Source organism: Diaminobutyricibacter sp. McL0608 (assembly GCF_039613825.1).
Lineage (GTDB): Bacteria > Actinomycetota > Actinomycetes > Actinomycetales > Microbacteriaceae > Diaminobutyricibacter.
Genome location: NZ_CP154826.1, coordinates 1084475 through 1140814 on the forward strand (window position 1 = coordinate 1084475; position 56340 = coordinate 1140814).

The 56340-nt window shown below is 67.8% G+C and carries 52 protein-coding genes (2 of these 52 only partly in view); 31 read left to right on the top strand and 21 right to left on the bottom strand.

The features are described 5' to 3' along the window. The 3 genes in view from AAYO93_RS05010 to AAYO93_RS05020 are tightly spaced (at most 24 nt apart) and all read right to left on the bottom strand, a layout consistent with a single transcriptional unit that may run on beyond the window. A protein-coding gene (locus AAYO93_RS05010) for an aminopeptidase P family protein (RefSeq protein ID WP_345763908.1) crosses the window boundary here: on the bottom strand, window positions 1–189 show its 5' end (the start). It extends 924 nt beyond the left edge of the window; 189 of the gene's 1113 nt are visible here — the first part of the coding sequence; its start codon is at window positions 187–189; its stop codon lies beyond the left edge, outside the window. 24 nt (window positions 190–213) lie between these two features. Then, entirely contained in the window at window positions 214–1386 is a 1173-nt protein-coding gene (locus tag AAYO93_RS05015; protein ID WP_345763909.1) for an acyl-CoA dehydrogenase family protein, read from the bottom strand. Between the two features lie 9 nt (window positions 1387–1395). After that, window positions 1396–2253, bottom strand: coding sequence for a DUF4349 domain-containing protein (locus AAYO93_RS05020; protein ID WP_345763910.1), 858 nt, complete (start codon window positions 2251–2253; stop codon window positions 1396–1398). A 96-nt stretch (window positions 2254–2349) separates the two neighbouring features. Here AAYO93_RS05020 and AAYO93_RS05025 point away from each other — a divergent pair, with 96 nt between their 5' ends. Further along, on the top strand, window positions 2350–3144 hold the full coding sequence (locus AAYO93_RS05025; protein ID WP_345763911.1) for an alpha/beta fold hydrolase: 795 nt from the start codon (window positions 2350–2352) through the stop codon (window positions 3142–3144). Between the two features lie 20 nt (window positions 3145–3164). On the opposite strand, the gene AAYO93_RS05030 is transcribed toward AAYO93_RS05025, so the two are convergent. After that, complete coding sequence (locus AAYO93_RS05030) at window positions 3165–3794, bottom strand: TetR/AcrR family transcriptional regulator (protein WP_345763912.1); 630 nt, start codon at window positions 3792–3794, stop codon at window positions 3165–3167. Window positions 3795–3886: 92 nt separating this feature from the next. On the opposite strand from AAYO93_RS05030, the gene AAYO93_RS05035 reads away from it, so the two are divergent. Together AAYO93_RS05035 and AAYO93_RS05040 are read left to right on the top strand one after the other, a co-directional pair. Next, window positions 3887–4996: an ABC transporter permease gene (locus tag AAYO93_RS05035; protein WP_345763913.1), complete on the top strand. Its 1110-nt coding sequence runs from the start codon at window positions 3887–3889 to the stop codon at window positions 4994–4996. A 9-nt stretch (window positions 4997–5005) separates the two neighbouring features. Beyond that, window positions 5006–5989, top strand: a complete 984-nt coding sequence (locus tag AAYO93_RS05040; protein WP_345763914.1) for an aldo/keto reductase — start codon at window positions 5006–5008, stop codon at window positions 5987–5989. A gap of 49 nt (window positions 5990–6038) precedes the next feature. Here AAYO93_RS05040 and AAYO93_RS05045 read toward each other — a convergent pair whose 3' ends face one another. Next, window positions 6039–7250 carry an MFS transporter gene (locus AAYO93_RS05045; protein ID WP_345763915.1) on the bottom strand — a complete coding sequence of 404 codons (1212 nt, stop codon included), beginning with the start codon at window positions 7248–7250 and terminating at the stop codon, window positions 6039–6041. Window positions 7251–7537: 287 nt separating this feature from the next. Between AAYO93_RS05045 and AAYO93_RS05050 the strand changes: the two genes are divergently transcribed. Further along, on the top strand, window positions 7538–10009 hold the full coding sequence (locus tag AAYO93_RS05050) for a ribonucleoside-diphosphate reductase subunit alpha (RefSeq protein ID WP_345763916.1): 2472 nt from the start codon (window positions 7538–7540) through the stop codon (window positions 10007–10009). 127 nt (window positions 10010–10136) lie between these two features. After that, entirely contained in the window at window positions 10137–11129 is a 993-nt protein-coding gene (locus tag AAYO93_RS05055) for a ribonucleotide-diphosphate reductase subunit beta (RefSeq protein ID WP_345763917.1), read from the top strand. A 33-nt stretch (window positions 11130–11162) separates the two neighbouring features. Here the strand turns inward: AAYO93_RS05055 and AAYO93_RS05060 are convergent, their stop codons facing one another. Both AAYO93_RS05060 and AAYO93_RS05065 read right to left on the bottom strand, forming a co-directional pair. Next, window positions 11163–11993 carry an MFS transporter gene (locus tag AAYO93_RS05060; RefSeq protein ID WP_345763918.1) on the bottom strand — a complete coding sequence of 277 codons (831 nt, stop codon included), beginning with the start codon at window positions 11991–11993 and terminating at the stop codon, window positions 11163–11165. Window positions 11994–12085: 92 nt separating this feature from the next. Further along, window positions 12086–12664 carry a TetR/AcrR family transcriptional regulator gene (locus AAYO93_RS05065; RefSeq protein ID WP_345763919.1) on the bottom strand — a complete coding sequence of 193 codons (579 nt, stop codon included), beginning with the start codon at window positions 12662–12664 and terminating at the stop codon, window positions 12086–12088. 225 nt (window positions 12665–12889) lie between these two features. Between AAYO93_RS05065 and AAYO93_RS05070 the strand changes: the two genes are divergently transcribed. The 5 genes from AAYO93_RS05070 to AAYO93_RS05090 are packed head-to-tail and all read left to right on the top strand — an operon-like array spanning window position 12890 to window position 17633. Next, on the top strand, window positions 12890–13729 hold the full coding sequence (locus AAYO93_RS05070) for a sulfurtransferase (protein ID WP_345763920.1): 840 nt from the start codon (window positions 12890–12892) through the stop codon (window positions 13727–13729). Between the two features lie 51 nt (window positions 13730–13780). Continuing rightward, the gene (locus AAYO93_RS05075; RefSeq protein ID WP_345763921.1) at window positions 13781–14458 is read left to right on the top strand and encodes a PLP-dependent cysteine synthase family protein; all 678 of its coding nucleotides are present in this window, start codon (window positions 13781–13783) and stop codon (window positions 14456–14458) included. Then, window positions 14455–14847 (top strand): pyridoxal-phosphate dependent enzyme, encoded by a 393-nt coding sequence (locus tag AAYO93_RS05080; RefSeq protein ID WP_345763922.1) that lies wholly within the window; start codon window positions 14455–14457, stop codon window positions 14845–14847. The genes AAYO93_RS05075 and AAYO93_RS05080 overlap by 4 nt, the downstream gene beginning before the upstream one ends. A 19-nt stretch (window positions 14848–14866) precedes the next feature. After that, window positions 14867–16168 (top strand): NtaA/DmoA family FMN-dependent monooxygenase, encoded by a 1302-nt coding sequence (locus tag AAYO93_RS05085; protein ID WP_345763923.1) that lies wholly within the window; start codon window positions 14867–14869, stop codon window positions 16166–16168. A 1-nt stretch (window position 16169) separates the two neighbouring features. Next, complete coding sequence (locus AAYO93_RS05090) at window positions 16170–17633, top strand: aromatic amino acid ammonia-lyase (protein ID WP_345763924.1); 1464 nt, start codon at window positions 16170–16172, stop codon at window positions 17631–17633. 14 nt (window positions 17634–17647) lie between these two features. Here AAYO93_RS05090 and AAYO93_RS05095 read toward each other — a convergent pair whose 3' ends face one another. Further along, entirely contained in the window at window positions 17648–18169 is a 522-nt protein-coding gene (locus AAYO93_RS05095) for a GNAT family N-acetyltransferase (RefSeq protein WP_345763925.1), read from the bottom strand. Window positions 18170–18387: 218 nt separating this feature from the next. Here AAYO93_RS05095 and AAYO93_RS05100 point away from each other — a divergent pair, with 218 nt between their 5' ends. Genes AAYO93_RS05100 through AAYO93_RS05110 form a run of 3 tightly spaced genes read left to right on the top strand, consistent with a single transcriptional unit; the run spans window position 18388 to window position 21038 of the window. Continuing rightward, complete coding sequence (locus AAYO93_RS05100; RefSeq protein WP_345763926.1) at window positions 18388–19290, top strand: ABC transporter substrate-binding protein; 903 nt, start codon at window positions 18388–18390, stop codon at window positions 19288–19290. 6 nt (window positions 19291–19296) lie between these two features. After that, on the top strand, window positions 19297–20274 hold the full coding sequence (locus AAYO93_RS05105) for an amino acid ABC transporter permease (RefSeq protein WP_345763927.1): 978 nt from the start codon (window positions 19297–19299) through the stop codon (window positions 20272–20274). Beyond that, window positions 20271–21038 carry an amino acid ABC transporter ATP-binding protein gene (locus AAYO93_RS05110; RefSeq protein ID WP_345763928.1) on the top strand — a complete coding sequence of 256 codons (768 nt, stop codon included), beginning with the start codon at window positions 20271–20273 and terminating at the stop codon, window positions 21036–21038. The genes AAYO93_RS05105 and AAYO93_RS05110 overlap by 4 nt, the downstream gene beginning before the upstream one ends. A 103-nt stretch (window positions 21039–21141) precedes the next feature. On the opposite strand, the gene hrpA is transcribed toward AAYO93_RS05110, so the two are convergent. After that, a complete protein-coding gene (gene hrpA / locus AAYO93_RS05115; RefSeq protein WP_434056679.1) occupies window positions 21142–25059 on the bottom strand; it encodes an ATP-dependent RNA helicase HrpA in 3918 nt (1305 codons plus the stop codon). A gap of 134 nt (window positions 25060–25193) precedes the next feature. Here hrpA and AAYO93_RS05120 point away from each other — a divergent pair, with 134 nt between their 5' ends. The 3 genes from AAYO93_RS05120 (at window position 25194) to AAYO93_RS05130 (ending at window position 28087) form a co-directional block, all read left to right on the top strand. Next, window positions 25194–26753: a long-chain-fatty-acid--CoA ligase gene (locus AAYO93_RS05120; RefSeq protein WP_345763930.1), complete on the top strand. Its 1560-nt coding sequence runs from the start codon at window positions 25194–25196 to the stop codon at window positions 26751–26753. Window positions 26754–26763: 10 nt separating this feature from the next. Further along, window positions 26764–27606 carry an aldo/keto reductase gene (locus AAYO93_RS05125; RefSeq protein WP_345763931.1) on the top strand — a complete coding sequence of 281 codons (843 nt, stop codon included), beginning with the start codon at window positions 26764–26766 and terminating at the stop codon, window positions 27604–27606. A 70-nt stretch (window positions 27607–27676) separates the two neighbouring features. Further along, a complete protein-coding gene (locus AAYO93_RS05130) occupies window positions 27677–28087 on the top strand; it encodes a hypothetical protein (protein WP_345763932.1) in 411 nt (136 codons plus the stop codon). A 94-nt stretch (window positions 28088–28181) separates the two neighbouring features. Here the strand turns inward: AAYO93_RS05130 and AAYO93_RS05135 are convergent, their stop codons facing one another. After that, entirely contained in the window at window positions 28182–29129 is a 948-nt protein-coding gene (locus tag AAYO93_RS05135) for a hypothetical protein (protein WP_345763933.1), read from the bottom strand. Between the two features lie 269 nt (window positions 29130–29398). On the opposite strand from AAYO93_RS05135, the gene msuE reads away from it, so the two are divergent. From msuE to AAYO93_RS05150, 3 genes are all read left to right on the top strand, one after another. Next, window positions 29399–29995, top strand: a complete 597-nt coding sequence (msuE, locus tag AAYO93_RS05140) for an FMN reductase (RefSeq protein ID WP_345763934.1) — start codon at window positions 29399–29401, stop codon at window positions 29993–29995. Continuing rightward, window positions 29992–31314, top strand: coding sequence for an aminotransferase class V-fold PLP-dependent enzyme (locus tag AAYO93_RS05145; RefSeq protein ID WP_345763935.1), 1323 nt, complete (start codon window positions 29992–29994; stop codon window positions 31312–31314). Before msuE ends, AAYO93_RS05145 begins: the two co-directional genes overlap by 4 nt. A 63-nt stretch (window positions 31315–31377) precedes the next feature. Continuing rightward, the gene (locus AAYO93_RS05150; protein ID WP_345763936.1) at window positions 31378–33219 is read left to right on the top strand and encodes a thioredoxin domain-containing protein; all 1842 of its coding nucleotides are present in this window, start codon (window positions 31378–31380) and stop codon (window positions 33217–33219) included. Window positions 33220–33264: 45 nt separating this feature from the next. Here the strand turns inward: AAYO93_RS05150 and AAYO93_RS05155 are convergent, their stop codons facing one another. The 3 genes from AAYO93_RS05155 to AAYO93_RS05165 all read right to left on the bottom strand — a co-directional run bounded on the left by AAYO93_RS05155 (window position 33265) and on the right by AAYO93_RS05165 (window position 34919). After that, window positions 33265–33600: a hypothetical protein gene (locus tag AAYO93_RS05155; RefSeq protein WP_345763937.1), complete on the bottom strand. Its 336-nt coding sequence runs from the start codon at window positions 33598–33600 to the stop codon at window positions 33265–33267. A gap of 112 nt (window positions 33601–33712) precedes the next feature. Continuing rightward, window positions 33713–34606: an aminodeoxychorismate lyase gene (locus AAYO93_RS05160; protein ID WP_345763938.1), complete on the bottom strand. Its 894-nt coding sequence runs from the start codon at window positions 34604–34606 to the stop codon at window positions 33713–33715. A 4-nt stretch (window positions 34607–34610) separates the two neighbouring features. Then, window positions 34611–34919 (bottom strand): acylphosphatase, encoded by a 309-nt coding sequence (locus AAYO93_RS05165; protein ID WP_345763939.1) that lies wholly within the window; start codon window positions 34917–34919, stop codon window positions 34611–34613. A 16-nt stretch (window positions 34920–34935) separates the two neighbouring features. Between AAYO93_RS05165 and AAYO93_RS05170 the strand changes: the two genes are divergently transcribed. Next, the gene (locus AAYO93_RS05170) at window positions 34936–36498 is read left to right on the top strand and encodes a DUF7059 domain-containing protein (protein WP_345763940.1); all 1563 of its coding nucleotides are present in this window, start codon (window positions 34936–34938) and stop codon (window positions 36496–36498) included. Between the two features lie 16 nt (window positions 36499–36514). On the opposite strand, the gene AAYO93_RS05175 is transcribed toward AAYO93_RS05170, so the two are convergent. Further along, the gene (locus AAYO93_RS05175; protein WP_345763941.1) at window positions 36515–37027 is read right to left on the bottom strand and encodes a metallophosphoesterase family protein; all 513 of its coding nucleotides are present in this window, start codon (window positions 37025–37027) and stop codon (window positions 36515–36517) included. Between the two features lie 221 nt (window positions 37028–37248). Between AAYO93_RS05175 and AAYO93_RS05180 the strand changes: the two genes are divergently transcribed. Beyond that, window positions 37249–38280, top strand: coding sequence for an aldo/keto reductase (locus AAYO93_RS05180; RefSeq protein WP_345763942.1), 1032 nt, complete (start codon window positions 37249–37251; stop codon window positions 38278–38280). 3 nt (window positions 38281–38283) lie between these two features. On the opposite strand, the gene AAYO93_RS05185 is transcribed toward AAYO93_RS05180, so the two are convergent. Next, on the bottom strand, window positions 38284–38883 hold the full coding sequence (locus AAYO93_RS05185) for an NADPH-dependent FMN reductase (RefSeq protein WP_345763943.1): 600 nt from the start codon (window positions 38881–38883) through the stop codon (window positions 38284–38286). Between the two features lie 124 nt (window positions 38884–39007). Here AAYO93_RS05185 and AAYO93_RS05190 point away from each other — a divergent pair, with 124 nt between their 5' ends. Together AAYO93_RS05190 and AAYO93_RS05195 are read left to right on the top strand one after the other, a co-directional pair. After that, entirely contained in the window at window positions 39008–39313 is a 306-nt protein-coding gene (locus AAYO93_RS05190) for a hypothetical protein (protein ID WP_345763944.1), read from the top strand. Window positions 39314–39387: 74 nt separating this feature from the next. Beyond that, the gene (locus tag AAYO93_RS05195; protein ID WP_345763945.1) at window positions 39388–42285 is read left to right on the top strand and encodes a helix-turn-helix transcriptional regulator; all 2898 of its coding nucleotides are present in this window, start codon (window positions 39388–39390) and stop codon (window positions 42283–42285) included. A 23-nt stretch (window positions 42286–42308) separates the two neighbouring features. Here AAYO93_RS05195 and AAYO93_RS05200 read toward each other — a convergent pair whose 3' ends face one another. The 3 genes from AAYO93_RS05200 to AAYO93_RS05210 all read right to left on the bottom strand — a co-directional run bounded on the left by AAYO93_RS05200 (window position 42309) and on the right by AAYO93_RS05210 (window position 44271). Then, window positions 42309–43202, bottom strand: coding sequence for a DUF2510 domain-containing protein (locus AAYO93_RS05200; protein WP_345763946.1), 894 nt, complete (start codon window positions 43200–43202; stop codon window positions 42309–42311). Between the two features lie 183 nt (window positions 43203–43385). Then, window positions 43386–43763 carry a TraR/DksA family transcriptional regulator gene (locus AAYO93_RS05205; protein WP_345763947.1) on the bottom strand — a complete coding sequence of 126 codons (378 nt, stop codon included), beginning with the start codon at window positions 43761–43763 and terminating at the stop codon, window positions 43386–43388. Window positions 43764–43785: 22 nt separating this feature from the next. Further along, window positions 43786–44271, bottom strand: a complete 486-nt coding sequence (locus tag AAYO93_RS05210; protein ID WP_345763948.1) for a glutathione peroxidase — start codon at window positions 44269–44271, stop codon at window positions 43786–43788. 151 nt (window positions 44272–44422) lie between these two features. Between AAYO93_RS05210 and AAYO93_RS05215 the strand changes: the two genes are divergently transcribed. After that, a complete protein-coding gene (locus tag AAYO93_RS05215; RefSeq protein ID WP_345763949.1) occupies window positions 44423–45472 on the top strand; it encodes an NADP-dependent oxidoreductase in 1050 nt (349 codons plus the stop codon). A gap of 9 nt (window positions 45473–45481) precedes the next feature. Here AAYO93_RS05215 and AAYO93_RS05220 read toward each other — a convergent pair whose 3' ends face one another. Then, window positions 45482–46408 carry a sulfurtransferase gene (locus tag AAYO93_RS05220; RefSeq protein WP_345763950.1) on the bottom strand — a complete coding sequence of 309 codons (927 nt, stop codon included), beginning with the start codon at window positions 46406–46408 and terminating at the stop codon, window positions 45482–45484. Window positions 46409–46477: 69 nt separating this feature from the next. Further along, window positions 46478–47863 carry an L-serine ammonia-lyase gene (locus tag AAYO93_RS05225; protein ID WP_345763951.1) on the bottom strand — a complete coding sequence of 462 codons (1386 nt, stop codon included), beginning with the start codon at window positions 47861–47863 and terminating at the stop codon, window positions 46478–46480. Window positions 47864–48012: 149 nt separating this feature from the next. On the opposite strand from AAYO93_RS05225, the gene AAYO93_RS05230 reads away from it, so the two are divergent. The 6 genes from AAYO93_RS05230 (at window position 48013) to AAYO93_RS05255 (ending at window position 52725) form a co-directional block, all read left to right on the top strand. Beyond that, window positions 48013–48249 carry a hypothetical protein gene (locus AAYO93_RS05230; protein WP_345763952.1) on the top strand — a complete coding sequence of 79 codons (237 nt, stop codon included), beginning with the start codon at window positions 48013–48015 and terminating at the stop codon, window positions 48247–48249. After that, a complete protein-coding gene (locus AAYO93_RS05235; RefSeq protein ID WP_345763953.1) occupies window positions 48242–48715 on the top strand; it encodes a Clp protease N-terminal domain-containing protein in 474 nt (157 codons plus the stop codon). The genes AAYO93_RS05230 and AAYO93_RS05235 overlap by 8 nt, the downstream gene beginning before the upstream one ends. Before the next feature lie 131 nt (window positions 48716–48846). After that, window positions 48847–49851, top strand: coding sequence for an ATP-binding cassette domain-containing protein (locus tag AAYO93_RS05240; RefSeq protein WP_345763954.1), 1005 nt, complete (start codon window positions 48847–48849; stop codon window positions 49849–49851). Then, window positions 49848–50678, top strand: a complete 831-nt coding sequence (locus AAYO93_RS05245) for an ABC transporter permease (protein ID WP_345763955.1) — start codon at window positions 49848–49850, stop codon at window positions 50676–50678. The genes AAYO93_RS05240 and AAYO93_RS05245 overlap by 4 nt, the downstream gene beginning before the upstream one ends. A gap of 29 nt (window positions 50679–50707) precedes the next feature. After that, window positions 50708–51262 carry a PH domain-containing protein gene (locus AAYO93_RS05250; protein ID WP_345763956.1) on the top strand — a complete coding sequence of 185 codons (555 nt, stop codon included), beginning with the start codon at window positions 50708–50710 and terminating at the stop codon, window positions 51260–51262. Next, window positions 51259–52725 carry a PH domain-containing protein gene (locus AAYO93_RS05255; protein ID WP_345763957.1) on the top strand — a complete coding sequence of 489 codons (1467 nt, stop codon included), beginning with the start codon at window positions 51259–51261 and terminating at the stop codon, window positions 52723–52725. The genes AAYO93_RS05250 and AAYO93_RS05255 overlap by 4 nt, the downstream gene beginning before the upstream one ends. Here AAYO93_RS05255 and AAYO93_RS05260 read toward each other — a convergent pair. Continuing rightward, window positions 52707–56006, bottom strand: coding sequence for an ATP-binding protein (locus AAYO93_RS05260; protein ID WP_345763958.1), 3300 nt, complete (start codon window positions 56004–56006; stop codon window positions 52707–52709). The genes AAYO93_RS05255 and AAYO93_RS05260 overlap by 19 nt on opposite strands. A gap of 84 nt (window positions 56007–56090) precedes the next feature. Between AAYO93_RS05260 and AAYO93_RS05265 the strand changes: the two genes are divergently transcribed. Next, window positions 56091–56340, top strand: partial view of a class I SAM-dependent methyltransferase gene (locus tag AAYO93_RS05265; protein ID WP_345763959.1) — the start only. The gene runs 386 nt beyond the window's last position; 250 of the gene's 636 nt are visible here — the first part of the coding sequence; its start codon is at window positions 56091–56093; its stop codon lies beyond the right edge, outside the window.

Genomic DNA, 56340 nt, shown 5'->3' on the forward strand with positions numbered 1-56340 from the left:
GCTCGGCGGGCCGTCGGCGGGGATGACGAGCAGCGTGATCCGCTCGGTCGTCGCGACGGGGAGGTAGTCGATGAAGTAGGACAGGTCGGGACCGGGAGCGACCAGGAGCCCGTCCAGTCCGGCCTCCCTCGCGTGGGCGGCGCCGCGCTCCAGGCGGGCGGCGTAGTCGTCGGCGGTGAACTGCCTCATCGTGCTCTCCTCTCCTTCGACGAGCTAATCCTCGAGCGGGCCGAGGTACGCGTTGGCCACCGTCGAGTGGGCCGACTCGGCGTCGGACGGGTGGAAGATCCCGGCCAGCACATCGCGATACAGCCGGCCCATTTCACTGCTCGCGAAATAGGTGGAACCGCCGCTCACCCGCACGGCCTGGTCGACCACGTGCCGCGCCGTCTCGGTCGCCCGGATCTTCAGGCCGACGAGCCGGGGGAACCACAGCCCGCCGTGGTCGACGCGCTCGTCGACGTCTCGGGCGAGCGAATCGAGCTGAGGATAGAGCGCGTCCTGCGCTATCGCCGCATCTGCGATGCGCCACCGGATGTCCGGGTCCTGCGCGTAGGTTCGTCCGTCGTTCTTGAGGGAGGTCCGGCGGCGTGCGGCCGCGATGCCGAGTTCCAGGGCGCGAGCGCCGATTCCGGTGTACACGGCCGCGAGGAGGATCTCGAAATTGGCGAAGATCGCGAAGACGAGGGAATCGGCGTTCGGTCCGGGCTCGAGCCTGCGGACGATCCGGTCGGACGGAGCCAGGGCGCCGTCGAGCACGGTCGTGTTGCTCTGGCTCGCCCGCATGCCGATGGTGTCCCAGTCCTCCTTCACCGCGAACCCGCCACCCCCGCGCGGGACGAACCCATAGACGATCTTCGGCGCGTCGGCGCTGGTCGTATCGAGTCCCATCGTGCCGAGCCGGGTCCAGACGGGCGAGAGGGAGGTGAAGATCTTGGTGCCGAAGAAGCGGTACCCGCCGTCCGGCTCCGGCCGCGCGTCCGTCGTCGAGCCGAACAGCACCAGGTCGTTGCCCGCCTCGCTCAACCCGAAGGCGAAGATCTCGCCGGCCCCGGCCTCGCGGAGGACGAAGGCGAGCGACTCGTCGCCTCGATCACGGAGCACCTTGGCAACGCCGGTCCAGACCAGGTGCATGTTGACCGCGAGCGCGGTCGCCGGGGCGGCCGACGCCAGGCGCAGCTGCTCGCGCGCGGTGCGTTCGAGGCTGAAGCCCAGCCCGCCGAACTCGACGGGAACGAGAGCTCGCAGGTAGCCGAGCGCCACCAGCTCGGCGAGATCCTCATCGAAGAAGGTGTTCTCGCGGTCGTGACCTGCCGCGCGCGAACGGATGCGCTGGATCACGTCGTCGGTCAGCAGCGGTTCGGGGGAGTGCGTGCTCTCGGTCACGGTTCAAGCCTACGCAGCGGCGTCCTTCTTGCGCCCGATCCAGCGAGCGATCCACCACGCGATCGCGCCCAGGATCCCGAGAACCACGAGCCACGGGAGCGCCGCCCCCAGTGCGACCAGGAGTCCGTTGACGGTCGCGACGAGCGCATCCCAGCCGGCGGCCAGCCCGCTCCAGAAAGTGGTCGGCGACGCCGCCGGCACTGTGCCCTTCGCGTGGAAGTCGACCGTGATGGTCGACATGGCGACCTGGTCGGCAAGCGCCTTCTGCTGTGCCCGGAGGCTGTCCAGCTGCCCCTGGCGATCCGACAGCGTCGACTCGATGGTGATCAGGTCGGCCGTTGTCGTGGCCTTCGCCATCAAGGCGAGCAGACGGTCGACCGACGTCTGCAGTGCCGTGATGCGCCCGTCGATGTCTTTGGACTGTGCTGTGACATCCGTCGCGTTGAGGGTGGCCGTCTCGACGGTGCCCAGCCTCTTCAGGTCGGCGAGAGTCGCATCCAGGTTCGCTGAGGGGATGCGCAGCACGAGCGTCGCGCTCGGCTTCTGCGTGTCGGATCCCGGCTGCTCGGAGCTGTTGTCGATGCGTCCGCCGACGCCGAGGACGATCGCCGTCGCGCGGTCCGCGGCTGCGATCGGATCAGTGACGGTGAGCGACACCGATCCGGTGGTGACCACGTCACGATTCGTGGAGATGACGGTGTCGCTCTTCGCCGCAGGATCGGCGACGGCGCCCGACGCGTCCTCCGGTTTCGTCTGAGTCGTGCCGCCTTCTCCGCCCGAACTCGACGAACCGCTGCCCCCGGTGCATCCCGCCAGCAGCAGTGCGGCGACCGCCAGCACTGCCGCGCCAGCCCATATGCGCTTCATGGCATAAGAGTAGGAGCGGCGTGACGGCGGCGGGGTCACGGTCCGGCGACGATCCGGTCACGAAACGGTATCGTCGCACGGCGGCATAATGAGTGGATGGGCTGGCTGACCGAGCGGACTCGCATGCTGTTCGGTGGCGGCGCCCCCATCCTGCATGTCGCCGGCGACGAGGGCGATGGCCCGGTCGTCGTGCTCGTCCACGGCATCGCCTCGTCATCCGTGACGTTCCAGAACCTCGTGCCGTTGCTGGAACCGACCCATCGGGTGATCTCGATCGACATTCTCGGCTTCGGCCGCTCGCCGGTGCCGCCGGATGCCGGGTACACCATCGAAGAGCACGTCGCCTCCCTGCACGCGACACTCCGCTTGCTCAAGGTTCGCGACTTCGTGCTCGTCGGGCACTCGCTGGGGAGCATGATCGTCGGGCGCTACGCGGCCGAGCATCCGTCCGGGATCACCCGTCTGGTGCTGGTGGGCCCGCCGGTCTACGGGTCGCCCAACGAGATCAGCGATCGCCGCGTGCGCACCCGGGTGAGCGCCTACCTGCGCGCCTACGAGTTCCTCCGTGCGAACAAGGACTTCACCATCTTCAATGCGTCGGTGCTCGCCAGGATGCTACCGATCAAGGGTGTTTTCGAGATCACGGAGAAGAACTGGGACCCTTTCGTCAAGTCGCTGGAGCACTGCATCGAATCTCAGACGATCGTCAGCGACCTGGCGCGGGTGCATGTTCCGGTCGAGGTGGTCTATGGGTCCCTGGACGCGTTCATCGCGCCGGGGAGCCTGTCGGTGATCGAGGCGATGCGCCACGTCGAGATGCACCGGGTCGAGGGGAACGACCACATCATCCGCAAGCGCATGGCGCGGGTCGTGGCGGTGGCGGTGGGGTGACAGCGTCGCCGCTGGGGGCGTCAGCGGGTCGGATGCGGTGTCGTGGGCGTCCGCGCGAACGTGGGCTCCAGGGCCGCGATGGCTCCGAGGTAGGTGTCCGCGTCGAAATGGATGAAGATCGAGGACTGCACGATGTAGCCCTGGACCACGCCGACGTAGACCCATGAGTAGAGTTCGGCGGCACGCGCTGCATCGTCCTCGGTGCTCCCGAGTTCGACGAGGTACCAGGTGCGGACGTAGTCGGAGAAGATCCGCTTGACGCGTTCGCCGATCGTGGCCAGGGTCGATCCGACGGCGGGTTCGACGGCTGCGTGTGCCCAGACCTGCACGAGAAGACCCAGGTCGCCGATCTCGTGCTCGAGCCCGTTCACCACGACCCGGACGATCTCGCCGGGGGAGGGCATCGGCCTCTGGGTCTGAGCGGCTTCGAGTTCGCCGAACTGGACGTCGAGGACCTCGCCGATCGCCAGGGTGATCAGTTCGTCCTTGCTCTTGTAGTGGCCGTAGATGGCGCCGGCCGACAGGCCGCTCTCGGCGATGATGTCCGCGATCGAGGTGGCGGCGAACCCCTTGCGCGCGAAACAGTGGAGTGCTGCCCTCGCGATCTCGTGGCGACGAGCCTCCCGATGCGCTTCGCTGACCTTCGGCATGGTCCCACCTTAAAAAAGAATGCTCGTTCTTGACAAGTCCGGTTCAGCGTATCACCATAAAGAACGAACATTCTTTTTATTTGGAGCGGATCATGTCGAATATCGCAACACGTCAGCCCCACACGGCCTGGGGTCGCGCCATCGGGATAGCGATCGCCGGCGCGGTCGTCGTGGTCGCCATCCTGCTGGCCTTCGTCTGGCCGATCATCACCGCCTCGGTCAAAGACGTCCCCATCGCGGTCGCCGGGTCCGCTGACCAGGTCGCGGCAGTGACCACTGCTCTCGACTCGAAAGCGAAAGGCGTCTTCGAGGTCACGACGGTCCCGGACCGTGCCGCCGCCGTCGACCTGATCAAGACGCGCGACGTCTACGGCGCGATCGTCGTCGGAGAGCAGCCGGAAGTGCTCACCGCATCCGCGGGCGGGCCGGCTGTGAGCCAGCTGCTCGGCCAACTCGCAGGCCAGCTGCAGGTGCAGGCCAACCAGCAAGCCGCGGCAGCACTGCAGCAGGCGATTGCGGCAGGCCAGGCGCCGGCGGGAACCGTCGCCCCCACCATCACCGTCACCGTCACGGATGTCGTGCCGCTCAGTTCCGGCGACCCGCGGGGACTCGGACTGACCGCGGCATCCTTCCCTCTCGTCCTCGGCGGCATCATCGGCGGCGTGCTCATCTCGTTGCTCGTCGTCGGCCCATGGCGCCGGCTCGCGAGTGTGGTCGTCTACGGTCTCGTCGCCGGATTCTCGGTGGTGGGGGTCATGCAGGGCTGGTTCGGGGTGCTCGAGGGGAACTTCTGGATCAACGGGCTCGCGGTCTCGCTGGCGATGGCGGCCACGGTCTCCCTGATCGTCGGGATGAACGCCCTCATCGGGCGCGTCGGAATAGCGGTCGGCGCCATCATCACGATGCTCATCGGCAACCCCCTCTCGTCGGCCGCGCAGCCCATCCAGTTCACGGTTGAACCGTGGGGTGCGGTCGGCCAGTGGTTCGTGCCGGGAGCATCCGCCACGCTCATCCGCGATCTGTCCTACTTCCCCGACGCGAATCCGACCTTCCCGTGGCTGGTCCTGGCCGGCTGGACGCTGCTCGGAATGATCGCGATGGTCGCCGGCCACTTCCGCAACCAGGAAGTCGTGCACGTAGGTGACGCCCTGGAGAAGCCCGACGCGGAATCCGAACGGGAGGATGCGCTCCAGCCCGCCTAGGCTGGAGTGATGCAGACCAGAACACTCGGAGGCACCGGACGCACGGTCTCCGTCATCGGACTCGGCACCTGGCAGCTCGGCGCTGACTGGGGCGACGTGACGGAGGCCGATGCGCTCGCCGTGCTCGAAGCATCCGCCGACGCCGGTGTGACGTTCTTCGACACGGCGGACGTCTACGGAGACGGTCGCAGCGAGCAGCTGATCGGAAAGTTCCTGGCCGCGCATCCCGATCGGGGCATCACGGTCGCCACCAAGATGGGCAGGCGCGAAGCGCAGGATCCGTCGAACTTCACTCTCGCGAAATTCCGAGAATGGACCGACCGCTCGCGCGGCAACCTGGGCGTCGACACCCTCGACCTGGTGCAGCTGCACTGTCCGCCGACGCCGGTCTACTCGACGGATTCCGTGTACGACGCGCTCGACACCCTCGTCGCCGACGGCGCCATCGCGGCCTACGGGGTCAGCGTCGAGACCTGCGAAGAAGCCCTGGCGGCGATCGCCCGGCCGGGAACGGCGACCGTGCAGATCATCCTCAATGCGTTCCGGCTGAAGCCGCTCGACGAGGTGCTGCCTGCCGCCAGGGATGCCGGGGTCGGCATCATCGCGCGCGTGCCGCTCGCATCGGGATTGCTGAGTGGAAAATACACGGCGGCGACCACGTTCTCACCCGACGACCACCGCTCGTATAACCGGCACGGCGAGGCGTTCGACGTGGGGGAGACCTTCTCCGGTGTCGACTTCGAGACCGGCGTGGCGGCCGCGCAGGAATTCGCGACCCTCGTACCGGCCGGACTGACACCGGCGGAGGCCGCCATCGCGTGGGTCGCCGAGCAGGACGGCGTGAGTGCGGTCATCCCCGGGGCGAGATCGGTCGAGCAGGCACGGAAGAACGCGGCTGCCGGGTCGGTCGGGCCGCTGGGTGCGGCGTTCGACGGCGCTGTCGCAGCGCTGTACGACCGGCGCCTGCGCGCATCCATCCACTCGCGCTGGTAGCCCGCCGCGCTGGCCTGCCGCCCTGGGGCGGGGGCGCTTCGGCGACCGCTCAGGACGGCTGGACCGGAACCGGCTCGGTGTCGGGGATGGGGCTCGCATCGCGGCCGCGGAGGTCGGGATGCCAGCGGTGCGCGAGCGCGGGCACGATGAAGCCGACGAGCGCGAAGGCGCTCGCTGCCCAGAATGCGCCGATCGGGCCGTTTGCGTCGATGAGGAATCCGGCGAGCGCAGACCCGAGTGCCGCTCCGATGAGTTGCCCGGTCCCGACCCAGCCGTACGCCTCCGCCGTGTCGCTGAACTTGACGCTCGCCGAGACGATCGAGAAGAGCACGGCGAGGGCCGGCGCGATCCCGAGGCCGGCGATGATCAGCGTCAGCGAGAGCCCCCACCAGGTGGCCAGCGCGAACATCGAGATCGTGACGCCGACGAACACGATGAACATCCGGCGTGCGGTCGCCCAGGGGCCGATCGGCACGTGGCCGAACGCGAGGCCGCCCACGAGCGAGCCGAGCGACCAGATGGCCAGAACGACACCCGCCTCCGGTCCCTGGTCGCCGAAATTGGCGACGACCCCGGCCTCGATCGCCGCGCAGGACCCGATGAGGAGGAAGCCGACCACGGTCGCGAGAAGCACCGGCGGACGCTGCAGCACGGAGCCGAAGCGCCGCTTGCTTCGGGGGATGCGCACGCGGCCGACCTCCGGGGAGGAGATGAACCAGGCCCCGCCGAGAAGCATGATCGCCACGGACATGAGGATGCCCTCGACGGTGCCGATCTGGGTGGAGACGAACGTGATCGCCACGGGTCCGGCGATCCAGATGATCTCCTGCGCGGACGCGTCGAGCGAGAAGAGCGGTGTGAGTTGTCGGGAGTTGACCATCTTGGGGTAGATGGTGCGCACGGCCGGCTGGATGGGGGGCATGCTCAGGCCGGCGAAGAAGGCGACGCCCATGGTGACGGGGATCGGCAGGACGAACAGACCGATGGAGGCGATGGCGGCGGAGCAGAACGCGAGTGTCGTCCAGAGCACGATGCGCATGCCGAGCACGCCCATCAGGCGGCTCGTCATCGGCCCCGCGATCGCCTGACCGATGCTCATCGCGCCGAGGACGAGACCGGCCGCGCCGTAGGAGTGATGGACGCGCTCGATGTGGAGCAGGAAGGCGAGGGAGAGCATGCCGAACGGGAAGCGGGCGGTGAGCTGGGCCGCGATGATACGAGCGACGCCGGGCGTCTTCAGAAGGCTCGTATAGCTGCTCACAAGAGGCCCAGTCTATCGGTCGGCACCCGTGTCGGTAGGGGGCCGTAGGGTGTGCATAACTCGGAAAAGTTATGCACATCTGTGGATGACACGCCCACTAGATGTGGGGTTACGCGTGTCGTGATACCCCGCTATATAGTGGTCACACGCCGATACGAAGCTAGGGAAAATGCCCCCACGATTGGGGCGTGACAGAGCGATTTCAGGGGAATAGAAGGCGTCTGCAGACCGGGTCATCCGGTGAGGTTTCGCCGTTCGTACAGAGCGGCACAGAAGAGGGAGAAGAAGTGGCAATCACCGTCGTCAAGCGGAACGGCCAGCGTGAGCCGTACGACGCGAACAAGATCAACCTGGCGATCGAGCACGCTTCGCAGGGGCTCGACGAGAACATCACCTGGGTCACCCAGATCGCGAGCGAACTCGAACTGACCCTGTTCGACGGCATCACGACCCAGCAGCTCGACGAAGCCGTCATCCAGGTGGCGCTCCAGAACGTCAAAGACGACCCCGCATTCGACATCGTCGCTGCGCGCCTGCTGTTGAAGACCATCTACAAGCGTGTCCTCGGCGACTACGAATCCGCCGATGAGCTCAAGTCGCTGCACACCAGCCACTTCCGCGGGTACATCGACCGCGGCGTCTCCGAGCAGCTGCTCGACCCGCGCTTCACGTCGCTCTACGACCTCGACCGCCTGGCCGCAGCACTCGAGCCCGACCGCGACGAACTGCTCAAGTACATCGGTGTCGTGACCCTCAACAACCGCTACGGCATCAAGGCTCGCAACGGCGAGACACTCGAGGTTCCGCAGTTCTTCTGGATGCGCATCGCGATGGGCCTCGCGCTCAACGAGGCGGACCCGACCCGGCACGCCCTCGAGTTCTACACCAAGATGTCGAAGCTCGAATACCTCGCCGCCGGCTCGACCCTCGTCAACGCGGGCACCGCATATCCGCAGCTCTCCAACTGCTTCGTCATGGAGATGCAGGACGACATCGAGCACATCGCCAAGTCGGTCCGCGACGTGATGTGGCTGACCAAGGGCACCGGCGGCATCGGCCTGTCCGTCACCAAGCTGCGTGCGCAGGGTTCGCCCATCCGCTCGAACAACACGACCTCGACGGGGCCGATCCCGTTCATGCACACGATCGACTCCGTGCTGCGCGCGGTCAGCCGCGGTGGCAAGAAGTTCGGCGCCCTCTGCTTCTACATGGAGAACTGGCACCTGGACTTCCCGGAGTTCCTCGACCTGCGCCAGAACTCGGGCGACCCGTACCGCCGCACCCGTACGGCGAACACGGCCGTCTGGATCAGCGACGAGTTCATGAAGCGCGTCCAGAACGACGAGGCGTGGTACCTCTTCGACCCGCTGGAGGTCGCCGACCTGAACGAGCTGTACGGCAAGGCGTTCTCCGAGCGCTACGCCCACTACGTGGAGGAGGCCGAGGCCGGTCGCCTGCACATGTTCAAGAAGATCACCGCGCGTGAGCAGTTCAAGGCGATCCTGATGAGCCTCCAGACCACCAGCCACCCGTGGCTGACCTGGAAGGACACGATCAACAACCGTGCCCTGAACAACAACACCGGCACGATCCACCTGTCGAACCTCTGCACCGAGATCTGCCTCCCGCAGGACCGCCACAACGTCTCCGTCTGCAACCTCGCGTCGATCAACCTGACGCGCCACCTCGAGAACGGCGTCTTCGACTGGGCCCGCATCGAGGAGAGCGCCCGCAGCGCCGTCCGCCAGCTCGACAACCTCATCGACATCACCATCTCGAGCGTCGACGAAGCCGACTTCTCGAACACCCAGAACCGCGCGATCGGCCTCGGAGTGATGGGTTTCACCGACGTGGTCGAGAAGCTGGGCATCAGCTACGAGAGCGAAGAGGCGTACGACCTGATCGACGAGATCATGGAGCACGTCTCGTACGCAGCGATCGACGAGAGCGCCGACCTGGCGCGCGAACGCGGTTCCTACCCGAACTTCGAGGGCTCGCGCTGGTCGCAGGGCCTGGTGCCGTTCGACAGCATCGCCCTCACCGAGCAGGACCGCGGCGTGCCGATCAAGGTCAACCGCACGACGCGTCTCGACTGGGATGCGCTGCGCGAGAAGGTCAAGGGCGGCGTGCGCAACGCGACGCTGATGGCGATCGCGCCCACCGCATCCATCGGTCTGGTCGCCGGCACGACCCCCGGTTTCGACCCGCAGTTCTCGCAGATCTTCAGCCGGTCGACCTCGTCGGGCAAGTTCCTCGAAGTCAACCGCAACCTGGTCGACGCGCTGCAGGCCGAAGGCATCTGGGAGAAGGTCCGCGAGTCGATCCTGCGCAGCCAGGGCGACATCCAGGGCATCCCCGAGATCCCGGATGCGATCAAGGCGACCTACAAGACCAGCTTCCAGCTCTCGCCGTACTCGTTCATCGAGGTCGCAGCCCGTGCGCAGAAGTGGATCGACCAGGCGATCAGCCGCAACATGTACCTCGAGACGCGTGATCTCGGCGACATGATGGACATCTACTACGCGGCATGGGAGCGTGGAGTCAAGACCACCTACTACCTGCACATGAAGCCGCGTCACCAGGCGGAGCAGTCGACCGTCAAGGTCAACAAGGCCGAGGAGATCGCCGGGGGCGCAGCTCGCAAGGGCTTCGCATCCGTCGGCGCCGGTGAGGGTGCGGATGCAGCGCCTGCAGCCGCTCCGGCGCCCGCTCGCCGCGGTTTCGGCTTCGGAGGTCTCTCGACGGGTGGTGACAAGTAAATGAGCAACACCACCACCCGCGTCGAGGAATACTACGTTCCGGTCGACCCGATGGACGAGCTTCAGTGCGAGTCGTGCCAGTAGTCGCGTCCAGGCGCTGACCCGAAGTAAGAAGAGAGAGAAACACATGGCGATTTTGGGAACGGGAATCCAGGAAGGATTGCTTCTCAAGCCGGTCACCTACAAGTGGGCGATGGACCTGTACGACCAGGCGGTTGCGAACACCTGGTTCCCGAACGAGATCCAGCTCGGCGAGGACATCGCCGACTTCAAGAAGATGACGGATGAGGAACGTCACGCCATCACGTTCCTCATGAGCTACTTCAACCCGAATGAGCTGCTCGTGAACAAGGCGCTCGCGTTCGGCGTGTACCCGTACCTGAACGCGGCCGAGGCGCACCTGTACCTCGCGAAGCAGATGTGGGAGGAGGCGAACCACTGCATGTCGTTCGAGTACGTCCTCGAGACGTTCCCGATCGATCGTGAGGCCGCCTACAACTCGCACATCGATGTTCCGTCGATGGCGCGCAAGGAGGAGTTCGAGATCCGCTTCATCAAGCGGATGACCGAAGAGACTCTCGACATCACGACGACCGCGGGCAAGCAGGACTTCATCCGCAACCTCGTGGCGTACAACGTGATCCTCGAGGGCATCTGGTTCTACTCGGGCTTCATGGTCGCCCTGTCGTTCCGTCAGCGCAATCTTCTGCGCAACTTCGGTTCGCTCATGGACTGGGTCGTGCGCGACGAGTCGCTGCACCTGAAGTTCGGTATCAACCTCATCCTGACGGTGCTGGAGGAGAACCCCGACCTGCAGACGGCGGAGTTCGCCGAGGAGATCCGCCAGATGATCCTCGACGCCGTCGAGATGGAGGAGGAGTACAACCGCGATCTTCTCCCGAACGGCATCCTGGGCCTGAACGCGAACTACATCAACCAGTACGTCAAGTACCTGGCTGACCGTCGCCTGGAGGAGCTCGGCTTCGAGCCCGAGTACAAGGTGTCCAACCCGGCGAAGTGGATGGCGACGGCGAACGACACGCTCGAGCTGGTCAACTTCTTCGAGTCGACGAACACGTCGTACGAGTCGAACGCGAAGGCGTCCACCGGAAGCCGGTAGCCGTTCCCGTTGTTTGTGCGGGCTTTCGTGCGTTCAGATCAGCGGGCGGCGTGGCCGCGCACGATTGGCGGCTGCCGCGGCCAGTCCGAGGGTGACCGGGTGAACCCAGCCGCGTTGCGCAGACTGGCTGAGCGCGGCGACGACTGCTGTGATGCCTGCGGTCACGGTCGCTGCTCCGGCGATGTCGAGGCGTTCTGGAGTGCGACGCAGATCTCGCGTCACAAGGTACGGGATGACCGCGATCACCACGAGGCCGACGGGCACGTTGACGAAGAAGACCGCCTGCCATCCGAACGCCGCCGTGAGTACGCCGCCGAGCAGGACGCCTGCGGCGCTCCCTATTCCGGCGACGGCGCCCCAGATTCCGAACGCCTTGGCCCGGTCTTTTCCGGCGAACAGGTGGGTGACGAGCGCGAGGCATGCCGGGGCGAGCAGCGCAGCGGACGCTCCCTGGAGCGCGCGGGCCGAGAGCAGCATCGCCCCGCTGCTTGACAGTCCGGCAACGGTCGAAGCGGCAATGAATCCGGCAACCCCTATGAGGAACATGCGCCGGTGTCCGAGCTGATCGGCGAGTCGGCCTCCGAGCAGCAGCAGACCGCCGAAGGGGAGCACATAGGCAGTGATGATCCAGCCGAGCGCGGCGGTGTCGAGGTGGAGCTGACTTCCGACGGAGGGTAGGGCGATGTTGACGATGGACGCGTCGAGCACGACCAGGAACTGGGCGAGCGCGAGCACCGTGAGGGCCCACCAACGATGGGTGCTGCGAGCCGGAGCCGCAGCGAGTGCCGCAGAGGTCCGTTTCGCAGTCGCGGGTGTCGAGGTGCCGGCTTGCACCCCGGGCGTGTCGGCAAGGGAGGAGGACATATGGTTTAACATTTCGCATGGTGAGTGATCAATCAATCACTCTTGTGGTGAAAGAAGCGGCCCCGCTGGCGCGAGGCCGGTCGGAGCCCGGATCAGCGCGTCTGCGGGTGGCGAATCCCGTCAGTGAGGATGCGCGCCCAATCCTCCGGGATGGATTCGAGGCCGGCTGTGACGATCAGGTGGCAGAGCTGTCCGAACGCCATGAAGCGCTGCACCTCGCCGTCGGTCGCCCCCGAGCGGTCGAGAGCGAAGCGTGTCACCCGAGCCAGCCCGCGCCTGAGCGAGTCGCCGATCTCCGGGATCTCGCCCGCGGACTGCGCGTGAACCTGGAGCAGGAGGAGCGCTCGATCCTCGATGAGTTCGGCATAAGCCCCGCCCATCGCGGAAAGAATCTCGGAAGGCGTCTGGCCCGCAGATTCCTCTGCGCCCCGCGCCAGCGACTCCTCGATGAGTTCGAAACAGCGATCGAGTGCCGCGACGAAAAGCGTCTCCTTACCGGGGAAGAGCTTGAACACATAGGCCGGGGAGATGCGTGCGTGCTCGGCTACCGCTGCGATCGGAGTTCCCAGATAGCCGCTGGTTGCGAAAACCTGGATCGCGCTGGTGATGACTGTGTCACGCCTCGCGTCTGCAGTAGAGAGGGGTGTGCGGGTTCGTGTGGGAGCCGGCATGTGAGTGACTGTACACTCACTAGTTGAGATTGCGCAAGAGGGTATGGGGTCCTGGGCCGACACGCCGTAGGTGAAAGGGCGCCCGCCCAGGCTCGGCTCAGTGGGCATCCATGCTTCGAAGGGGAGGTCACTCCGTGGCTCGGGGGCCGGTTGATCGAAGGGACGGGGATGTGCTGAACGGGCTGGTACTGCCCAGGCAGAGGCCCGCCGCGAGAGGATAGAGGGGTGCCCACACTGATTCAGGCGGACGAGCTTGCCGCCGCGCTCGCCGCATCCACGCCGCCCCGGCTTCTCGATGTCCGTTGGAAGCTCGGCGGCCCGCCCGGGCGACCGCTCCACGAAGCCGGGCACATTCCCGGTGCCGTGTACGTCGACCTCGACACGGAACTGGCCGGCCACGGTCTCCCGATCGAAGGGCGCCACCCGCTTCCCGGCATCGAGACACTCCAGGCGGCCGCGCGCCGCTGGGGCCTCAACCCCGGCGACTCGGTCGTCGTCTACGACGACCTCTCCGCGATGTCCGCGGCGCGCGCCTGGTGGCTGCTGCGCCATGCCGGCTTCGATGACGTCCGGGTACTCGACGGCGGCCTCGCCATGTGGATCGCCGCAGGGTACGCACTCGAGTCCGGCGCCGTCGAGGTCGAACCCGGAAGCGTCGAGCTCGCGTACGGGCACCTGCCGATCCTCGATGGCGACCAGGCGGCCGCCGTCGCGCGGGAAGGCGTGCTCCTCGACGCCAGGGCCGGCGAACGGTATCGCGGTGAGACCGAGCCGATCGATCCGCGTGCGGGCCACATCCCGGGCGCTGTCAGCGCACCGACGACGGAGAACCTGGGATCAGACGGGCGGTTCCTTCCGCCCGAGCAGCTCGCGGCCCGATTCGCAGCGTTGGGTGTGCGTAAGGATGCGCCGGTCGGCACCTACTGCGGCTCCGGCATCACCTCCGCTCACGAACTCATCGCGCTGGAACTCGCCGGCTACGACGGCGCGGTCTACCCGGGGTCGTGGTCGGCGTGGTCGAACGATCCCGCCCGCCCGGTGGCCACGGGACTTGGAGGGGTGTAACAGTGGGCAACAGCGCTTTGACCGCACCCGGGCCGCGCCTAATGTCTACGCATGACCACTGTGGACACTCACCTGATCGGGCGGCCCGCCGGCCCGCTCGCGCACCGTGATGTCCTCGACCCGGCGGCGGTGAGCGCAACGGACGCAATCCTCGACTCGGCGACCGCACTCATCGGCAACACGCCCGTCGTCGAGCTGCATTCGCTCACCCGGGGGCTGCCGGGACGCGTGCTCGTCAAACTCGAATGCCGTAACCCGGGCGGTTCGTCGAAGGATCGTGTCGCGCTCAACATGATCCGTACCGCGGAAGCGACCGGTGTCCTCCGGCCTGGCGGCACGATCGTCGAGGCGACATCGGGCAACACCGGCATCGGACTCGCCCTTGTCGGCCGGCTCACCGGACACCCCGTGGTCATCGTGCACAGCGCCGACATCTCCGACGAGAAACGCGCCGTGCTCACCGCCTACGGCGCCCGGCTCGTGCAGGCCGACTGGGATGCCGAACCCTCCGATCCCGCCAATCCGCGCGCCGTCGCCGATCGCATCGCAGCCCAGACACCGGGCGCCTGGCGTTCGTCGCAGTTCGAGAACCTGGCCAACCCACACGCGCACTACCAGTCCACCGGGCCCGAGATCTGGCGCCAGACGGCGGGAACCGTCACACATCTCGTCGCATCCATCGGCACCGGCGGCACCGTCAGCGGGGCCGGACGCTTCCTCAAGACGTGAGCGCCGGCGCCGTGCGGGTCATCGGCGCGAACCCTGCCGGCTCGACCTACGCCGGCGACGCCCCCGGCCAGATCGTCGTCGACGGCGTCGGCACGAGCTGGCCTCGCGAATTCTGGCCGACGACCTTCGACCGCGACCTCGTAGACGAGGTGCGAACCGTCGACGACCGAACCGTCTATGCGACCGTCCACCGTCTCGCGGGGGAGGAGGCCCTGCTCCTCGGCCCGTCGTCCGGGCTGGCCGTCGCGGTAGCCGTCGAGCAAGCCCGAACGGCCGCGCCCGGCTCGGTGATCGTGGCGATCGCGCCCGACGGCGGCATCAACTACCTGACCAAGGCATACAACCCCGAGTGGCTGGCGAAAGCCGGACTCACCCCAACCACCGAGTGACGGCGAGTAGTTTCACACCATGACCCTTCTGCATTTCGGCTGGTTCCTCGGCGCCGGATTCGGCGTCCAGGGCTGGGGCGACCCCACCTACGGCATCGGCTACGACTGGAAGCAGCCGCAGGTCTACCAGGATGCCGCGCGCCTGTTCGAAGCGAGCGGGTTCGACCTGTTCATCATCGAGGACGGCGTCGCCGTACCCGACACCTACGGCGGGACCGCGGAGGTGAACCTCGCCAACGCGCGCTTCGTCCCGAAGCACGACCCGCTGCCCCTCGTTCCCTACCTTCTCGGGGCCACCCGCGACCTCGGAATCGTCCCGACCCTGAGCGCCAGCTTCTATGAGCCGTTCACCGCGGCCCGGCTCCTCGCGACCCTCCAGCATTTCGCAGGCGGCCGCCTCGGCTTCAACGTGGTGACGAGCGGATCGGACCTCGCAGCCCAGAACTACAACCTCGACAAGCAGGTCGAGCACGACCTCCGCTACGACCGCGCCGACGAATGGGTCGACGTGGTTCGCCGCCTGTGGCGCAGCTGGGATGCGGACGCCGTCCTCGAAGACACGGAGCGCGGGGTCTACGCCGACTTCACGAAGGTGCGCCCGATCAACCACGAGGGACGATTCTTCCGCGTGCGGGGTCCTCTCAACACGGTGCCGCCCGTCGAGGAGCCGGTCATGGTGCAGGCCGGCGCGTCTGGTCGCGGCCGTGATTTCGCAGGCAAGAACTCCGACGTCATCCTGGCTCTCGCATCCACACCTGAACGGATGCGCGACTACCGCAACTCCATCCGCGAGGTCGCGGCGGCCAACGGGCGGGATCCGGATGCGGTGAAGGTTCTGTTCGTCGTCAACCCGGTGGTGACGGCGAATGCGGCCGAGACCGAGACGGTGAAGGCGGCGCGGGCCGAACTCACGCAGTCGGCGATCGACGAAGCGCTCCAGTCGATCTCGTACCTGTCAGGCGTCGACTTCAAGAAGTTCGACCTCGATGCGCCGCTGCCGGCTGTGACGACCAACAGCAACCAGGGCACCCTCGACAATTTCGTGAGTTCGGCGCCCGCCGGTTCGACGCTGCGCGAGATCCTTCAGGTCCGCGCCCGCAAGGACGGTCTCGCGATCGTGGGAACCGCCGACGAGATCGCCGAACACCTGGGCGAGCTGGGTGAGGCCGTCGGAGGCGACGGGTTCCTCTTCACCGGCCAGGTGCATCCGGCGCACGTGCACCGCACCCTCGACCCCCTCGTGCCCGCCCTGCGGCGGCGCGGCCTGATCCGCACGGAATTCGGCGGTGCGGGACTGCGCGCCAACCTCCGGGAGTTCTAGCGTGACCGCGGAGATCGTCACACTGGGTGCCGACGCTCCGACGACGGCGGACCTCGTCGCGATCGCGGATGGCGCTCGCGTCGAGATCGGTCCGGATGCACGCCAGGCGATCGAAGCATCCCGCGCCGTCGTCGAGGCGGCGATCGCGGACGGACTCCCGGTCTACGGTCTCAACACGCGCCTCGGCGCCGGACGGGACGACCGGGTCGGCGACGACGAGCTGCTCGACTATCAGAGGCTCGTCATCGCGAACCATCGCGGCGGCGTGGGCGAGGCGCTGGGGGAGCGGCAGGTGCGCGCCCTGATCGCCGCCAGGCTCAGCGGCTTCACGCGCGGCGGGGCAGGTGTGCGGATCGAACTCGCGCAGGCGTATGCCGACTTGCTGAACGCGAACATCCACCCGGTGGTTCCCGCCCGCGGCTCGGTGGGCGCTGCGGACCTCACGCATCTGGCCGAGGTGGCGGCCGTCCTCACCGGGGGCGGGCGGGCATTCATCGACGGAGTTGTGGTGCCGGGTGAGGAGGCTCTGACCGCCGCCGGGCTCGAGCCCATCGTCCTGGCGCCGCATGAAGGCCTCGCGGTCCTGAGCTCGAACGCGTACAGCGTCGGCGCGGGGGCGCTCGTGCTGTCGGCACTGGCCCGCCGGGTCGACGCCTGGGATTCCGTCGTCGCGCTCACGCTCGAAGCCGTCGGCTCTGCGGGACCGGCCGGCAACCTGACCGCGTTCAGCGCGGAGATCGCGGATGCTCGCGGCGGCGCCGGTCAGCGCTCGTCGGCCGGGGTGATCCGGGCCGCACTCCTCGGCAGCGCGCTCGCCGCATCCGACCGGAGCGTGACCGTGCAGGACCCGATCGCGTTCCGCACGGTGCCGCAGATCCACGGGGCGCTTCGGGAAGCGCTCGATCACGGCGTACATGAGATCGACCTCGAAGTGGCCGCGCGATCCGACAACCCGCTCGTCGACGTCGGGACGGGGCGGATGATCTCCGGCGGGAACTTCCAGGCGATCCCTCTCGCCCTCGCCCTGGAGAACATCCGGCTGGCGCTCGCGCACGTCGCTTCAGCGAGCGAGCGACGCATCTCCGCACTGTCCGGGGCGCTCACCACGGCCCGACGGGAGGGGAGGACGCGCGTGCCCGGGCTCCTGGCCTATTCGGCTGCGGCAGCCCTCGCCGAGGTGAGGCAGCTGGCCGCACCCGCGACGCTCGGAGTGACGACCCTGTCGGGTGTGGAGGACCACGCGTCCCTCGCACCGCTGGCCCTCCAGCTGCTCGAGCGGTCCGCCGCACTGGTGGACGAGCTCGCGGCGATCGAAGCGCTCCACGCGGTCGACCTGCTCCGGGTTACGGATGCGCGGCCGACGGGCGCCGGAACCGGACCGATTTTCGCAGGGGTCGACGAGGCCGTTGCCGCCGGGATCCCTGCCGCCGACCTCGTTCCGCTGGTCGTCGCGACGATCAGGTGACCGACAGGCTGTCCTCAGCGATCGGCAGCGGGCAGCTCTTTCTCGAACGACAGGTAGCCGATCGCCTCGTAGTCCGCATCCAGATCGAAGAGCGGCCTGTAGCCGAGTGACAGGTAGAGGGCGACCGCTTCGGGCTGTCGTGCGCCGGTGGTGAGCTCGATCCGCCTGATCCCGCGTGAGGCGGCCTCGGCCTCGAGCTCGGCCATCACCCGCCGGGCAAGGCCTTTGCGGCGGTGCTCCGAATGCGTCCACACCCGCTTCACCTCCACCGTCTCGTCGTCGATGCGCATGAAGGCTCCGCCGGCGACCGGGGCGCCGTCGACGAGAAGGAGGAGGAACACTCCGCCCGTCGACTCGTGGAAGCGCTCAGCGGGGTAGCGGGACAACTCGGCCGACGAGGGGATCCCGTCGTTGAAGCCGTAGCGCTCGTCGTATTCGCGGGACAACTCCTCGACAAGCGGCGAAGCAAGCGGGTCATCCGGGCTGGAGTGGATGACGGTCGCCGTCGATGCGAAATCGTTAGGCAAAACAGGCACTCACCGACGATATGCCGGGCGCGTGCGCGTCACAACACGAATTCTTCACACTTCGTCACGCCGCGCGTCACTGTTGTGCAAGTAATCGCGAAATATGCCGGAAATCTCTGCGAAAAGTTGCGTTGCACGCGTGAATTAGGTTGATTGTCAGCGCCAGCGCTGAGGTAGGCTCCACTCACCGCGATTCTCATCCCCACCAAGAGAAGGAATACATTCATATGCGAACCCGTTATGCGGCCCCTGCGCTGCTCGCAATCGCAGCGCTCGCGCTGACCGGCTGCGTCGACAACTCGACCCCGTCGAGCAGCAACTCCCCGTCGACCAGCGGCAACGCCTACGGCGTGACGAAGGACGCGACGCTCGCGGCATCGCTCCCCAGCAAGATCAAGTCGGCCGGTGCCATCACGGTAGGCATGGACGACACGTACGCCCCCAACGAGTACAAGGACGACAACGGCAACCCCGCCGGATGGGAAGTCGACCTGACCAACGCCATCGGCGACAAGCTCGGCGTCAAGATCAACTACGCGATCGCGAAGTTCGACAACATCATCCCCAGCATCACCGGCGGCAAGGACGACATGGGAATGTCGTCGTTCACCGACACCGTCGAGCGCGAGAAGCAAGTCGACTTCGTCAACTACTACTCGGCAGGCATCCAGTGGGCGTCGGCCAAGGGCAAGACGGTCGACCCCGACAACGCCTGTGGACTCAAGGTCGCCGTCCAGTCGACCACCTTCGAGGACACCGATGAGGTTCCCGCGAAGTCGAAGGCGTGCACCGACAAGGGCAAGCCGGCCATCCAGGTCTTCCGCTTCGACGCCCAGGACCAGGCGACCAACGCGGTCGTCCTCGGCCAGGTCGACGCCATGAGCGCTGACTCGCCCGTCACCCTCTATGCGATCTCGCAGACCGGTGGCAAGCTCCAGACCGCAGGCAACACGTTCGACGTCGCGCCGTACGGCATCCCGGTCGCCAAGGGTTCGGACTTCGGCCCGGTCCTGCAGAAGACCGTCCAGGCGCTGATCGAAGACGGAACCTACGGCAAGATCCTCGACAAGTGGGGTGTTGCAGATGGTGGCGTCAAGACCGTCGACTTCAACGCCGCGTCGAAAGGCTAATCGATAATGTCCCTGGGCAACCAGGACCGTCCGGTGGCGGCCACAGTGCCGTCGCCGGACGGCGGCCACGATTCACAGCCGATCAAGGCGATCAAGCTGCGTCACCCCTGGCGCACCCTCATCGCCGTCGCTCTGATCGTCATCGTCGTTCTCTTCGTGCTCGACGCCGCCAACCGTGAGGCCTACGGCTGGCCGACGGTAGGCAAGTACCTCTTCGACAAGCGCATCAGTGCAGCCGCGCTCGTCACCCTCGAACTGACGGTGATCTCGATGATCATCGCGATCATCCTGGGCCTCATCCTCGCAATCATGCGGCTGTCGCCGAACCCGGTCGTCAAGTCGGTCGCCTGGCTGTACCTGTGGATCTTCCGCGGAACACCGATCTATGTCCAGCTCGTGTTCTGGGGCCTCATCGCCCTGATCTATCCGACCATCGAGCTGGGTCGCGGCATCCTCCACGATCCGATCGTCCTGATGGACAACTTCGCGCTCAACACGTTCGTGATCGCGATCATCGGCCTGTCACTCAACGAAGCTGCGTACATGGCTGAGATCGTGCGAGCCGGACTCCTCTCGGTCGATCGCGGGCAGGAGGAGGCGGCCACCGCGCTCGGCATGGGCTGGGGGCTCACCATGCGGCGCATCGTGGTGCCGCAGTCGATGCGCATCATCATCCCGCCGACCGGCAACGAAGTCATCTCGATGCTGAAGACGACGTCGCTGGTGGCGGCCATCCCGCTCACCACCGACCTCTACGGTGTCGCGCGCGACATCTCCGCGGTGACGTTCACACCCGTCCCGCTGCTGATCGTCGCATCCATCTGGTACCTGTTCTTCACCTCGATCCTGATGGTGGGCCAGTACTTCCTGGAGAAGCGGTTCTCGCGTGGTGTCGGGGCCCGGCGTCCTGACAAGAACGACGGCATCGCGATCACGGCCGCGACGCCGGTCATCGACGGCAACGACGTGGGAGGCAAGGGATGAGCGGCACGCCGATGGTCCTCGCAGAAGGCGTTTCGAAGAGTTTCGGTTCGAATGAGGTGCTGAAGAGCATCTCGCTGTCAGTGGAGCCCGGTGAAGTGCTCTGCATCGTCGGACCGAGCGGTTCGGGCAAGTCAACGTTCCTGCGCTGCATCAACCACCTCGAGCGGGTGGACGCGGGCCGGCTCTCGGTCGACGGCCAGCTGGTCGGCTACCAGCAGCGCGGCGACAAGCTGTACGAGCTGAAGCCGAAGGAGGCAGCGCGTCAGCGCCGTGACATCGGGATGGTCTTCCAGCGTTTCAACCTGTTCCCGCACATGACGGCTCTCGAGAACGTCATCGAGGCTCCGATCCACGTGAAGGGCCTGTCGAAGTCGCAGGCCGTCGCGCGCGCAGAGGAACTGCTCACGCGGGTGGGCCTCGGCAACAAGGGCGACCACTACCCGGCACACCTGTCGGGCGGTCAGCAGCAGCGCGTAGCGATTGCGCGGGCACTCGCCATGGAGCCGAAGCTGATGCTGTTCGACGAGCCGACCTCTGCGCTCGACCCCGAGCTGGTCGGCGAGGTCCTCGACGTGATGCAGGGGCTAGCGAAATCGGGCATGACCATGATCGTGGTAACCCACGAGATGGGCTTCGCACGCGAAGTGGCCGACTCGCTGGTCTTCATGGACGGCGGTGTCGTCGTCGAGTCCGGCGACCCGCGTGAGGTGCTCGCCAACCCGCAGCACCAGCGCACGCGGGCCTTCCTCTCGAAGGTCCTCTAGCCGCCCAGCATCTCCACCGAGAATCGCCCCTCTGGCCGAGCTGACCTCGCCGAGGGGCGATTCTCGATGCGGCCGGCGATTCTCGGCGCCGACCGGAGGCGGGTCAGCCCTCCAGGACTTTGCGGATGCGCTGCACCGAGACGGTCTCAGCCGTGCCCAGCGACTGCGCGAACAGGCTCACCCGGAACTCCTCGAGCATCCAGCGGGCGTGAACCAGCGACGGTGGCGCGTGCGGCGCCGGAGGGATGCGCCCACCGGCGTCCGCATACATCGCCGCGGCGGTCTCGACCTGGGTCATCCAGGCGCGATCGCGGGCCGGATTCGTCGGGAGCGCCGCCATCCGCTGGCCGATGCCGTTCAGGTACCGCGGCAGGTGCCGCAGCTGCTCGAGACCTGTCGCGGAGACGAAACCGGGGTAGACGAGGCCCGCGAGCTGTCCTTTGGCGTCGTTCAGTGCGGACAGGAACGTGAGGCTCGTCGCACCCGAGATCGCCTTGTCCGCGGCCCGGGCGGCGGTGAGGATGCGCGTGACGAGCGCCACCGTCTCGAACATCGCATCCATCACGATCGCCGACACGCGGTCCCGCACCGCCTCGAACTCCGCGCGCATGAAGAGCTGGCCGTCGGGCTTCATCCGGTAGAGGACACTGTCGACGACGGCGAGCAGGCAATCGTCGAAGAGAGCCTTGGTGCTCGGGTACGGGCTGGCGGCGAGGGTGAGCTTCTCGTTCGAGGTCAGGTGCTGCTGCACGTAGGCGACCGGCGACGGTACGGCGTTCAGAAGCAGGCGCCGCGCCCCGCCCGGCATGGCCGCAGCCTGGTCGGCGGGTGTGCCCATGAGGCGGATGCTCACGCTCGCGCCCTCATCGACGAGCGCCGGGTACGCGCGGATCACGTTCACGGTCCCGCCCGGACCCTTCTGCTCGGTGTCGAGGTACCGGGGGAGTTCGTCGAGATCCCACGTGGTGAGGCCGACGCGCTCGATCGCGTTCGGCGTGCGAGCCTCGGCGACCCGGACCACCGACTCGCGGGCGCGTGACCGAAGCCGATCCTGGAGTTCCGGCAGGTCTTTGCCCGAGGCGACGACCCGTCCGCGCTCGCCGATGACGTCGAACGTCGGGCGGAGGTGGCCGGGGATGCGGGCGAGGTCGAAGTCCGACCCGGAGACCCGGGAGCCGGTGAGCCTGCTGATCACGGCAGCGAGGGTGTCGGGGAGGGATGCTGCCGGCCGCTCGCCGTCCTGAGCGCGCATCCCGGCGGTGTCGGCGAGTTCGCCGAGCAGTCGTTTCGCCCAGTCGGCTGCGGGCACGACCTGGCGCCGGATGGACTTCGGAAGCGACTTGATCAATGCGGTCACCAGGTCGTGCCGGAGCCCGGGAACCTGCCAGTCGAACCCTTCCGGCCGCAGGCCCGCCAGCAGCGGAAGCGGAACCTGAACGGTCACGCCGTCGTCTTCGGCTCCCGGCTCGAAACGATAGCGGAGGGTGAGGCGCTGGTCGCCCTGTTGCCACACCGGAGGGAAGGCGGCGTCGTCGACCGGGGTGGAATCCTCGGCGAGCAGCGCCTCCTGGGTCATCGTCAGCAGGTCGGGCGTCTCGGCACGTGCCTTGCGCCACCAGCCTTCGAAACTGCGGGTGGAGACCACGTCCGCGGGAATGCGCCGGTCGTAGAAGTCGAACACGGCTTCGTCGTCGTTCAGGATGTCGCGTCGCCGGGTGCGTTCCTCCAGCTCGCGCAGCTCCGCCCTGAGCGCGCGGTTCGCCCGGTCGAAAGCCTGCTTCGAATCCCATTCGCCCTCGACGAGCGCGTGGCGGATGAAGAGCTCGCGCGAGAGCTCCTGGTCGATGCGCGAATACTGCACACGTCGGCGGGGGACGATCGGCACCCCGAAGAGCGTCACACGCTCGTAGGCGACGACAGCGCCCTGGCTCTTCTCCCAGTGCGGCTCGCTGTAGTTGCGTTTGCAGAGGTCGCCGGCGATCGGCTCGGCCCACGCCGGATCGATGGCCGCGTTCATCCGCGCGAACAGCCTGCTCGTCTCGACCAGTTCTGCGCTCATCACCGCGTTCGGCTGACGCTTCGCCAGCGTGGAACCGGGGAAGATGACGAACTTCGCCTGCCGGGCTCCGATGTACTCGGCGCCGCGCGATTTCGGGCCGGTTTTCGTCGATCCGGGGCGGCCGCTCGTGCTCGCGGTCGCATCCTTGATCCCGATGTGGGACAGAAGACCGGCGAGCAGGGACTTGTGGATGCCCGCGCTGAAGCTCAGATCGGTCGCGTCGCGATCGTGCGCCGCCAGCGCCGAACGAGCTGCGCTCGTGCGGTCGTGATCCTCCACGGCCAGCCCGAGCGGCTTTGCGAGCTGACGCAGCTGACGATAGACGTCCTGCCATTCGCGCACGCGCAGGAAATTCAGGAACTCGGTCTTGCAGAGGCGGCGGAACGCGCTCGACGAGAGCTCCCTCTGCTGCTCCTCCAGGTAATTCCACAGATTGAGGAGCGTGAGGAAGTCGCTGGTGGGGTCGGCGAAACGGGCGTGGAACTCGTCGGCGGTCCCGCGTCGCTCGACGGGCCGCTCCCGCGGATCCTGGATCGTCAGGCCGGCGACGATCGCCATCACTTCGCGGCTCGTCCCGTGGCGCTTCGACTCGACCACCATGCGCGCGAACCGCGGGTCGATCGGCAGCTGGGCGAGCTGGCGTCCGATGCGGGTCAGCACTGGCTCACCGGCCTTCGACTGCACGATCGCATTCAGCTCCGCGAGCAGGTCGAGACCGTCCTTGATGCCGCGCGAGTCCGGCGGTGTCAGGAACGGGAAGGCTGCGATGTCGCCGAGCCCCAGCGAGATCATCTGCAGGATGACCGCCGCCAGGTTCGTGCGCAGGATCTCCGGTTCGGTGAATTCCGGTCGCTTCTCGAAATCCTCCTGCGAGTAGAGACGGATGGCGATGCCGTCGCTGGTTCGACCCGAGCGCCCCGAACGCTGGTTCGCCGACGCCTGCGAGATGGCCTCGATGGGGAGGCGCTGGACCTTGGCGCGCACGCTGTAGCGGCTGATTCGTGCCGTGCCGGCATCCACCACGTACTTGATCCCGGGAACCGTCAGGCTCGTCTCGGCGACGTTCGTCGCGAGCACGATCCGGCGGCGCACCCCGGCGACCTTCGACGGCTGGAAGACGCGGTGCTGTTCCGCGCTCGATAGCCGGCCATACAGCGGAAGCACCTCGGTGAAGGGGATGTTGCGGCCACGCACCGCGTCCGCCGCATCCCGGATCTCGTTCTCCCCGGAGAGGAACACGAGGACGTCGCCGCTCGACTCGCGCGCGAGCTCGTCGAGGGCGTCGTTGATGCCCTGCAGGTAATCCCTGTCCGACGACTCGACCGTCTCGCCGTCTTCGTCCTCCTCGATCTCGCCGACGAGCGGACGGTAGCGGACCTCGACCGGGAAGGTGCGGCCCGAGACCTCGATCACCGGCGCCGGTGTCCCGTCGGCGGACGCGAAATGGCGCGCGAAGCTCTCCGGGTCGATCGTGGCCGACGTGACGATCACTTTGAGGTCGGGGCGCTTCGGCAGCAGCTCCCGCAGGTAGCCGATCAGGAAGTCGATGTTCAGGCTGCGCTCGTGTGCCTCGTCGATGATGATCGTGTCGTACTTGCGCAGCATCCGGTCGCGATGGATCTCGTTCAGCAGGATGCCGTCGGTCATCAGCTTGATCCGCGTCGACGCCCCGACCCGGTCCGTGAAGCGCACCTGGTAGCCGACCAGCCCGCCGACGTCTTCGCCGAGCTCCTCGGCGATGCGCTCCGCGATCGTCCGTGCCGCGATCCGTCGGGGCTGCGTGTGGCCGATGCTCTCCCGGCCGAGTTCGAGGCAGATCTTCGGCAGCTGGGTCGTCTTGCCCGAGCCGGTCTCACCGGCGACGATCACGACCTGATGGTCGCGGATGGCGCGCGCGATGTCCTCCCGCTTCTGGCTGACAGGAAGCTCGGGAGGAAAGTGCAGACGGGCGGGGGAGACCATGGAAGACATGAGCCTTCCATTCTATTTGCTGCGAAGGCGGCGTGCCGCGGACGAGGGAATTGCCGTCGGGCCTGCGCGGGCGTAGCGTTCATCCACACGCCCAGCGCGACTCGAGTCAACGGAGACATGAGAATATGACGAATACGGGATATGCGACCATGTCGGTCGCGTCCATCCTCGCCGAAACGGCCAGACGGTCGCCCGACAATCTCGCGCTGATCTTCGGAGACCAGAAGATCAGCTACGCCGAACTGTGGGACCAGACCCTCACGTACGCGGGGGCGCTTCGAGCTCGCGGGATCGGTCCGGGCGATGCGGTCGCGCTTCTCATTCCGAATGTGCCGGACTTTCCGCGGGCGTACTATGCGATCCTCTCGCTCGGCGCTGTCGTGGTGCCGGTGCACGCTCTGCTGAAAGGCGAGGAGATCGCCTACGTCCTGCGCGACAGCGGTGCGAAACTGCTGATCTGCGCTGCGCCGCTGCTCGCGGAAGGCGCGAAAGGTGCGGCCATCGCCGGCATCGAGACGATGTCCGTGCTGGTGCCGGATGACATGCTCGCCCAGGCCCCGTTCGCCCGCCTGGAAGACGAGGCGCGCGCCGCGGAGCCGATCGACGCCTACGTGCCGCGCAGCCCGTTCGACACGGCGACCATCCTCTACACGAGCGGCACGACCGGAAAGCCGAAAGGCGCCGAAGGGTGCCACTTCTCGCTCGTCGAACAGGTCAACACCCTCGCTGCCGGTGCGCTCGATGTGACGCCGGAGGACCGCATCCTCGGCTGTCTGCCGCTGTTCCACACGTTCGGGCAGACCTGCGTCATGAACCTCGGCTTCCGGGTGGGCGCCGCCGTCGTGCTGGTTCCGAAGTTCGACGGGGCGACGGCGCTGGCGCTCCTCAACGCCCACCGGTGCACGATCATGACCGGCGTGCCGACGATGTACATCGCGCTGCTCGAGGCCGCCAAATCGAACCCGGAGCGGCCACCGCTGCGGTACGGGATGTCCGGAGGCGCCGCGATCCCCGTCGCCGTCATCGAGCGGATGAAAGAGGTGTACGGGATCGACGTCCACGAAGGCTACGGGCTCACCGAGACGTCGCCGGTCGCGACATTCAACCACCGGGGCAAGCAGACCCGCGTGGGCACCGTGGGCCAGCCGATCTGGGGCGTCGACGTCGAGATCGCCGACGCGGAGGTCGACGACAACATCGCGCTGCTCCCTCGCGGGGAGCTCGGAGAGATCGTGGTACGCGGGCACAACCTGATGAAGGGGTACCTCCACCTGCCGGAGGCGAACGCCGAAGCCGTGGTCGACGGCTGGTTCCGCACGGGAGACCTCGGGACCAAGAGCGACGACGACTACGTCACGATCGTCGACCGCAAGAAGGACATGATCGTGCGCAACGGCTACAACGTGTACCCGCGCGAGGTCGAAGAGGTGCTGTCCACGCATCCGGCGGTCGCCATGGTCGCGGTCTTCGGTGTGAGCCACGAAACCCACGGCCAGGAGATCATGGCCGTCGTGACACTGATGCCGGGCCAGAGCGTCGACCCGGGCGACCTCATCGCGTTCGCCCAGGAACAGGTCGCGGCGTACAAGTACCCGCGGAGGATCGAGATCCTGGAGGTGCTGCCGCTCGGGCCGAGCGGCAAGGTGCTCAAGCGCGAGTTGGTGGCGCGCTTCGAGACCGCTTAGCGTTGAGGGTATGACCGCTGACAGCATCCCCACCGTCGTCCCCACCGTCACCCTCAACAGCGGAACCGAGATCCCGCAGCTCGGGTTCGGCGTGTTCCGCGTCGACCCTGCGGAGACGACCCGGATCGTGACGGATGCGCTCGAAGTGGGGTACCGCCACATCGACACGGCTGCGATCTACGGCAACGAGACGGGCGTCGGCGAGGCGCTCGCGTCATCCGGGATCCCGCGCAACGAACTGTTCGTCACCACGAAGCTGTGGAACGACCGCCAGACGGATGCTGAAGCGGCCTTCGACGAGAGCCTCGACAAGCTCGGGCTCGACTACGTCGACCTGTACCTCATCCACTGGCCGACGCCGCAGCGCGGCACGTTCGTCCAGGCGTGGAAGTCGCTCGAGACCATCGCGGCGAGCGGGCGCGCGAAGGCGATCGGCGTGTCGAACTTCCTTGTCCCGCACCTCGAGCGACTGCTCGCCGAGACCGACGTCGTGCCGGCGGTCAACCAGATCGAGCTCCACCCTACGCACCAGCAGCCGGACGTGACCGCGTTCGCGCGCGAGCACGGCATCCACATCGAGGCGTGGGGGCCGCTCGGCCAGGGCAAATATCCGTTGTTCGAGCTGCCTGAGGTGACGGGCCCCGCCGAGGCGCACGGCAAGACGCCTGCACAGGTGGTCATCCGGTGGCACCTGCAGAGCGGGAACATCGTGTTCCCCAAGTCCAACCGCCGCGAGCGCATGGCCGAGAACTTCGACGTGTTCGACTTCGAGCTCACCGGTGCCGAGGTGGCGGCGATCACCTCGCTCGAGCGGGAGGGCCGCGTGAGCGCACACCCGAACGAGGTGAACTGACGGGCCGACGGTCGGCTCCCGCCGACGCCGGCTGCCTATTGCCGACGGGATGCGGAGATAGGCTCGCGACGTGCGCATAACGTCGACCATCAACAAGGTCATCTACATCCTGGTCGGCGAGGCGATCGTGCTCACGCTGAACTCGTTGCTGATCTACCGGCTGGTGCCGCCGGTCGTCGACCTCGTCGCCGTGTTCGCGCTCAACTTCCTGTACGTCTTCGTCGGCGTGCGCACGTTCCGCGGACCGGGCGAGGACGTTGCGGCTCCGCGGGCCTGGTGGCGCGCGACCGCCCGGCCGCTCGCGGGCTTCATCATCGGCGGTATCGCCTCCGTTCTCGCCCTGATCTCGTTGCTGGGCGCCCTCGGGTCGTCGCCGGAGCAGTCCGGCACGGCCGCAGTCGTCTGCGTCGGCTGGGCGCTCCTCGCCGCGTACTACCTCAACTCGTCGTTCCGCCTGCGGGCCCTCGACCAGCCCGAGTAGGCGGCCGCGCCCGCCGCGTCCCTGCCGCACTTGTTCGATGCAGGCGCACGCGTATATACGAGTGCGCTCGGACGGGGCACGTGCGCGAGCCGGGCTAACGCCTACGAGGCGGAACCCCGCCATCCGTGAGGAGGCGCCGCAATGAGCGAGGATTCATCGCGGTCGCCCATGTCCATCTGACCACGCGTGCCCCCGTCGCCGCCCGAAGCGCATCTTCGCGCTTCTTCTCGCGCCAGACGACCTCCTCCGGCGCGGCGCCAGCCGTGAACTCAGCCCGTGTGTACTTCGCGCGACCGTCGAATTCGCCGATGAGGTTCGTCTCCGGCCAATAGAAGTCGACGACATAGTGGTGCCCTGAAACGTCGAACCCGACCTGCAGTTCGGGCGCAACCAGGCCCAGTTCATGAATACGGGCCCGGCTCAGTGATTCGCCAGGGCTTTCGGCGAGCGCATCTCCGAATTCGATCGCTCGACTCGCCCGACGCGCTCCGCGCACGATGGCCGCGGTTTCGAGTTCCCCCGCAAGCTCCGTCTGGAACGAGTCAGGGTTGCGACGAAGAGCGGCATCGATGACCGAGACAGCGTCGACGAACGGACTGTACGCGGCCATGTCGACGACTGTGCGGCTGAGGGCGGTCGCCGTGAGACCGTTGATGGCAACGGTGGGACCCGGATTTGCGTGCGTGTGGGCGGTCAGCATCTTTTGCGAGCTGCCGCCGAGTGCATTGGGCGTCGCGACGTGGATGGTGTCCGGCCATGGAGAGACGATCGGGAGACCGTGGATGGCCGCCGCTGTCTCCCGGCAGAAAACGAGTGCGCGATCGCTGGCGAGCGCTACCGCCCTGACGCGAAGAAGGTAGCGGGCATCCGGTTGGAGGGAAGCCCATTGACGACCCGGGATGTACAGCCCTCTGTGGACTCGCACAAGGGCGCGCGCCTGGAGCGCCGACTCGAGCCGACCGCCGGTGATGCCATTCTCGCGAAGATGGCTGGCACGAATGAGTCCTGAGTCCTCCGAGATCAGTGCGTCGACGATGTCCATAGGTCGAGCTTTGCCCGAGGCGGGACGAAATCGGTCGTGCCGAGCACAACTGTGGATGGTGTGCCGAGGTAGCGAGGTGTGAGGGGACAGTCGCATCCTGGGCCACCCGCACTAGTTGTGATCGACCGCACGCGTACAGCGAAGTGCGGCGGGACGCAACGAGTGCGGCGGGACGAAGCCAGTGCGACGAGGCATCAGAACACGCGGGCAGTTTACGTAGTGTGTCGGGCCGGGTGGCACGCATCCGGAGCCCGGTCTACCGTCTACTCATGTCCCAGCCATCGACCGCCCGACCGCTCCGCGTCGTTGCCGTCTCCGGCAGCCTGCACACCCCGAGCAGGACGACCGCACTCGTCAAGGAGATCGTCGCCGCCTTCGGGCGCGAACTCCCGATCGAAGCCCACCTCATCGAGGTCACCGAGATCGGCGCCGAATTCGCCGGCGCCGTGCGCCGCGACCAGCTTCCCGACTCCGTCGAGGCCGAGCTGCACCGCATCGAGAACGCCGACCTCCTGATCGTTGCCAGCCCCGTCTACCGCGCCTCCTTCACCGGGCTCTTCAAGCACCTCTTCGATTTCGTCGGCCAGTACGCGCTGGTGGACAAGCCGGTCCTGCTGGCTGCGACGGGCGGCTCCGACCGCCACGCGCTCATCATCGAGCACCAGTTCCGGCCGCTCTTCGGCTTCTTCCAGGCGCTGACCCTTCCCATCGGCGTCTACGCCAACGACTCCGATTTCAGCAACTACCAAGTCTCCAGCCTCGACCTTCACGAGCGCATCGACCTCGCTGTCGCGCGGGCCCTCCCGCTCATCCGCCTGTCCGTCGCCGAGTCGGAGTCGATCGCGCACTACCTGGGCGGACGATGAGCACCGCAGACTGTCCGCTGCTCCCGGTGATCGGCGGCGACCTCCAGGTTCCCCTCGTCGACGGGAGCGAGACACGTTACGTGAATCTCGACTATGCCGCGAGCTCACCGGCTCTCGAGGTGGTCGCCCGCCACGTGTCGGATGTGCTGCCGCTGTATGCGAGCGTGCATCGGGGAGCGGGCTACGCATCCCAGATCTCGACGGCGGCCTATGAGCATGCCCGCCGGGTGGTCGGCGATTTCGTGGGCGCCCGCCAGGACGACCTGGTGATCTTCACCCGCAACACGACGGATTCGATCAACCTGCTGGCCTCGATCGTCCCGGGCGAGACGGTCGTGCTCGACATCGAGCATCACGCGAACCTGCTTCCTTGGGTGAACGCGAATGCGCGCGTAGTCAGGGCGGCGGACACCATCGAGGAGACGCTGAAACGGGTGGATGGGGAACTCGCCTCCCGCCCCGCCGCGCTTCTGGCAGTCACCGGCGCGAGCAATGTCACGGGGGAGACCCTTCCGCTGCGCAGGCTGGCCACGATCGCGCACCGGCGCGGCACGCGTCTCGCGGTGGATGGCGCCCAGCTGGTTCCGCACCGTCGCGTCTCGATCGCGTTCGACGGGGTCGACTATCTCGCCTTCTCAGGTCACAAGACGTACGCGCCGTTCGGGGCGGGCGTGCTGGTGGGTCGCCGCGACTGGCTCGATTTCGGCGAGCCGTACCTGCGCGGCGGCGGTGCGGTGACGCAGGTCAGTCTCGAGTCGACGACCTGGCGTACCGGGCCTGCCCGGCACGAGGCCGGCTCACCGAACGTGATCGGTGTCGCAGCGCTGGCGCGGGCGATCCAGGAATTGTCCTCACTCGACGTGCACGAGTGGGAAGCGCATGAGCGGACCCTGCGCGACCGTCTCGTGGCCGGCATCGGCGGGCTCCCGGGTGTGCGCATCCACAGCATCTTCCCCGACGCGGTGGATGCGGTCGGCGTGGTGAGCTTCTCGGTCGACGGGGTCGACTCCCGGCTGCTGGCCACGGCTTTGTCGGCCGAGGCCGGCATCGGCGTGCGCGACGGCAAGTTCTGTGCACATCCTCTGCTCGAGCGTCTCGGCATCACGGGTCCGGCTGTCCGCGCGAGTTTCGGCGTCGGATCGCAGACCGCGGATGTGGACCTGCTGATCTCGGAGCTGACGCGCTTTCTCGCGGACGGCCCGCGCTGGACGTACGAGCTGGTCGACGGCCACTGGGTCGCGCTCGACGACGCCCGTCCACGCCCGGACTGGGCGCCGGAACTGGATGCCGACCACGGCTACTACGGCTGCGCTGCGTGACATCTCGTCGCCGGCGGCATCGCTGACGCGCCCAACGACCCTCGGGCGGCCTACGCTTGGCGCATGTCCAACCGGCTCGCCTCCGCGATCAGTCCGTATCTGCGTTCGCACGCCGACAATCCCGTCGACTGGTTCCCGTGGGGTGCCGACGCCTTCGCCGAGGCCGAGCGTCGCGATGTCCCCGTCCTGATCTCGATCGGCTACGCCACCTGTCACTGGTGCCATGTCATGGCGCGCGAGAGTTTCAGCGATCCGGAGCTCGCAGCGTTCCTGAATGAGCGTTTCGTCGCGATCAAGGTCGACCGGGAGGAGCATCCCGAGGTCGACGCGAGCTATCTGTCCGCGGCGAGCGCCTTCACCGGAAACCTGGGTTGGCCGCTGACGGTGTTCGCGACGACGCGCGGTCGTGCGTTCTTCGCCGGAACGTATTTCCCGCCCGTCCCGGTGGGCGATCGCGCCTCGTTCCACCAGGTCCTCGACGCCGTCTCCGAGGCGTGGAACGTGCGCCGGGAGGAGGTCGAGGACAACGCCGCGAAGGTCGTCGAGGCGATTCGTGCCGCTTCGGTCGCAGCGACGGCGACCTCCGACCTGCCGACGGCCGCACGACTCGACGGCGCAGTGGACCTTCTGGCCGGTTTCGAGGATGCCGAGTTCGGCGGTTTCGGTGCCGCGCCGAAGTTTCCGATCGCGCCGGCGCTCCGTTTCCTTCTCGCCCGCGATCGCGGCGCCGACCTGGGTACGCGAACGCTCGAACGGATGGCGGCCTCGCCGCTTCGCGACCCCGTCGAGGGCGGCTTCTTCCGCTATGCGACCCGCCGGGACTGGGGCGACCCGCACTACGAGCGGATGCTCTATGACAACGCCCTCCTGCTCGACGCCTACACCCGCGCCTGGCAGCGTTCGGGCGCGACGTGGGCTGCGACCACCGCTGACGGCATCGCAGGCTTCCTCCTCACGGTGATGCGCCGCGACGGCGGCGGGTTCGCGTCCGCGCAGGACTCCGAGTCCGTGATCGACGGTGAGCGGGTGGAGGGGCGCTACTACGCCGCGAGCGCCGAGGAGCGCCGGACGCTCGAGCCGCCGCCGGTCGACGGCAAAGTGCTGACCGGCTGGAACGGTCTCGCCGTCGCAGCCCTGGCCCGCGCCGGGTTCGCTTTCGACCGCCCGGACTGGACCGCTGCCGCACGGGGAGCCGCTGATTTCCTGCTCGACCGTCACCGCCGCGCGGACGGGACCCTGGTGCGCGCCTCGCTCGACGACCGGACCTCGGATGCGTACGCGACTCTCGAGGACTACGGCGGCCTGGCCGGTGGCCTCCTCGCGCTCGCGACCACCACGGGCGCCACGGCGTATGCCGTCGCAGCGCGCGATCTCGTCGACCTCGCGATGGCGGCGGGCCCGGTCGGCGACGAGCCGTTCGGCGTCCCCGGTGGCTCCGATCCGGTGCTCGAGGGCAATGGGATGGCCATCTGCATCGATCCGTCGGAGGGCGCGTATCCGTCGGGCCTGACCTCGATCTCCGACGCCGCGCACACGCTCTACCTGCTGACCGGGGAACGACGGTTTGAACGCGCGGCCCGCGAAGGGATGCGTGTCGTGGCCGCCCAGGCCGTCGAGAACCCGACGGCTTTCGGCGCTGCGCTGGAGCTCATGTCGGTGCTCGCCGATGAACCTGAACAGCTCGTGGTCGTGACCGCGGGAGATGACGAACTCGGCCTCGTCTCCGCCGTTCGTCGGCGGTCGGGCCTGGTGGCGGTGGTCACCGGTGAGCAGTCCGCCGCGTTCGCTTCCGAGGGTTTCGACCTGTTCGAGGGCAGGGTGGCGGTGGATGCGCATCCGACCGCCTATGCGTGTCGCGATTTCGTCTGCCGGATGCCCGTGCAGAATCCGGCCGCGCTCGACTGAGTTCCGCACGGCTGAGCTGCGCCGAACGTCAGTGTCGGCCCGCGCTCACTGAAGGTCGAGCCGGTCGAGCATGCCCCAGACAGCCGTGCTCAGGTCGGGATGATCGAGTGCGATCTGGCGGAGCAGCTCGTACTCGAATCGCACGAGGGTGGTCCTGCTGGCCGTCGGATGGTGCGCCCGCGCCCGTTCCTCCCCGAGTCCGTAGGCCTCGACGGCCTCTTCGCGAAGGGTGTGGACGACCTGTTCGTCGACGCTGGGCAGGTCGGGAATGAACTCCCATGGATCGTCGCCCTGGCGGCACCGGTACTCGATCACGGCCGACAGTTCGTCGCGCGCCTGCTGGCGCAGGACTTCGAGGCTGGTTGGCACGTTCTCCGACACGGTCGTCCTCCTCGTACGCGATCGCAGGTTCGTCAGTCCGTACAGCCTACGTCGATGAGCCGACACGGCAACCCCCCGTGCCGGGGATTGCGAATGCGTGCGTCGGGGACGGTCAGTGCGTCCGCGAGAGGAGATAGGTGTTCAGCTCGGCCGAGAGGTCCGCATCCACCTGGAAGTCCCTGCCGTCGAGATTCGTGACCGGAGCGGCCTGGCGCACGCTCGACACGAGCCAGAGAGCGTCGGCGTCGGCGAGCTCGCCGGCCGGGATGTGCTCATAGGATGTCCGGATCCCGCGCGATTCGAAGAACTCGAAGACGCTCGCCTGCGTTGTGCCCGCGAGGATGCCCTGATCGGTCTGAGGCGTCCGGACCCGGTCGCCGTTGCGGACGATCACATTCGAGGTGGGCCCTTCGAGCGCAAACCCGTCGGCGCTGACGAAGATGACGTCCTGGGCGCCCCTGCGTGCAGCCTCGCGCAGCGCAGCCCGGTTCACCGCGTAGGAAAGGGTCTTCGCGCCCTGCAGCAGCCACGGAGAGGTCTCGGCGACGTCGTGGCGGTAGCCGCGGTCGAGGCTCACCACGCGGATACCCTGGCGGGCGGCGGTGAAATCTTCCCCGGTGTCGACGTAGACCCAGCCGGTGGGGGTTCCTGTTCCCTCGACGCCCCTGGTCATGATGAGTTTTGCGAAGAGCTCCCGCTCGACGCCGTGCTCCAGCTGGTGCGCCCCGATCCCAGCGAGCACGGCCAGGCGCCACACGTCGGTGTCCGGCTCGGGCATGTCCATGAGCTCCGCCGAGTGCTTGAGTCTGGCGAGGTGGGGCTCCAGGGCTTGTGGATGCCCGTCGACGACGCTGATCGTCTCGAAGAAGCCGTCCCCACGCGTGATGCCGAGGTCCATGACGTTCACCTGGGGCGCGGCCGCACTCGCTTCGACGAATCCGCTGTCATTGGTGGGTGCCGAGGTGACGGCAGGGCGGGTGAGCAGGAGCAGCGTCGCAGTGTTCATCTGGCTATTGTCTCGCGATGATGCGGAAACCGCCCCCGCCGACCGGTTCGAGATCCGTCACGTCGATGGCGGTCACGCGTGAGCCGGGCGGCCCGTCGGCGAGCCAGGCGACCATCCGCTCGACCGCCGCAGGTTCGCCTTCCGCCTCGACTTCGACCGCCCCGTCGGCCCGGTTGAACGCGAAACCCGTCACTCCGAGCAGCTGCGCGACCTCGCGTGCGCTCCAGCGGAAGCCGACGCCCTGCACGACACCGGTGATGACGACGCGTTTGCGGATCATCGAACCATTGTCGCCGACGGGCGCGTCACGCATGGAGTTGAATGGTGCGATGACCGATTCGCCCGTCGACAGCCTCCGGGCCGATCTGACCGCCGCACGGTTCACGGTCGCCGAGCTCGGAACGCTCTGGGGCGAGGTCGCGGGTGGCGCCTTGTACCGGGGCCAGCGCATCCCCGCTCGGCGTGCGCTCGACGGGCGGCGATCGGATGCGCGAACGTCGGACGCACGAACGTCGGACGCAGCGGCGGCCCTCGCGACCCTCGCCCGGCTGTTCGTCCTCGGTGATCCTGTGCCCGTCGATGACCTCGAACGTGCACTGCCACGACTGGCGATCGAGGGGGCGGTCGGTCTGGGGCTCGTCGCGCGGGAGGGCGGGTCGGCCGTACCGCTGGTCGACCTGCGGCCGTACAGCTTCGTCGACGCGCGCGGCGCCGGCGAGTGGTGGATCGCATCCGATCTGGGCGAACTCGCCCTCGGTCATGCCTTGCCCGAAGATCACGTGCTCGGCGTCGGCGGCGCCTCGATGACGCTCAGCGGGCTGATGCTGCAGGCACCGGTCGGGTCCGCGCTCGACCTCGGCACCGGATGCGGGATCCAGGCGTTGCACGCGTCCCGCCACGCGGATCGTGTCGTCGCGACCGACATCTCGGTGCGTGCGCTCGAACTCGCTGCGTTCAACGCGCGGCTCAACGAGGTCGCCGGCATCGAGTTCCGCCTCGGGAGCCTTTTCGAACCGGTCGCCGGCGAGCGGTTCGACCACATCGTGTCCAACCCGCCGTTCGTCATCACCCCGCGCGGCGACGGTGTGCCCGAATACGAGTACCGGGACGGCGGGATGGTCGGCGATGCGCTCGTCGAAGCCGTCATCGAACAGGTGGCCGACGTCCTGGCGCCGGGTGGTGTCGCGCAGCTCCTCGCCAACTGGGAGTACCGCGGCGAGGGCGATGCCTTCGATCGCGTGCGCGGCTGGCTCGACACCGCAGGCGCGGCAGACCTGGACGTCTGGGTGATCGAACGCGATGTGCAGGATGCCGCCGAGTACGCCGAGACCTGGATCCGCGACGGCGGGACACGGCCCGGAACGGCCCGCTTCGACGAGCTCCTCTCCGCCTGGCTCGACGACTTCGCCGCGCGCGACGTTACCTCGGTCGGCTTCGGCTACGTGCTGGTGCGACGGCCGGAGGCGGGGACACCGACGCTTCGGAGGCTGGAGCGCCTGCACGGCTCGCTCGGCGAGAACGAGGCGGGCCTCGGCGTCCATCTCGGCGCCGCGCTCGCCGCCCACGACGGGCAGGCAGCGACCTCGGACTCCGAACTGGCGTCGTCACGGCTGGCCGTCGCGCCGGATGTGACAGAAGAGCGGCATTTCTGGCCGGGAGACGAGGGCCCGACGGCCATGCTGCTGCGCCAGGGCGGCGGCTTCGGCCGGACAGTTCAGGCCGGCACAGCGTTGATCGCGCTCGTGGGTGCGTGCGATGGAGATCTGACGGTCGGCGCGATCTGCGCGGCGATCGCACAGCTCCTCGAGGTCGACGCGGCCGAACTGACCGCCGAACTTCTGCCTTCGGTTCGCGGACTCATCGACGACGGCTTCCTGCTGCCGGTGACGTGACGATCCGGCCGCCGGGTCAGACCGCTGTCACGAATTCGACATCGCCCAGGACCCCGTCGCGAACGGTGGCGGTCAGGAACGTGCGACGGGGCTCGCGTCGGCGATCGGTCGGTGAGCCGGGGTTGAGGAGGCGGAGTCCGCCCGGGGTGGTGGTGTCCCACGGGATATGGCTGTGGCCGAACACGAGGATGTCCGTCTCGGGAAAGGCAGCCTCCATCCGGGTTTCGCGCCCCGCGGCACCGCCGGTCTCGTGGATGACGGCGAACCGCACGCCGCCGATCTCGGCCGTCGCGACTTCGGGCAGGCGCCTGCGGAGGTCGTCCCCGTCGTTGTTTCCGAAGACGCCGATGAGACGTCGTGAGCGCGCCTCGAGGGCATCCAGAGTCGCGACATCGACCCAGTCGCCCGCGTGGACGACGACGTCCGCGTCATCGACCGCACGCCACAGCGAGTCAGGAAGGATGCGGGCCCGCAGCGGTATGTGCGTGTCCGACATCACGACGATGCGCAGCGGCGATCCGGTGACCATTTCTCCAGCCTAGGCACCTCTCGTCAAGCGCAAGGGCGTCGAGTCCACTAAACGCTTCACGCCCGCGGGAAGCTGGAACGCGATGGTCACCCACCGTGTCCGGATCACGGACCCGCCCAGGTCGACGACGAGGTCTTCGACTGGCTCAGGGCCGCCTACGACGCGAACTGACCGGCCGGCGGACCCTGGGCGATCCGCGCATCCGGGTCTAGCGTCGAAGCATGGACTATCGAACTCTCGGAACCAGCGGTGCCGTCGTCTCCGCTTTCGCTCTCGGTACGATGACTTTCGGAGCGGAAGCCGACGAACAGGCGTCCCACGCCATCCTCGACGGCTACGTCGACGCCGGAGGAACGTTCATCGACACCGCAGACGTCTACAGCAGGGGCCGGTCGGAATCGATCATCGGTCACTGGCTGTCCGCGCATCCGGGAGCCGCGGAACGCCTCGTGCTTGCGACGAAGGGGCGTTTCCCGATGGGCGACGGCCCGAACGACCTCGGTCTGTCCCGAACCCACCTGCGCCGTGCGCTCGAGGCGTCGCTCCGCCGGCTCGGCGTCGAGCACATCGACCTGTACCAGATGCATGCCTGGGACGGGGTGACGCCGATCGAGGAGACCCTGCGCTTCCTCGACGACGCCGTGACCCGCGGCCAGATCGGCTACTACGGATTCTCGAACTACCTCGGCTGGCAGCTGACCAAAGCCGCCCACGTCGCACGGTCGACCGGATGGGCACCCGCGGTGACGGTGCAGCCCCAGTACAACCTCCTGGTGCGCGGAATCGAGCACGAGGTCGTGCCCGCGGCGATCGACGCCGGTCTGGGTCTCCTTCCGTGGTCCCCGCTCGCCGGAGGCTGGCTGAGCGGAAAGTATGTGCGGGACCAGGCTCCGACGGGGGCTACGCGGCTCGGTGAGAACCCGAAGCGCGGCATGGAGGCATGGGACAAGCGGAATGCCGATCCGCGCACGTGGGAGGTCATCGACGCCGTGGCGCAGGTGGCCGGGGCGCACGGCGCCTCGTCGTCGCAGGTCGCGCTCGCGTGGCTCCTCACCCGCCCGGCGGTGACCTCGGTCATCCTCGGCGCCCGCACGGTCGACCAGCTCGCCGACAACCTCGGCGCCGGTGACCTGGTGCTCTCGGACGACGAGCTGCGGATGCTCGACGAAGTGAGCAGCCCGCGGACCGAGGACTACCCGTACGGTGCGCCGGCCGTCGAGCAGCGGAGCCGCAAGCTGGCGGGCGGACGCTGACCCTCAGCCCCTGGCCGGACTGGGGACGACCGTGAGCACCCGCTCGATGTACTCGTAGAACGCCACCATGTAGGCGCGGAGGAAGTCCTCGGTGCCCGCATTCGTGACCTCGCCCTCAGGGGTGATGAGTCCTGGACGCGCGGAGATGTAGGCCTCGGGCGAATTCATCTGCGGCGCATTCAGGAAGCTGAGGATGCTCCGGAGGCCCTGCTGAGCGACGGCGGTGCCGATGGCGCCGGGGGAGGCGCCGATCACCGCTGTGGCTTTGCGGGCGATGACGTTCTCACCGTACGGTCGGCTCGCCCAGTCGATCGCGTTCTTGAGTGCTCCCGGAATCGAACGGTTGTATTCGGGGGTGACGAACAGCAGCGCATCCTGGCGGGCGATGGACGCCTTGAATTCGATGGCTTCCTGGGGGAAGTGCCCGTCGAGGTCGCGGTTGTACAGGGGGAGTTCCTTGATGACGATCTCGGTGAATTCGAGTTCGCTCGGTGCAAGGCGGATGAGTGCGAGGGCCAGCGCGCGATTGACGGAGTTCTTCGAGAGGCTCCCGACGAAGTAGCCGACGTAGTACGGAGGGGTGTGCTCGATAATTGAGGCCATTACCCCAGCTTTCCCCTGCTACCGGCCGGTGTCGAGGGGATAAATAGGGCATCCTCCCGATGCTGGGCACCCACCTTAGAAACCAGTATTGAAGGCACAGGGAAGCTAAGACAGGGGAAAGATCATGCAGTTCGCCGAAGAGTTCACCGCACGCAGGCTCAACGCGTATGCCGAGGCCGAGCAGGCGCGCGAGATCGAGCTTCGCCGCGTCATCGCCGAGCGGAAGGCGCTTGCGAAAGAGCAGCGCACGACCACCCGCAGGGCACGCCGCAGCGCCGATGTCGTCGTCGCGCCCGAAGCGTCGGCGATACCCGAGACGGTGACCGTCGAGACGATTCTGGCGTCGGCTCCGCCGGTTCCCGCCGGCGACGAGCAGGCACCGCTGGTCGATTCCGAAGCGCGCAGGGAGCTCCACGCGATGGTCCGGTGACAGCGATTCCGCCGTCGGCGAAGGGGGTGAAGAAACCCCCTTCGAACGTCGGTGGCTCGTGGCACGATGAAGCTATGAAGTCACCGGCGGCAAGCCCTTCGATGATCGGGCGCGAACCCGATCTCGAGATGCTTCGTGAACAGCTCGCAGAGAGTTCCGCGGGCGTCCCGCGGGCCGTCGTGCTCGGGGGAGAGGCCGGCATCGGCAAGACGCGCCTGCTCGACGAGTTCCGCGCCGAGGCATCGCGTTCAGCGCTGGTCCTGACCGGTCGAAGCGTCGACCTCGGCGCAGACGGCGCTCCGTATGCTCCCTTCACCGGGATCCTCCGGCAGCTGGCAGACGAGATCGGAATCGAAGCACTCCTCGACGCCGCGGGTCCGAGTCGCGGTGTTCTGACCGTGCTGCTTCCCGAACTGGGATCGATCGAGGGCATGCCTGCGCGAACGGGGGTTGAGCGCCTCTACGAACTCGTCACCGTGCTGCTCGAGAACGTCTCTCGTGAGAGCCAGCTCGTGATCCTCATCGAAGACATCCACTGGGCAGACGCCGCCACCCTCGAACTCGTGCGATTCCTCATCCGCATGCTCGCCGGCGGCAAGATCCTGATCGTGCTGAGCTACCGCAGTGACGAGGTGCTGCGCGGTCATCCGCTGCGCTCCTACCTGCCTGAGCTGGAGCGCACGAGGCGGGTCGTCCGCTGGGAGCTCGGGCGACTCGACCGATCGCAGGTCGCGGCCCAGTGCGAGCAGATCCTCGGGTGCCCGGCCGATGCGGCGACAGTCGACCGGGTCTACCAGTTGAGCGAAGGGGTTCCGTTCTTCGTCGAAGAACTGATCGGCATCGACCATCTCGGTACCGGCGACGACCTGCCCGAAACACTCCGGGAGCTGCTGCTCGCTCGCTACGAGAGGCTCAGCGAGCCGACGCAGCACGTGCTGCGGCTCATCTCCGCGGGCGGGGGCTGTGTCGATCACGAACTTCTCGCCGCTGTGTTCACGGGCACGCCGGAGGAGCTCGATGCGGCTGCGCGCGAAGCCGTGATCGCGAACGTGCTCACCACCGACGACAACGAATACTCGTTTCGCCACGCCCTCGTGCGCGAGGCGATCCACGCCGACCTGCTTCCGGGGGAGCGCGCGCGATTCCACACCCGCTATGCCGAGGCGCTCGAAGCCGGCCGGGGCGGTCCCCGGTCCGCGAGCGAGATCTCTTACCACTGGATGGCGGCGCACGATGTCGGCCGCGCTTTCGTGACGGCACTCGAGGCGATGGAAGAGGCGCGCGTCTCGTACGCGTACGGAGCTGCTGCGGCGATGGGCGAACGCGCGATCGAACTGTGGGACAGGGTCGCCGAGGCGGAGCAGCTGGCAGGCCGAAGCCGGGTCGAACTGCTGGCCCAGACCGCGTCCGCATTGCGTAACGCGGGCGAGAGCGATCGGGCGTTGTCGATGGTGAACGTGGCGATCGCTGAGGGCCCGGATGCGTCGGGCGCACGCTACGCGCGACTGCTCCGCGACAAGGCCCAGTACCTCGCAAACCTCAGTCGTCCGGGGTCGGCGCAGCTCCTCCAGCAGGCGCTTGAGCTGCTTCCCGACGACTCCGACGACGAGCTGCGAGCGCAGCTGCTCGGAGAGCTCGCCAGTCGACTGATGCTCGAGGCACGGTACGACGAGGCGATCGAGACTGCCACGCTCGCCTACGAGAAGGCACGCATGGGCGGCGCGACCGAGCGGATGTCGATCGCGGCGACGGTCCGCGGCGTCGCCCGGGTCGGCCACGGCGAAATCGCTGGAGGTCTCGCCGATCTCGATCAGGCGAGGACGCTCGCCGGCGACGATGGCGGGTCGCTGTTGCGTTACTTCGTCAACGCTTCCGATGTGCTGAACCTCCTCGGCCGGTACGACGACGCGATCGCCCTCGCTCAGGAGGGTGCCGAGCAGGCGCGCGAGCGCGGCGTCGAACGCACGTCGGGTGTGATGCTGTCGTCGAACACAGTCGAGCCTCTGCTGGCTGCCGGGCGGCTCGACACGGCTGAGGCGCTCCTCGATCCGGCCCTCGCCCTCGATCCGCCTCCGGGGTTCCGGGTGCATCTCCAGCGCATGAAGCTCTGGCTCACCCTGTGGCGCGGCGATCCCGCACAAGCCGACGAACTGCTGCGCGGCTGGCGTTCCGGAATGATCGTCCAGGCCGAGCTCGAAATGCAGTCGCGGCTCGGATTCGCACGCGTTGCGGCTGAGACCGCCTTCGCCCAGGGCGACCTGCAACGCGCCTGGAGCGACGCCGGTGCGATCACCTCCGCGACGCGACGCCGGATGCCCGCCTACGACCTGCCACTGCTGGGGATAGCCGCGCGCATCCTCGTCGAACTCGCGAAAGTCGATCCGACGATCGACTCAGCCGGCGAAGAACAGCGGCTTCGGGCGGTCCTGGCCGACCTCGCCGACTGGCCGACCGCGGCCGAGTGGCGCGCCGTGGTCGAAGCAGAGCTCAGCGGTGACCGGCACGACGGGTCGTCCGTTGCGGCATGGGATGCCGCGAGCCTGGCGGTCGACGTCGGCACAGCACCTGCACACCTGCGCCCGTACACGCGCTTCCGCCTTGCCCAGGCTCTCGCTGCGCAGGGCGACCGAGCGGAGGCTGAGGACGCCGCCCGAATCGCTCGTTGCGACGCCGAGCGGCTCGGACTCGGCCTCATCACGCGCTGGATAGACGACTTCGCCGCGCACGCCGGACTCGAGCTCGACGACGACCCGGTCAGGCGCTCACGTGGCGAGCTCGATCCGACACGTCTGACGGACCGTGAACTGCAGGTCCTCGCCCTCATCGAGCAGGGGCTCAGCAACCGCCAGATCGGCGAGCAGCTGTATATCAGCGCCAAGACCGCGAGCGTGCACGTCTCGAGCATCCTCAGAAAGGTCGGTGCGTCCTCACGTACCGAGGCGGTCTACCGCGCCGCTCACAGCATGCACTGAGCAGCCCTGGCTAGTCGAACGAGTTAGAAGCCGGGGGTGGCCGTCGCGGGCGCATACGACACCCGGCCCGCTGCGGAGACGCGGACTGCGATCGACTCGGTCCGGCCGATCGGGTCAGCAGCAGTGCACTGGAACGACGCACCCGGCTCGAGACTGACGCCCGACGTCGGGCAGGTCACCTTCGCAGCAACTCCGTGGGTTGCGTAATCGCTGGCGATCGTCGACTCGAGGGAATGGATCTGCTGCGGCAACACGGCCGCCTGGACGACCATCGACACGCCGAAGTCGGCACCGGCGACGAGCGCGATGTTGGCGAGCAGAACCCACAACGGAGCCCATCCCCGACCTGAGACGCGATGCACGCGCGCTCCCCGGGCGATGAGGTACGCGAGCGGGCTGAGCAGGACCCAGGCCCACGATGGCCGCTTGTCATAGCCGAGCTCGAGAAGTCGACGGCGGTCGCGCACCGCGAACGCGATCCACAGCAGGGGGATGAGCAGAACGGCCGCCAGCAGCACGTACCAGCGTGCTCCGACAGCGACAAGAACGCCGAGGACGAACGCAATGGCAACCGAGAACCACGGAGTGAAACTCATTGCCCAGACACCCGGAGTGCTCCAGTGCGTGGGACGCAGCCAGTCGCGGGCGGCGGGAGCGGCTGTCGACGTTCGATCGTGCCCGTCGGCGTGGCCACGCATCGGCACGTACTCGTTGCGACCCTGGGGGGAGGCTGTCGCGGCCGGAGCTGCCGCAGCGGGGGTGCTCTCGCGGAAACTCGGGCGCCCCGGGCTGGGGGCGGAGACCGCAGCAGCCGGAGCCTGCGTGTGCTCGGTCCAGCCCCGGCCATTCCACCAGCGCACCGCGGACGGGGACAGGGGATCTTCGTACCAGCCGGCGACAGGAGCCGACTCTGTCATCAATGTGCTCATCGCCTGGCCTCCCCACACGCACGACCGATCCGGACTCTCCGGTACGGGATACCGCGAGTCTAGGGAAACGGGGTGTAGGCACGGTGACCCCAAAGCGAGGGAACAGGCCGATTTCAGCTACCCCAATCCGAGGGCGGGCCCAGGGCGGGGTTCGGTGCGATTCGACCGACTTCAGACGGCCGAAGACCGTGCACACTCGATGCACAGGTCAGCCGTCGGACGGGCGTTCAGGCGGTCGATACCGATCGGCCCCCCGCACCGGGTGCAGACTCCGAACGTGCCTTCCGCGATCCGGGACAGCGCGGCATCGACCGCGTGCAGATCGGCCGCGGCTTCGCGTTGGACGGCATCGAGCCTCGACCATTCGAACGACAGGGTCGGCCCCTCCGGGTCGTGCTCGTCGTCGGCGCCGGCGTCGGATCGCGCCGTCAGCAGATCGCCCATCGACGCGGCGAGCGAATGCGCATCCTCGGCATCGATCGCGCGCCGCTGACGCAGGACGCGCTCGAATCGCGCGACCGTCGGTGAGGAAAGCCCTGACGCACTCATGGCGTCCGCCTCGTCTCCGCCGTCAGGCGACGGGAAGCGATGCCTCTATCAGCTGGAGGATCTCCGGCGCGTCCGGCTCCACCTGGGGGCGGAAGCGGTGCACGTCACCGGTCGGAGTGATGACGAACTTCTCGAAGTTCCACTTGACCTTGCCGGCTTTGCCGGTCGCATCCGGTGTCTTCGTGAGCTCGGCATACAACGGGTGCTGCGAACGGCCGTTCACCCGCACCTTCTCCATCATCGGGAACGTGACGCCCCAGGTCGTCGAGCAGTACTCCTTGATCGCTTCCGTCGAGTTCAACTCCTGGAGGAACTGGTTGCTCGGGATGCCGATGACCGTGAACCCCTGATCACCATAGGTTTCCTGCAACTGCTCGAGCTTTTCGTACTGCGGTGCGAGCCCGCAGCGCGAGGCCACATTGACCACGAGGATGACCTTGCCGTCGAAGGCGGCGAGCGAGGTCGGTTCGCCGTCGATGGTGTTGATGGGGATGTCGGTGAGACTCATGATGTGAGTTTATGCATTCACTGCAAGTATTCAAACGCATAGATGCGAACAATCCAGCCAAGTGTCAGTTTCGCTCACAGGAATCGGAGAAGACGGTCGCCCGGGTGCAGGATTGTGAGGGTCCACGAGACGAACGAAGACTGGAGAATTCATGACCGACGACCAGACCGCATCCACCGCCTCCGCGAATGCGAGTCCGACCAGCCGTCAATGGCAACTCGTGCGACGGCCCGTCGGATGGCCCGTGGACGAGGACTTCCGTTTCGTCACCGTCGAGCTTCCCGACCTGGCCGACGGCGAGATCCGCGTACGGAACGAGTTCGTGTCGGTCGACCCGTACATGCGCGGCCGGATGAACGACGTCAAGTCGTATTCGCCGCCCTACGTGCTCGGTGAGACGATGATCGGCGGTGCCGTCGGCCGCGTCGTCGCATCCCGGTCGGACACACACGCCGTCGGCGACCTCGTTCAGCACTTCCAGGGGTGGCGCGACGTCGCCCAGGGCCCGGCCGCCCACTTCCGCACCGTCGCAGAGGTGCCGGGCGTCCCCTCGTCGGCCTATCTCAGTGCCATCGGCATGACAAGCCTCACCGCCTGGGTCGGACTGCTCGTGATAGCCGAGATGCGCCCGGGTGACACGGTCTTCGTCTCCGGCGCGGCTGGAGCGGTCGGGTCGGCGGTGGGCCAGATCGCGAAGCTGCGGGGCGCCGCGCGGGTCATCGGGAGTGCCGGATCGGACGAGAAAGTAGCGCTGCTGACCGAGCGGTACGGGTTCGATGCCGCGTTCAACTATCGCGATGGGCACATCTCGCGCCAGCTGCAGGCGGCCGCACCCGACGGCATCGACGTGTACTTCGACAACGTCGGAGGCGAGCACCTCGAGGCCGCGATCTTCGCGTTCAAGGACGGCGGCCGTGCCGCGCTGTGCGGGGCCATCTCGGGCTACAACGCCGAGACCGCGGAGCCCGGACCGCGGAACCTGTCGATGATCACCACGAAGGGTCTCACCCTGCGCGGGTTCACGATCGGCAACTATCAGCACCATGCCGCTGATTTCGCAGCCGAGATCGCGCCGAGGGTCGCGTCGGGCGAGATCGTCTACGACGAGACAGTGGTCGATGGCATCGAGAACGCTCTCGGGGCGTTCTTCGGGCTGATGCGCGGCGAGAACACCGGAAAGATGGTGGTCCGCATCGTCTGAGCCGGTCGGTCAGGCGGCCACCCGAGCGAGCGGCGCGTCTTCGTCGTCCGCCCATTCGTTGAGCGAACCGTCATAGATCGCGACATCGGTACGCCCGAGCAGCGCGAGCACGAGGGCGTCGGCCGCGGCGGCGATCCCGCCACCGCAGTAGGTGACGATCGGCTCGGGCGAGGCGAGCACATCGGCGAAGACGGCACGCAGGCCGTCGAGAGGTAGCAGCGCATTCGTCTCCCGCGAGACCAGTCGGCCAGCCGGGGCGTTCACGCTTCCCGGGATGTGACCGAGCCTGCCCCGCTGCCCTGCCTCGCCCGCGAACTCCTTCGGGGGCACGGCGCAGACCAGGGTCGCCTGCTCATCGCCGTCGACGACTGCTTCGACGAACGACTTCTCCACCCAGTGGCCCGAGCGCTCCGCCGGTGTGAAGCCGGTGACGGTTCGGGGCTCGACGTGTCCGGTGTCGGTCGCGCGTCCCTCCGCCTTCCACTTGGTGAGCCCTCCGTCGAGGATCGCCACCCGGTCGTAGCCGAAGGCGCGGAACAGCCACCAGATGCGCGAGGCCCAGGTCCCGACCGCGGTGTCGTAGACGATCACCGTGGTCTGGTTGTCGATGCCGACGCCGGCTGCGGCTGCGGCGAACTGCTCGGCGGATGGGCGGCTGAACGCGTACGCGCCCGACGGGTCGCTGAATTCCTCGAGCAGGTCGGCGAAGACGGAACCGGGGATGTGGCCGTCGACGAGGTACTGGTCGAGTCCGCTCAGCCAGGCCAGGCCGCCGTGCGGGTGAGGAACCTGCAGCACGGTCGCATCGAGGATCACGAGGCCGTCGGAGCCGAGGTGGTCGGCGAGCCACTGTGTCGACACGGTCGGCCCGTCGAGGGCGGCGCCGACGATCGGGCTGGTCGAGGGGACGGCGGGGGATGCGGATGAGCTGCTCACGTCGTCCACGCTAGCCAGTGCGGGCGTGGCGCGCCTTCCGGGCCGCAACACGTCGTAACCAGGCGCCGGTCAGCACTCGATGACGTTGACCGCGAGACCGCCTTCGCTGGTCTCCTTGTACTTGGTGGACATGTCGAGCCCGGTCTGGCGCATCGTTTCGATGACGGTGTCGAGCGAGACGAGGTGGATTCCGTCGCCGTGGAGAGCGAGCCGAGCAGCCGAGACCGCCGTCGACGAGGCGATGGCGTTGCGTTCGATGCAGGGGATCTGGACCAGGCCGCCGACCGGATCGCAGGTGAGCCCGAGGTGATGCTCCATCGCGATCTCGGCGGCGTTCTCCACCTGCCGTGGCGTTCCGCCGAGTACAGCGCACAGGGCGCCCGCTGCCATAGCGCAGGCCGATCCGACTTCGGCCTGGCAGCCGCCTTCAGCTCCTGAGATCGACGCGTTCGCCTTGAAGAGCGATCCGATCGCGGTGGCCGTCAGCAGGTATTTGCGGATGCCCTCCTGCGACGCTCCGGGAACGAATCGCATGTAGTAGTGGGCCACGGCAGGCACGATGCCCGCGGCGCCGTTGGTCGGAGCGGTCACCACACGCCCGCCGGACGCGTTCTCTTCATTGACCGCCAGCGCGAACGCGTGAAGCCATTCGATGGAGGTGTCGCGCTCGGGCACGCGGTCCGCCGCCTCGAGGTGCTCGCGCAGCGCAGCCGCCCGCCGGCGTACGCCGAGGCCACCTGGAAGCGTGCCGTCGCCGGCCAGTCCGTGCGCCACGCACTCCGCCATCGCCTCCCAGATCAGGTCGAGCCGGTCGATCGTCTGCTGCTCGCCGTGCAGAGCGAATTCGTTGAGCCGGGCGACCTCGCAGATGGGGATCTCGAGGTCGTCGCAGATGCCGATGAGCTGTTCCGACGTGTGATAGGGCAGGGGATGCGCGGCGCGCGCGGCCAGTTCGGCCTCTTCGCCGTCGCGGCGGATGAAGCCGCCGCCGATCGAGTAGTAGGTCTCTTCGACGAGGGGGAGGACGTCGGTCGTCCCGTCTGGGCCGACACCCCACGCGCTCAGGCTGAGGGCGTTGGGGTGACCGGGAAGCCGGGTGCGCGGTTCGAACGAGATGTCGTCCTTGGCGATCGGGATGCGGTGAGTGCCGTCGAGGAGGATCGTCGAGTCGGCGTCGAGGCCGGTCCATGCTCCGCGGACCTCGGCAGGGTCACAGGTCTCCGGCGCGATTCCCGCCAGGCCGGCGACGATCGCATCGGGCGTTCCGTGGCCCATCCCGGTCGCTCCGAGGGAGCCGTAGAGCGTGCAGGTGACGTGGCTGACCTGCTCGAGGACGCCGACGTCGCCAAGCCCGGCGGCGAATGCGAGCGCCGCTCGCATCGGGCCGACGGTGTGGGAACTCGAGGGGCCGATACCGATCGAGAAGAGGTCGAAGGCCGAGACGTACGCTGTCACATTTCCAGTCTACGTTCCTCCCCGCGCAGGATTCGTGCGCGCATGAGCAGTGGAGCGCACGATTCCGCCGACAGCGCGAGATCGGCGTTTGCTGGGAAAATAGGCAACCGTAGTTGACAAATGGACTTGAAGCAACCTAAGTTGCTTGCATGCCTCCCATCACACCGGATCCGATCGGTGGAGTCGCAGACGGTCTGGCCTCAGTCGTCGCCCTCCGCGAACTCGCCGACCGGCTCGAAGACGCCGAAGTCGAACGCGCCCTCCGCGAGGGCTGGACCTGGATCCAGGTCGCCGAAGCCCTCGGGGTGACCCGGCAGGCCGTCCACAAGAAACACCTGCGCCGTATCGCGGACGCAGGCATCGAGCTGAGGAGACGAAATGGATGAGACCAACTTTCCGCGAACGCTCCGTCCGATCATCCTTCGTGCCGTGAGCGAAGCCCAGCGTCGCGGCGACAGCGCCGTCGAGGCAGAGCACCTCCTGCTCGCGCTGGCCGACGACAGCGAGAAGGAGCCGGCCGCGACGCTCGCCTCCGCCGGCCTCGACCACGCCGGAGTGATCCGGGCGCTCCGGGCCGAGCGTGCGGCGAGTCTCGCTTCCGCAGGAGTCGCACCGGTGCCCGAAGAACGTCTCGTATCGGCGGCGCGTGTCACGCGTCCGCGATGGGGTGCGTCGGCCCGGCAGGCGATGGTCATCGCAACCCGTACGCGGACGGGCCCCGAGCGTCGGCGCCGGCTGGCCGAGAAAGATCTCGCGATCGCCCTTCTCGACCTGCAGCTGGGGACCGTTCCCCGCGCACTCGCCCTGGCAGGAGTCGACCGTCAGGCGCTCATCACTGCACTCTCCGACTGACGACCGGCCGCCCGGAACGCGCATCCGCGTCGCTTTCACGCACCCGGCCGCGCTGTAAGCGTCACGTAAGTCGCTTGTAAGTGGTCGGCTGCACCATTGACATCGCACCAGAATCCACAGAAAGGATCATCATGACCAGCAGCTCCGACTGGGCTGTCGAAGCCCACGGGCTCGTCAAGGTCTTCGGCGACAACCGGGCGGTCGACGGCGTCGACCTCAGCGTCCGCGCCGGGACGGTCTACGGCGTGCTCGGCCCGAACGGCGCCGGCAAGACGACGACCATCAGCATGCTTGCGACACTGCTCAAGCCCGACGGCGGCACGGCCACGATCTTCGGCCACGACATTCGTCGCGAACAGCAGGTCGTCCGCCAGCTCATCGGCGTCACCGCGCAGTTCGCGTCGGTCGACGAGCGCCTCTCGGCCACCGAGAACCTCGTCATCTTCTCCCGCCTGCTCGGTCTCAGCCGCTCGGAAGCCAAGCGCAAGAGCGCGGAACTGCTCGAAGAGTTCGGGCTGAGCGACGCCGCGAAGCGTCCGCTGAGCAAGTTCTCGGGAGGCATGCGCAGGCGACTCGACCTCGCAGCCAGCCTCATCGCGCAGCCGCCGCTCATCTTCCTGGACGAGCCGACCACCGGTCTCGACCCGCGCACCCGCGCCCAGATGTGGGACACCATCCGCCGGCTCGTCGCAACCGGCTCGACGGTGCTCCTCACCACGCAGTACCTCGACGAGGCCGACCAGCTCGCCGACCGCATCGCCGTGATCGACCGCGGCCGCGTCGTCGCCGAAGGCACCGGTGACGAGCTCAAGGCCTCGGTGGGGGAGTCCTCCCTCCAGCTGCGCCTGGCCGACCGGGCCGACATGGAGGATGCGCGTCGCGCGATCTCCTCCGTGCTCGGCGTCGAGTCCGTCGTGTCACCCGAAGGCACACGGGTCACAGCTCCCATGCGCAACCCGGACACAGTCGCGGAGTTGCTGGTCACCTTCCGTGAGGCCGGCATCCACCTGACCGAGCTGTCCGTGCAGAAGCCGACGCTCGACGAGGTGTTCCTGACGCTGACCGGGCACGGCGTCGACGGCGAGAAGTCCGGCTCCGATGAGGACGCCGCAGAAGCAGAAAGGGTCAGCGCATGAGCGCCGTCACCGTCAACCCTCCGACGATCACCCCGCCGTCGGAGCGCAACCTCCGTAACCATGTGAGCATCCGGCAGACCTTCGCGAACTCGTTCACGATGGCCTACCGCGGCGTGCTCAAGATCAAGCGCACGCCCGAGCAGCTGTTCGACGTCACGCTCCAGCCGATCATCTTCACGGTGATGTTCGCCTACCTCTTCGGCGGCGCGATCGCCGGGGACGTGCAGAACTACCTGCCTCAGCTCATCCCGGGCATCCTCGTGCAGACCGTGATCACGACCTCGGTCGTCACCGGTGTGCAGTTGCGCGAAGACATGGAGAAGGGCGTGTTCGACCGCTTCAAGTCGCTGCCCATCGCCCGCATAGCCCCGCTCGCCGGTGCGCTGCTGGCCGACACCATCCGGTACGCGATCGCTACGACGATCACCTTCACCGTCGGTTTCATCATGGGGTACCACCCGGCCGCAGGCTTCGGCTTCGTCGTCCTCGCCGGGATGCTGGTGATCATCTCGTCGTGGGCCATCAGCTGGATCTTCGCCTTCTTCGGCGTGATCGCGCGGAGCGCGAGCTCGGTTCAGGGCATCTCGTTCCTGGTGCTGTTCCCGCTGACGTTCCTCTCGAACGCGTTCGTTCCGGTGAACACCCTGCCCGAGATTCTCCAGTGGTTCGTCAACATCAACCCGGTCTCCCACCTGGTGACCGCGGTGCGCGACCTGGCCAACAACGGCACGTTCGGGGCCGACGGCTGGTGGGCGCTGCTCGGTGCTGCTGTGATCGTGGTGGTGTTCGCACCCATGACGGTGCGAGCCTATATGCGCAAGGCCTGACACCAAGCACTACCGACCGAGGGCTCCTCATGACCGACGCATCCGCATCCGACGCAGCATCCAGCGCATCCGCGCCACTGACGGTCGGGACGATCGCGGCGATGGTGAAGGAGCCCTCCGGTCGTCCCAGCACCCGGGCCGTGCGGTTCTGGACCTGGGACGCGATCGTCGGCTGGGTCTTCTTCACTGCCCTCCAGCTGGTCTGGATGCTGATCGCGAACGCGTGGACGGATCCGCTTCATCTCGCGGGACTCGCGCTCACCGCCGTCGTCGCCGTCGTGCACGTGTCGATCATGCCGCGGTGGCGCTACCGTGTTCACCGGTGGGAGATCACCGACGACGCGATCTTCGTGCGTTCCGGCTGGCTGACCCAGGAGACGCGGGTCGCCCCGATCGCGCGGCTGCAGACGGTGGATGCCCGGCGCGGGTTCCTCTCGCGGATGATGGGGCTCACCAGTGTCACCATCACGACCGCGTCCTCCGCCGGCGCGCTGACCATCCACGCTCTCGACGATGCCGTCGCACGCGACGTCGTCGCGGTCCTCGCCGAGGTCGCGCAGCACAGTGAGGGCGACGCGACGTGACCGACGGGGCGATCGACCCCGAAGCGGGCCTGCCGTGGAAGCGGTTCAACCCGCTGATGCTGATGGTGCATCCGCTCCGTGAGCTGATCCGGTACCTGCCCGTGCTTCTCATCGCCCTGATCGCAGGGGCGGCGGGAGGTGAGCCCTGGTGGGTCTATGCGCTCTCCGCCCTCGGGATCGTCTTCGGCATCCTGCGTTTCTTCACGACGACCTACCGGCTCACCCCGACCCACGTTCAGGTGCGCAGCGGGGTGCTCAACCGCCGCACGCTCTCGGTGCCACGGGACCGCATCCGCAGCGTCGACGTCGATTCGACGCTCCTCCACCGCATCTTCGGCCTGGCGATCGTCAAGGTCGGGACAGGTGCTTCGCACGGTCAGGACGAGCTCGAGTTCAACGCGGTCGCCTTGCGCGATGTGCCGGCGCTGCGCAGCGAACTGCTGCGGACAGCGCCGCCCGCCGCAGAAAGCAGCGAGCCCGACAATCTCAGCCACTGGCAGCCTGGCTGGGTGCGCTACGCGCCGCTGACCCTGTCAGGTGTGGCATCGATCTTCGCAGTCGTCGCATTCCTGTTCCAGGTGCAGTTCTTCGAAGGCGGGCTGGTCACCCGCCTGCCGATCGTGCAGCAGGCGATCGGTTTCGTCTCCCACCTGCCCGTGCTCACGACGGCGCTCTGGGGCGCGGCGGGACTGGTCGTCGTCGCGTCGGCCGTAGCCATGGTGCGCTACGCGCTCAGCTACGGCGGATTCGGCATCCATCGCGTGGATGCGACGACACTGCACATCAATCACGGACTTCTCCGAACCCGCCAGATCACCCTCGACGAGACGCGTCTTCGTGGCGTGCAGCTCTCGGAGCCTCTCTCGCTCCGCGCCGTGGGTGCGGCGTCCGCCCACGCGATCATGACGGGACTCGGCAGGCAGCGCGGCGGCGTCGCACTGATCGCCCCGCCCGGGCCTCGCGACGAAGCTGTGCGCATCGCCGCGTACGTTCTCGGCTCAGCCGAACCACTCGAGGCCGATCTCATCCAGCACGGACCGCGTGCCCGCCGCCGTCGCTTCACCCGCGCCGCGACGTTCGCCGGCATCCTCGCCCTCGGCGCCCTCGTTCTGCAACTCGTCGGGATCGTCGGCCCATCGATCTGGTGGGCGTTCGTGGTGATCGTGCCGGCGTCGGCACTGCTGGCGGTCGACCGCTACCGGGGTCTCGGTCATCGCCTGCTTCCGGGTCTCCTCGTCGCCCGAAGCGGCTCGCTCAACCGCAGGCGGACGGTGCTGGCCACCGAGGGGATCATCGGATGGACCATCCGGCGCACGTTCTTCCAGCGTCGGGCGGGCCTTGCCACCCTGATCGCCACGACGGCAGCCGGAAGGCACCGGTACACGATCCCCGACCTGCCTGCCGGCGACGTCTGGCCACTGATCGGAGCGGTCAGCCTCAGGGATTACGCCCGCAAGGCGTAGCCGAGTACCTCGACCACCCGCTCGACAGCCTCATCACGGGTGAGGGCGGCCGTCGATGACAGCGCGGCCGAGACGGCTTCATCACCCCAGGCGGCCCTCATCTCGCGTTCGAGCGTCGAGCGTTCGAGCGAGCGGAGGTCCTGACGTGAGCTGAGCCGAGCGGCGAGCCCGAGGAATTCGAGGCCGACGGCCACCTGCTCCGTGCTCGGTTCCGCGTCTCCGCGCTCCCAGACCAACCACGCGGCGATCGCGGCGACCGCCGAACCGGTCACCGGCCGGTCGGCGAATGCCGGTCGCGTGCGGTGCTGGACGAGGATGCGCGTGCGGAGTTGGTGAGTGAGTCGATCGATGAGGTCGCGGTCGGAGTAGCCGGCACGGATGTGCGCGATGACGCAGGCGCCGGCGACGATGTTCAGCCAGGGCGTCGGCGTGGTCCCGGGAGTCTCGAAGACGGCGACCGCCTCTCGGTACAGGCGGAGGCCCGAGTCGATCTTCCCGGTCGCGAGGTCGATCTCCGCCAGCCCGCTGCGCCCGATCGCGCGGAGGTCGAGGAAGTCGAATCCGAGCGACTCGTCCGTCTCGGTGGCGAACCGTTCGAGGATCGGCCTGCCTCGCTCCATGTCGCCGGTCGCGATGGCGTTCATGGCGACCAGCCAATTGAGTTCGCGCAGGTCGCTGTCGGCCTGGAGCGTGATGAAACCGGATTCGGCCCGCGCGGCCCAGTCGAGTGCTGCCGTGCGCTCCGCCATCTGGCTGTACAGCTGCGTGAGACCCTGTGCCGCGGAGGCCTGGCCCCAGGTGTCCTGGAGCTGCACCGCCAGCGCGTAGGAACGCTCCGCATCCACGATCGCCTCGTCGAGCTCGCCCGCGTTCTCGTGGAACTGCGCCGAGAGAAGGGTGGCCATCGCGGCCGTCGCCGGGTCGGGCGAAGCTTTGTATTTCTCCAGCAGCGCGAACCCTTCGGCGGGTCGCCCGGCGGCGAGGACGAGCGTGGTGAGTGCTTCGAGACGCCCGTCTGGAAGCACTGCCCCGCGTTTGACGCGCTTGAGCCTGGCCAGGGCCCGGCCGGCGATGCTGGAGTCGAAATACAGGAAGGTGGCGCCGACGACGGCATAGGCGGCGGCGGTCTCCAGCCTTTCGGCCGGCTCCGGATCGTAGCCGCGGAGGGCTTCGAGCACCGGCGGACCGAAGGCGATGACTTCGGAGTGGGCACTCCGGAGCGTCCAGTAGTAGGCGAGCCCGGCGAAAACGGTGGCGACGATGTCCGGCCTCCCCGCATCGAGCGCCGACCGGAGTACGGCCACGAGATTGTCCTGCTCGCTCGTCACCAGCTGGAAGGTGTGCACCTGCTCGGCGCCGTAGAGGTGCCCGAGGGCATAGCCGCTGAAGGCGCGCGCCCACCGGAACATCCCCTCGCGGACGAGGTCGACCTCGCCCGCCTCGACCAGGACGATGTCCCCGAATTCGCGCACCGTTTCGAGCATTCGGTACCGCAGGATTCCGGTCGCCGCGTCTTCCGAGACCGACACGAGCGACTGGTTGACGAGGGCATCCAGATCGTCGAAGATGCCGTTCGTCCCTGATCCGGCGACGATCTCGGCCGCCTCCGAGCTGAAGCCGTCCGGGAACCGGGACAACCGTCGCAGAACCGCCTGCTGGGTGACGGTCAGGAGGTTCCAGCTCCAGTCGATGACGGCGAGAAGCGTGCGGTGCCTCTCGGGTGCTGTGCGCTCGCCGCCCGTGAGGAGCGTGAACCGGTTCTCGAGGCGGCGTTCGACTTCCTCGACGGACATCGAACGGATGCGGGCAGCGGCGAGCTCGATGGCCAGCGGCAGTCCGTCGAGCCGGTCGCACAGGCGTACAACGACATCGAGGGGGAGGACGACGGCGGGCCGTGCCGCTCGTGCCCGTTCGACGAACAGGGCCACCGCGGGGCCGAGCGAAGACAGGTCGGCGGGGGCGGGCGTCGACGGGACGATCTCGGTCGGTGACAGCCCGCTCTTGAGCGAATCGAGCTGGTAAACCCGTTCAGCGCTGATCGCGAGCGGTGCGCGGCTGGTCGCGAGGATGCGCACGTTGGTCGTCGAGTCGAGGATGTCCGCGACCCAGGCGGCTGCCGCGTCGACGATGTGCTCGCAGTTGTCGACGATGAGCAGTGTCGCGCGTTCGCCGAGCATGCCGAGGATGCGCGACCGGAGATCGATGCGGGCGATCGGGTCGATCGACTGCACCCGGGTGGACCGTGCCTCGCGGATTCCGAGCGTGGATGCCAGTGCGAGGCCGATGTCGTCACCGCTTCGCACGCTCGCCAGTTCGAGCACGACGACCGCCGGTGTCTGCGCGGCACGGTGGCCGATCTCCTGCGCCAGGCGGGTCTTGCCGAGGCCCCCGGCGCCGAGGATCGTGGTGAGCCGACCGGTCGCGACGAGGTCTTCGACGGCATCGAGGTCGTATTCCCGGCCGATGAGCGTGTTCGGGGCGGTGCGGAGACCGATGCGCGTTCGGCCGCCCTGTGACGGCGCCGGCGTAACCTCTTCGATCAGGAGAGATGCATTGAGGGCGACCAGTTCCGGGCCGGGCCGGGTGCCGAGCGTTTCGCGCAGCCGTGTGCGGAAATCGCCGAATGCGCGGATCGCGTCATTGCGTCTCCCGGCGGCGTCGAGCGTGAGCAGGAGTTCGCGCTGAAGGCCCTCGTCGAGCGGGGATGCGGCGATCAGCAGATCCAGGTCGGCGAGCGCGGCAGCGTTGTCGCCTTCCTCCCGGTGCGATCGTGCGCGGAGCTGGAGGAGTTCCGACCTCACCGCATCGGCGGCTCGTTCGAGTTCTGACGCGAGCGGTGTATCGCCGAGCTCGGCGCCCGGATCACCCCGCCACAGAGCCAATGCCGCGGTCGCGTCGTTGGCGGCACGGGCAGGGTCACGCTCATTCTCGGCCGTGCGCGCTCTCTCGAGGAGTGCGCGCGCCAGCCCGAGATCGGTGTGCTCCGGGGGAAGGGCGAGCGCATAGCCCGCGGCGGTCGACTCGAGGATGCCGTCGGCGCTGGCGGTGCGGACGCGCGAAACGAGGGTCTGGAGTGCCGCGCGTTCCTGCCGCGGCGGCGCATCATCCCAGAGATCTTCGACCAGCGAGGGCACGCTCACCGAGCCGCGCGCCAGAACCAGCGAAACGATCAGGCTCTTGCCCAGGGTGCCCGCCGGCTCGGCGAGCGCGCCGGAACGGTCCTCGACCAGAACAGGGCCGAGTACGGCGACGCGTGGCCGCGGCCGGGTCGAGGAGTCCACTTGCCGAGTTTAGCGAGCGGAGGCGACACGAATCAGCAGCGTCCGGCCAGCGCGCCGACGAGCGGCGATAGGCTGCCTCGTGGGATGGTGCTGCAGACAAGGCGCACCGTGCTCCGGGAGGCGCAGATGGCGAGCGATTGGTCGGAGTTCTACACGGCGCAGGCGGGCCGCAGCGTTCGCCCGACCTTCGTCGCCGGACTGGACGCCCGTGACGGACTTCCGCCCGGACGGGCGATCGATCTCGGATGCGGTGATGGTGTCGAGACCCGTGAACTGCTCGAACGCGGCTGGCGGGTGCTCGCGATCGATGCGGACGACGGTGTCGAAGACCGGG

Excerpts from the sequence above, each read along its gene's own strand:
- AAYO93_RS05020 (WP_345763910.1), bottom strand. The coding sequence starts at position 2,253 with ATGAAGCGCATATGGGCTGGCGCGGCAGTGCTGGCGGTCGCCGCACTG.
- AAYO93_RS05025 (WP_345763911.1), top strand. The coding sequence starts at position 2,350 with ATGGGCTGGCTGACCGAGCGGACTCGCATGCTGTTCGGTGGCGGCGCC.
- AAYO93_RS05030 (WP_345763912.1), bottom strand. The coding sequence starts at position 3,794 with ATGCCGAAGGTCAGCGAAGCGCATCGGGAGGCTCGTCGCCACGAGATC.
- AAYO93_RS05035 (WP_345763913.1), top strand. The coding sequence starts at position 3,887 with ATGTCGAATATCGCAACACGTCAGCCCCACACGGCCTGGGGTCGCGCC.
- AAYO93_RS05040 (WP_345763914.1), top strand. The coding sequence starts at position 5,006 with ATGCAGACCAGAACACTCGGAGGCACCGGACGCACGGTCTCCGTCATC.
- AAYO93_RS05055 (WP_345763917.1), top strand. The coding sequence starts at position 10,137 with ATGGCGATTTTGGGAACGGGAATCCAGGAAGGATTGCTTCTCAAGCCG.
- AAYO93_RS05060 (WP_345763918.1), bottom strand. The coding sequence starts at position 11,993 with ATGTCCTCCTCCCTTGCCGACACGCCCGGGGTGCAAGCCGGCACCTCG.
- AAYO93_RS05065 (WP_345763919.1), bottom strand. The coding sequence starts at position 12,664 with ATGCCGGCTCCCACACGAACCCGCACACCCCTCTCTACTGCAGACGCG.
- AAYO93_RS05075 (WP_345763921.1), top strand. The coding sequence starts at position 13,781 with ATGACCACTGTGGACACTCACCTGATCGGGCGGCCCGCCGGCCCGCTC.
- AAYO93_RS05085 (WP_345763923.1), top strand. The coding sequence starts at position 14,867 with ATGACCCTTCTGCATTTCGGCTGGTTCCTCGGCGCCGGATTCGGCGTC.
- AAYO93_RS05100 (WP_345763926.1), top strand. The coding sequence starts at position 18,388 with ATGCGAACCCGTTATGCGGCCCCTGCGCTGCTCGCAATCGCAGCGCTC.
- AAYO93_RS05105 (WP_345763927.1), top strand. The coding sequence starts at position 19,297 with ATGTCCCTGGGCAACCAGGACCGTCCGGTGGCGGCCACAGTGCCGTCG.
- AAYO93_RS05110 (WP_345763928.1), top strand. The coding sequence starts at position 20,271 with ATGAGCGGCACGCCGATGGTCCTCGCAGAAGGCGTTTCGAAGAGTTTC.
- hrpA (WP_434056679.1), bottom strand. The coding sequence starts at position 25,059 with ATGGTCTCCCCCGCCCGTCTGCACTTTCCTCCCGAGCTTCCTGTCAGC.
- AAYO93_RS05120 (WP_345763930.1), top strand. The coding sequence starts at position 25,194 with ATGACGAATACGGGATATGCGACCATGTCGGTCGCGTCCATCCTCGCC.
- AAYO93_RS05125 (WP_345763931.1), top strand. The coding sequence starts at position 26,764 with ATGACCGCTGACAGCATCCCCACCGTCGTCCCCACCGTCACCCTCAAC.
- AAYO93_RS05135 (WP_345763933.1), bottom strand. The coding sequence starts at position 29,129 with ATGGACATCGTCGACGCACTGATCTCGGAGGACTCAGGACTCATTCGT.
- msuE (WP_345763934.1), top strand. The coding sequence starts at position 29,399 with ATGTCCCAGCCATCGACCGCCCGACCGCTCCGCGTCGTTGCCGTCTCC.
- AAYO93_RS05145 (WP_345763935.1), top strand. The coding sequence starts at position 29,992 with ATGAGCACCGCAGACTGTCCGCTGCTCCCGGTGATCGGCGGCGACCTC.
- AAYO93_RS05150 (WP_345763936.1), top strand. The coding sequence starts at position 31,378 with ATGTCCAACCGGCTCGCCTCCGCGATCAGTCCGTATCTGCGTTCGCAC.
- AAYO93_RS05160 (WP_345763938.1), bottom strand. The coding sequence starts at position 34,606 with ATGAACACTGCGACGCTGCTCCTGCTCACCCGCCCTGCCGTCACCTCG.
- AAYO93_RS05165 (WP_345763939.1), bottom strand. The coding sequence starts at position 34,919 with ATGCGTGACGCGCCCGTCGGCGACAATGGTTCGATGATCCGCAAACGC.
- AAYO93_RS05170 (WP_345763940.1), top strand. The coding sequence starts at position 34,936 with ATGACCGATTCGCCCGTCGACAGCCTCCGGGCCGATCTGACCGCCGCA.
- AAYO93_RS05175 (WP_345763941.1), bottom strand. The coding sequence starts at position 37,027 with ATGGTCACCGGATCGCCGCTGCGCATCGTCGTGATGTCGGACACGCAC.
- AAYO93_RS05180 (WP_345763942.1), top strand. The coding sequence starts at position 37,249 with ATGGACTATCGAACTCTCGGAACCAGCGGTGCCGTCGTCTCCGCTTTC.
- AAYO93_RS05185 (WP_345763943.1), bottom strand. The coding sequence starts at position 38,883 with ATGGCCTCAATTATCGAGCACACCCCTCCGTACTACGTCGGCTACTTC.
- AAYO93_RS05190 (WP_345763944.1), top strand. The coding sequence starts at position 39,008 with ATGCAGTTCGCCGAAGAGTTCACCGCACGCAGGCTCAACGCGTATGCC.
- AAYO93_RS05195 (WP_345763945.1), top strand. The coding sequence starts at position 39,388 with ATGAAGTCACCGGCGGCAAGCCCTTCGATGATCGGGCGCGAACCCGAT.
- AAYO93_RS05200 (WP_345763946.1), bottom strand. The coding sequence starts at position 43,202 with ATGACAGAGTCGGCTCCTGTCGCCGGCTGGTACGAAGATCCCCTGTCC.
- AAYO93_RS05205 (WP_345763947.1), bottom strand. The coding sequence starts at position 43,763 with ATGAGTGCGTCAGGGCTTTCCTCACCGACGGTCGCGCGATTCGAGCGC.
- AAYO93_RS05210 (WP_345763948.1), bottom strand. The coding sequence starts at position 44,271 with ATGAGTCTCACCGACATCCCCATCAACACCATCGACGGCGAACCGACC.
- AAYO93_RS05215 (WP_345763949.1), top strand. The coding sequence starts at position 44,423 with ATGACCGACGACCAGACCGCATCCACCGCCTCCGCGAATGCGAGTCCG.
- AAYO93_RS05230 (WP_345763952.1), top strand. The coding sequence starts at position 48,013 with ATGCCTCCCATCACACCGGATCCGATCGGTGGAGTCGCAGACGGTCTG.
- AAYO93_RS05235 (WP_345763953.1), top strand. The coding sequence starts at position 48,242 with ATGGATGAGACCAACTTTCCGCGAACGCTCCGTCCGATCATCCTTCGT.
- AAYO93_RS05240 (WP_345763954.1), top strand. The coding sequence starts at position 48,847 with ATGACCAGCAGCTCCGACTGGGCTGTCGAAGCCCACGGGCTCGTCAAG.
- AAYO93_RS05245 (WP_345763955.1), top strand. The coding sequence starts at position 49,848 with ATGAGCGCCGTCACCGTCAACCCTCCGACGATCACCCCGCCGTCGGAG.
- AAYO93_RS05250 (WP_345763956.1), top strand. The coding sequence starts at position 50,708 with ATGACCGACGCATCCGCATCCGACGCAGCATCCAGCGCATCCGCGCCA.